The sequence below is a fragment of the Paraburkholderia sp. BR10923 genome (assembly GCF_040948765.1).
GTDB classification, from domain to species: Bacteria; Pseudomonadota; Gammaproteobacteria; order Burkholderiales; family Burkholderiaceae; genus Paraburkholderia; species Paraburkholderia youngii.
This window is the reverse complement of the sequence record NZ_JBFPKO010000027.1, coordinates 1-55388: the sequence shown is the minus strand read 5'-3', so window position 1 is coordinate 55388 and position 55388 is coordinate 1. Positions and strand designations below refer to the sequence as shown.

The window sequence follows — 55388 nt, the reverse complement described above, 5'->3', positions numbered from 1 at the left end:
TCGTAGGTCCGCATCATCATGTCCTTCGTCGCGTAAGTGTGTGATCGCGCCGGTGCGCGCCGATCATGCACGACGGCCACGGCGCTCGCTGCGTGCTTCGAGCGTGGCGAGCCGCGCGAGCAGCAGGCGCGCTTGCGGTTGCAGCGCCGGCGGCAGTTCGGCATTGGCCTCGATGCGCGCGCGCCAGTAAGCGGGCGTTGCAACTACCGTGCCCTGCCAGTCGACGCAGTCGCGGTGAACGAGTTGTTCGAGCCGCTGGACCATCGTGCTGATGTGCTTCAGTTCGTTGGCGGCGTCGTTATAGTTGCGCGCGGCATTCACAGGTTCTCTCCGGTTTGTTGTTAGTCGTTGTCGTGAGTCAGCGTTTCGACCCTACCGCGTCGCTCGCTCGGCGCGCCTGTACCGCCTCAACGTTTTCGCATCAGGGTCTGGAGCAACGATTCGCCGTGGTTCGTCACACGCGGACGATGCGCGCCTGACGGTGCGCTTTCGAGCGCGACCAGTTGGCGCTCGAGCAGCGCGTCGAATTCTTCGCGCTCTATATCGGTGTAATCCGGCGATGCCTTCACCAGCATAAAAACCGCAAATTCATGAGGGCTCAGCATGGTCTTTCCTTGAGCGGTCAATTTTTCACGGAACGTACGTTTCTCGCGTTGTCGACAGTAAGTCGTACCGGTCTGGCGACGTGTCGGAAAACGCCGGAATCAGCATACGCTGGCAACCGCAAGAAGGTGCATAGAGGCGTATGTCCGAAACTCTGACGTTGCGGACAGCCGTGCTGGGACGCGCGGCACCGCCTTCGCGCGAATTCGAAGAAACCCGTTCGCGACCGATTTGGCGTAGCGTAGTCAATGTGAATGGCGGTTGAAGGAGGGCGCAATGCCTGACGTCCGACGAGGCTGCTCTCGCGCCATCGATGCGCGGGAGCGCGAAAATTCCGCGAGGTGCGATCCGAACCGCGACGCGGCGCGCGCTGCGAAAAACCGTCGCACGGCGGCGCTGCGCACAGCGCTCGTCATGACATTCGCGATCGCCGCGACGGCCGCGTGCGCGACGCCGCCCGAACCCGGCACGGCGCAGCCTTCGGGTCACCCGACCTGCAACGTGGCCGGCAAGTTCTGCAACACGTTTTTCGGACCTTGACGATACCCGCGGCAGCGACTTGAGCGATCACCCGACCTCGTTGCTGCGCGGGACTTCGCTGCCTATTTCGGCGCCGGTCGTCGGATCGCTCGACGGGTCGGATCGCAGACGCGTGGCCATCGCGGTAACCGCGGCTTGCTGTTGCGCTTCGAGGCTCACCGACGCATTGCCGTCGCCGCCATCCACCGCCGGCTCACCAGTCCGTATCGTGAGACCGGTGCCGCTGTTCCACGGTGTGTTGATCACCGCTCCGTCGTGCGACATCTTGTAGTAGACGCTCGCGAATTCCTGTCTCGGCGGCAGCTTGCCCGGCGGGAAACTCGGTGTGATCGCATACAGCGCCTTCTCGAACGACTTTTGATGCGCGACTTCGCGGGTCATCAGAAAGCCGAGCGCCTCGCGCACGCCGGCATCGTCGGTGACGTTGATCAGCCGTTCATAGATGATCTTCGCGCGCGCTTCGGCGGCGATGTTCGAGCGCAGGTCCGCAGTCGGCTCACCGATCGTGTCGATGTACGCGGCACTCCACGGTACGCCGCCGGAGTTCGTCAGCGGCGGTCCGCCGCCGTATAGCACCTGCGTCAGGTGGCTGTCGTTGCCCGCGCCGTTGAGCTTGCGATACAGCTCGGCTTGCTGCTCGACCGCTTCGGCGAGTTCCCCTTTCGCGCCGCGATTCAACATCGCGACGATCGAGCCGATGATCTCGAGATGGCTCAGCTCTTCGGTGGCGATGTCGAACAGCATGTCCTTGCGCCCGGGGTCTTCTTCCGCAACGGCCTGCGTGAAGTAGCGCATCGCGGCGGCCAGTTCGCCTTGCGGACCGCCGAACTGCTCCAGCATCAGATTCGCAAGCCCGGGATTGGTCGTGCCGACGCGAACCGTGTATTGCAGCCTTTTGTTGTGCATGAACATCGTGACCTCCATTGGAGTTGGTACTTGGGTCTTCGATCCGCCGTGCCACGCGTGCGGAGCGCCGTTCGTCGCGAGCGGCGCGTGGATCGCCTCGCATGCCGTGTTCCTGGCCGGCTCTCGCATCGCGTCGTTGGCCGGCCCGCGATGGCGTGCGCAGTGGCCGATGGCGTCTACCCCATGCCGCGCGCTGATCGTCATCGGCATGTCCGTGGCCTTTGGCATATGGACAGCCGGCATCGGTTGGAGCAGCATGGTCGCCCGGATAGGCTTGAAGCAGCGGACGAATGCCCCAGGAACTTGCATGTGAGCGAGGCACTCGACTCAGATACCCGCGCTGCTGCGCGCACGAGCGAGGTAACCAGTCGTCCTACTGCAGGAGGAAAGAAATGCTGACGCAGAAAACCAAGGACATCGTAAAAGCGACGGCCCCGGTTCTGGCCGCGCACGGCTATACGATCATTCAACGTTTCTACAGACGGCTCTTCGAAGCGCATCCCGAACTGAAAAACGTTTTCAACATGGCGCACCAGGAGCAGGGGCAGCAGCAGGAAGCGCTCGCGCGCGCCGTGTACGCATACGCCGAGAACATCGAGGACCCCGGCAGTCTCGCCGCGGTGCTGCGCAATATCGCCAACAAGCACGCGAGCCTCGACGTGAAAGCGGAGCACTATCCGATCGTCGGCGAACATCTGCTGGGCGCGATCAAGGACGTGCTCGGCGACGCCGCGACCGACGACATCATCTCCGCGTGGGCGCAGGCATACGGCAATCTCGCGGACGTGCTGATGGGCATGGAGTCCGAATTGCGCGAAACTCGCGCGGCGCAGCCAGGCGGCTGGACCGGATGGCGCACGTTCGTCGTCAAGGAGAAGCGGCCCGAGAGCAGCGTGATCACGTCGTTCATTCTCGAACCGAAGGACGGACAGCCGGTCGCCAACTTCGAGCCGGGACAGTACATCGGCATTGCCGTCGATGTGCCCGCGCTCGGCCTGCAGCAGATCCGGCAATACAGTTTGTCCGACGTGCCGAATGGCCATAGCTATCGGATCTCGGTCAAGCGCGAGAGCGGCGAGGCCGGGCGGCCGGCGGGCTATGTGTCCTCGCTGCTGCACGATCACGTGAACGTCGGCGACGAGGTGAAGCTGGCAGCGCCGTACGGCACGTTCTACATCGATGTCCATGCGAAGACGCCGATCGTACTGATCAGCGGCGGCGTCGGTCTGACGCCGATGGTCAGCATGTTGAAGCGCGCAATTCAGGACCCGCAGCGGCGCGTGGTGTTCATTCATGGTGCACGCAACGGCGCGGTGCACGCGATGCGCGACCGTCTGCAGCAGACCGCCGCCACCCAGCCGAACTTCCGCGCGATCGTGTTCTATGACGCGCCGCTCGATACCGACGTGCAGGGCCGCGACTACGACAACGCCGGTTTCATCGACCTCGGCAAGCTGCGCGACGAGATCCTGTTGCCCGACGCCGACTACTACATCTGCGGTCCGGTTCCATTCATGCGGCTACAGCACGACGCATTGAAAAACCTGGACATTCACGAGTCGAAGATTCACTACGAGGTGTTCGGACCAGATCTGTTCGCTGAATGACGCATACGGCGAGTTCCGCGCAACAGTTGCCGCGGAAGCGTCAAGCAGGAATGCAGTTCCCAAGACGGGGAGTGCGGCATGAGAGTGCACCATCTGAACTGCATTTCGACCTGCCCGTTGTGCGGCATGGTGTTCAACGGGCAACCCGAATCGTTGATTCGCCGCGGGCATCTGGTCTGCCATTGTCTGCTCGTCGAAAGTTCGGCGGGGCTCGTGCTCGTCGATACCGGTTTCGGTCTGCGCGATGTCGCCGATCCCTATTCGCGCCTCGGCAAATTCTTTCTGAGGCTGCTGAAGCCCGAGTTCCGGAATGAAATGACGGCGATCAGGCAGATCGAGCGGCTTGGTTTCGACCCGGCCGAGGTGCGCCATATCGTCATGACGCACCTCGATTCCGATCACGCGGGCGGCCTCGATGACTTTCCGCACGCGACCGTGCACATGCTCGCGAGCGAGCGTCAGTACGCGGCACAGCAGAAGACCTGGCTCGACCGGCAGCGCTTCAGGCCGCAGCAGTGGTCGTATCAGAACTTCTGGCGCGTGCATTCGCCGCAATACACCGAGCGCTGGGAAGGCTTCGCGAAGGTGCATCCGATCGAGGAACTCGCGAGTGAGATCGCACTAGTGCCGCTCCGAGGCCATACCTATGGTCAAGCGGGCGTCGCGGTGAACGGCGACGGCGGCTGGTTGCTGCTCGCAGGCGACGCCTATTTCGACAACGGCGAGCTCGACCCGGTGCGTCCGCATTGCGCGCCCGGGTTGCGCTTCTATCAGTGGATGCTCGAAAAGGACCGCGCGGCACGACTGTACAACCAGCGCCGACTGCGCGATCTGGCGAAGCGGGCGAGTCCCGCGCTGAGGATTTTTTGCAGCCACGACGTCGACGAATTCGAGCGGCTCGCGGGCCGTTCAGTGGCGGTGTCGGCGGAGCAGATGGCAGGATGATGGTGCGCGACGCGTTTCGCGTGGAGAACTGTCCGCGACGCAGGGCTTACGGACAGACTGCGGTGCGGACCGGTTTCCTATACTCGATTTGTCCTCCGCTTGGACTCGTGGGGACAGCGTTCTCAAATGCGCTTGTGGCGACCATGCCGGTCAAAGGCTGGTCGCTTTTTTTGCGCGCGCAGTCTTCATCGATCCGGCCGCCGCAGCAGCGCGGCCGCGAGCAGGCCGGCGCCGAGCACCAGGTAGACGTTGCCGAGCGAGCGACGCGACAGGTGCGCCTCGAATCCCGGCGTGAGCCGGTTGGGCACCACCTTGTAGTCGACCACGTACGCGCTTGCCACCGTCGCGGCGGCGGCTAGCGCGGCGGCGCCGGGCCGTCGTGACGGGACAGGGCCGGCCATCCGGTCAACGAGTTGCTCGAACAGGAATGCCCAGAAGATGGCGGCCGCCTGATGGATCGCGAAGCCGGTCACCGTATGGCGGATGCTGAAGCCGCGTTCGCGCAACGCGCGTTGCGGCCACACGGAGTGGGTAACCGCATTGATCGGCGCGAGCGGGCTGCCCGATGCGTCCGCGGATGCCGCCGAGGCCGTCGCCGCCGACAGGCACCCGGACAAAAGCCCCGATGGGACGGCCCGGCGTAGCGTCGCACAGACGGCCTGATACCACGGCGAACCGATTTTGTACTCGCGCATTTTCATGGCAGCGCTCCAGTGCGGGGGCGCAAACGCACGCCCGATGATCGCGGACAGAGGTATGCGCAAGGAGCAGCATGTCGCGTTCCGCACGGACGGGACAGCGCATCGGCCGGGGCCGACTGCGCCGATTCCCTCGCCAGGTCAGAGTCAGTGCCTTAGCTGCAAGTGAAACTACTCGCCGAGTTCACGTCTCCACTCGTGTAGCGGGCCACCTTCGGGTAGGCGCACAGCGGACGCGTGCGCCCGGCACCCCAGCTAGTCGGCACTTCGCTATTCGGAATCGCGTTGCTGGTGTCGCGGGCCGTTGCGATGACCTGGTTCGGTGCTTGCCCCTGCTCGACCCATGCCACCATGGGCGTCAGCATGTCGAACTGATCGGCCGTCGGACCGCCGCTGCAGTGGTTCATCCCCGCTACCGTGAAGAGCCGCGCGAAATTGCTTGCGTCTCCGCCACTAGCCGTCGATAGGCGTTGATACCAGTCGGTCGTATCGTTCGACGAGAACACCGGATCGCTCGTTCCGTGATAGACGATCAACTTCGCGCCCCGGCTCCGCAGACCGCTCAGATCGGTCTCGTTCGGCGGGGTCATGAATGACCACGAAGACTCGGAATAGATCCCGCTCGTGGCGAAGATCTTCGGCGCATCATTGTCCATGCTGAAGTTCAGACCGTAGGCACCCATCGAACCGAGGATCGAAGCGCTTTGCGGCGGCGACGTAAACACGAAGGCTGCGGCGGCCGGATCGAGGCTGATGGAATTGCCTTGCTTCCACGCGGCCCAGCCTGATCCGTTGATACCGACATCATAAGGAAAGCTCGCATAGAGCGCCGTGCCGGCGCTGTTTTTCGCCCCGGAGAAAATATTTCCAACCGCCTGCTTTTGAGCCGCCGTAAGACAGCTGCCGTCGCGCCCATTGCTCGAACACGTCGGTACGTCGGTGGCCAGATTGAAGTTCGCCTGGCACGCTTTGATGTCCTGGACCATTCCGTCCGCCACACCATCGAGCGAATCACACTTCGCGATGATCTTCGATGCGATCAGCTGCCTTTCAGTAGTCGTCAAGCCGGTGGTGATATCGGCAATGCCGGACGAGGTCGTCGCGGTCGCGACGGTGGCGAGCTGTTGCGCGCTCCACAACTCCCCGATCGCTGCCTTTGGCAAATGAAAGCCGGGGTCACCGGCAATGATGCCGTCGTAATCCGCGAACGATCTGGCTGCCGCCACCATCGCATGACGGCCGCCGTTCGAGCAGCCTTCGAAGTAGCTGCGGTCGGGGCCCTTGCCATAGGCCAACCTGATCACCTGCTTGGCCATCGGCGTGAGCGTAGCGACGGCGTTATAGCCATAGTCGAGACGCGCCTGGGGATCGAGACCGAACAACGGGTTTTGCGACCCGGAATGACCTGCATCCGAACTGATCACGGCGAAGCCCATGTTCAGCGCGTTGTTCAGCGGGCCCCCGCCACTGAGCACCCCCGTCGCCGGCGTCACATTGCCGTCGAGACCACCGTTGGCCTGATAGAAAAAGCGGCCATTCCACGCAATTGGCAGCCGCATTTCAAAACCGATCGCATAAGTCCGGCCGTCAACGGCGCTCGTGCGTTGATTCATTTTTCCTTCGATCACGCAATGTTCGGGGACGGAGTTTCCCGCCACCGTGAGCGTTCCGGCCGGCACGTCGGTGCCTGAGGTGAAGGTCGTGTTGGCAAACGTCAACCTGGCGGCGAGCGCGGCGCAGTCTCCCGACAGCGTCGCGGGTTGTGCGGCGGAGAGCCGAGGCAATTGCGTCGCACTGGTTGAGAGGGAGTCGGAACCGCCGCCGCAGGCCGCCAGCATCGCGGACACGGCCGATACGCATACAGCAATTGAAGTTCGTTTCATTTTCGACCCGTATCAGAACATGTGTTTGATGCCGACCATCACGCCCGTTTGACCCATGCCCGCGCCTGGCGTGGTCCCGCCACCGCCGCCGCTGACCGAATAGCGCGCCTTCGCACTGTTCGCCAGATACGCTGCCTGCGCATAGACCGACGAACGCTTGCTCAGCAGATAGGTGGTGCGTAACGTTCCCATCGTGGCGCGGGTATCGTGGTCGCTATTGATGATGCGAAACACTTCGCCATCGAGGAGGAATGCAGGCGTGACCATGTACGAAGCGCCGAGGAAGAACAGGTCCGAACGGATATTGGGCACGCTCGGCGACTGGGTCACTACGCGGCGTCCAATCCAACCGGCGCCGATCTTCGCGCCTGCGTACTGCGCATAGGCGCTCAGTTGCGTACGGGCGTCCTTGTCCGCGGCGTTGATCAGAGGTGTCGGCGCAACACCGTCGAAGAAGTTGGCGGCTGCCGTCGCGCCGCCGCGTTGCTCCTCGTACGACGCGGCAGCGCCGAAATATTGCGAGTCGTACTTGAGCATTGCGGACCAGTCGCGGCATTCCGTGGCGTGGCCTGGAACGGAGCCGGTACAGGTTCCTTGTCCCGGCGAGTTGCCGGTACCCGCAGCGTCCCGTCCGAATGAATAACCCACGCCCAACGTAAAGCCTTTGTACGAGCCGAGATAGGTGATCGAGTTGTCGGTGCGCGCGTTGGGCACATAGGCATCCAGCGAGCCCATGCCGTAGATGTCCGGACCGATGATGTCGGCGCCTTGGACCGCGAGATAGGTCATCGTGTACTGACGGCCGAACGCGAGCGTTCCATACGGGCTCTTCACGCCGATGAACGCCTGGCGCCCAAACAACCTGCCGCCCTGTCCGGAACTGCCATCGCGCAGGTTGAAGCCGCTTTCGAGAGTGAACACAGCGCTGTAGCCGCCGCCTAGATCTTCGTTGCCACGCAGCCCCCAGCGCGATGGGAACTCTCCGGTAACGGATGGCATGCGAACGACGCTGTCGCCGTTCGCGTTCGCGTGTGAGACATACTCGATCCCTGTGTCAACGATGCCGTACAACGTGACGCTCGATTGCGCCGAGGCTCCTGCGCTCAGCGCGCAGAGCGCACCGAACATGAGGACGTGAGTCGACTTCAATTGCATGGTGATATCTCCGGACCTGTTGTTTGCTTTTTTTGTTGAGCTGCGGTTGTGGATCTTGGGTACGACCTGGTCTTTCGCTCGGAGCCGGCGCAGCGGCCTGAGTGCGGCAATTAAATATCAGGTAGGCTGATATTATGGTTAAAAATTAAGCGCGTCCTGAAAACGCGCCCGTCCGTCCGTCGTGATGTTCTGTATTTGATATCAGGTACCCTGACAACGCAAGCGCGAAGTATTCGGTAGATTCCCCTAGTTCCCCCGCACGACCCTGCGTCCGAGTAAGCTTTTAGTCCGTTGGTAGCGCGTATCTTCCATCTCGTAGAGTTGGAGCGGGAATGCAGGATGCGGCGGCCACGGAGCGCCAGGTCGGAAGTGAGGGCGCAAGCTTGCGGGGAATTTCGGCACTGACGCGGGTATTTTTGCAGGCCGTTTCGTGGACGCTGGAGTTATGCAAACAACACACGAATCGGCTTGGGCCCAGTAAGGAGCAAACAGGATGTTGCCATGAGTAATTTGACTACTAGCGTCGCACGACGCGTCGTATTTGCCATTGCGGGGTTCTGGGTATACAGCGGCGCCGCCAGCGCTGCTTGCCCGGCATACGTGGAACTGTCTTCCGGCACGGTCTTCGATCTGGCGAAGCTGATTGCAGACAATGGGTCACCGTCGGCGGCGCTGGAAAAAGCTCGCGCCGATCTGGCGCAAGTGAGCCGCGCCGGTGAGTGTTCAACGATCGAGCACACCCGTCGCCACGCAGAGTGCGTGGAAATCGTCGAAGCGACCCACAGAGCGGTAGCTGCTTTGGAACGTTGTTCCCGGTAGTTCGCCTCGACGCGTGATCCGGTCCGAGCACCGGCATTCGACTACCCTAGGATCCGGCGCACTACGCTTCTCTGGTGTCAAAGATCAGAAGACACCTTCGCGGGAGTTCAAGCTCCGCAATCGTCGTACCTCGACGCAAGCCGCGACAAGGCCGAGTTGACGACAGCAGCGAGAACGTACACGCGCAGTGATGTCTTTCTTTTATCAGCGGCGGCGCGGTGCTAGGGTTGAATGTGAAACCAGACCAGACAGGTACGGTTCGCGGAGGCTTAATCATGTTGCGCATGAGCACGCTTGCCGACTAGGTCACGGTGATCACGATCACAATGGCACGCGATCCGGACACCGTGGAGAGTATTGGCAGCCTCGCCGATGCACGGCTATCCGCTATTGGCTACGGCAGTCGCCAGGCGGATCACGCTGTTTGACGCAATTGGAGCCGTCAGGACAGCCCGCCAGCGGCTACGCACACGTGATTCCGTGATCGCCCCAAGCGCGCGATCGGGCCGCCGCAACGCTGAAAGCGGAGGTCTGCATGAGTTCAAGTGTATCGAGAATTGACGAGCTGATCCGGAGCGAATACCGGCACGGATTCGTGACCGATGTAAAGTCGGATACGTTGCCGCGCGGTGTGTCTGAAGATGTCATCCGCCTGATTTCAGCAAAGAAGAATGAACCCGACTTCATGCTCGCCTGGCGCCTCGCGGCCTACCGGCACTGGCTCACGATGAACGAACCGCATTGGGCATCGGTTGAGCACCCGCCTATCGACTATCAGGACATTGCGTATTATTCGGCGCCGATTGCTCCGAAGGATCGCCCGAAGAGTCTGCAGGATGTCGATCCGGAACTGCTACGCACGTACGAGAGACTCGGCGTTCCGCTGGAGGAGCGCGAGATGCTCGCGGGCGTCGCGGTGGATGCGGTGTTCGACAGCGTGTCGGTCGCGACGACGTTTCGTGAAAAGCTTGGCGCGCTGGGCATCGTGTTCTGTCCGTTTTCGGAAGCGGTGCAGACTCATCCTGAACTGGTGCGGCAATACCTCGGCTCAGTGGTGCCGCATACCGACAACTTTTTCGCTGCGCTGAACTCCGCGGTCTTTAGCGACGGGTCGTTCTGCTATATCCCACCGGGCGTGCGTTGCCCGATCGAACTTTCCACGTATTTCCGCATCAACGCGCAGAACACGGGACAGTTCGAGCGAACGCTGATCATTGCGGACAAGGGAGCCTACGTCAGTTATCTGGAGGGTTGTACTGCGCCGATGCGTGACGAGAACCAGTTGCATGCTGCAGTGGTGGAACTGGTCGCGCTGGAGGGTGCGCAAATCCGCTACTCGACGGTGCAGAACTGGTATCCGGGCGATGCGCACGGGCGCGGCGGCATCTATAACTTCGTGACCAAGCGTGGCGATTGCCGTGAAGCAGACTCGAAGATTTCGTGGACACAGGTCGAAACTGGCTCCGCCATCACGTGGAAATACCCGAGCGTGATCCTGCAAGGCGACAACGCAGTCGGCGAATTCTATTCGGTGGCGCTCACCAACAACTATCAGCAGGCCGACACCGGCACGAAGATGACGCATCTGGGTCGCAATACGCGCAGCACGATCCTGTCGAAGGGCATTTCCGCCGGCCACGGCAGGAACGCCTATCGTGGGCTCGTGAAAATTGCCCGCTCGGCGGAGGACGCGCGCAACTACACACAGTGCGATTCGCTGCTGCTCGGCGATCGCTGCAGTGCACTCACGGTTCCGTATATCGAGGTGAAAAACCCGACCGCGAAGGTCGAGCATGAGGCATCGACGTCGCGCATCGGCGAGGACCAGCTCTTCTATTGCCGACAGCGAGGCCTTTCGGAGGAAGAAGCGGTGTCGATGATCGTCAACGGATTTTGCAGGGAGGTCTTCAAGGAGCTGCCCATGGAGTTCGCCGTCGAAGCACAAAAGCTGCTCGGCGTAAGTCTTGAAGGCAGCACGGGCTGACAGGGACCACGGTCATGCTAGAAATCAGCAAACTGAGCGTTGAAGTAGAAGGCAAGCCGATTCTGCGCGGGGTCGATCTGTGTGTGAACGCGGGCGAGGTGCACGCCATCATGGGCCCGAACGGTTCGGGCAAGAGCACGCTTGCCAACGTGCTGGCGGGCCACCAGCATTACCGCGTAACAGGTGGCAGCGTGCAGTATGCGGGCCGTGACCTGCTCTCGCTCGCGCCGGAAGAGCGTGCACGCGAAGGGCTTTTTCTCGCGTTTCAATACCCTGTCGAAATACCGGGTGTCAGCAACGTGTATCTGCTGAAGGCCGCGTTGAATGCACAGCGCACGCACCGCGGCGAACCCGAACTGGATGCAATGGAATTCCTGCAACTGGTGAAGGAGAAAATGGCGCTCATGCAGATGGACGAAAGTCTGCTTCATCGCGCGGTCAACGAAGGGTTTTCAGGGGGTGAGAAAAAGCGCAACGAGGTGCTGCAGATGGCGGTGCTGGAGCCGCGCCTCGCGATTCTCGACGAAACCGATTCGGGGCTCGATATCGATGCGTTGCAAGTGGTTGCGCGAGGCGTCAATCAGATGCGCCATGCGGACCGCGCAATCGTTCTGGTGACGCATTACCAGCGCTTGCTCGAATACGTCGTGCCCGATTGCGTGCATGTGCTTTCAAAGGGGCGTATCGCGAAATCCGGAACGCGCGAGCTGGCACTTGAACTGGAGCGCAAGGGTTATGGATGGCTCGATGGCGATGCGCCGAACGGGCCGGATTCTGGGCCACTTAACCCGTACTGAAACGAGGCGGTCATACGTGATATCGCGAGGAGTAGACGTCAAATGAGTGAACCGACGCTCGAGTACCTCCATCAGTCTTTCCAGACCCTGTCGAGTACGCTGCCCGGCGCGGAACTTCCGTGGTTGCGCAGCGCGAGGCGCCAGGCGTTCGAAAAATTCGAAGGGCTTGGCTTTCCCACAACTCGGCTCGAAGACTGGAAGTACACGAATGTGGCGACCATCGCGAAGCGGTCATGGCATTTCACGTCGCGGCGCAGCGACGACCTGGATGTGGAGCGCATCGTCGACGATCTCGTGCCCTACGGGACAGCGGGTCGGCTCGTGTTCGTCAACGGCCGCCATATGCCGAAGCTGTCGCGCATGCCGCCTTTGCCGGACGGCGCATTTGTCGGCAGTCTCACGCGTGCCATTCGTGAGATACCGGAGCGGCTGAAAGCCGTCATTGCGCATCAGGCAGCGCCCGATGGCTTCGCGGCCCTGAACACGGCGTTCCTGAGCGACGGTTACGTGGTCCTGCTGCCGCCGGACTGTGCGATCGATGCGCCGCTCGTCATGCTGTTCCTGACCGACGAAGCCGGCCTCGCGATACATCCGTTCAACACGGTACTGGCGGACGGGCGCTCGCGGTGCTCGATCGTCGAGCAGTTTGCCGGTTTTTCCGACGACGCGTATCTGGTCAATTCCGTCACGAGGATCGTGGCGGGCGACGAGGCCGACGTGCAGCATTGCCGCGTCCACCATGAAGCACGCAGCGCGTTCCATATTGCGCATGTCGACGTCTCGCAACGGCGGGCGAGCCGCTTCACGTCGCACTCGTTCGCATTCGGTGGGGCACTCTCGCGTACGCAGATCGACACACGGCTGCAGGCCGCCGATGCCCGCGCCGAACTGAACGGGCTGTATATCGCGAGCGCGAGGCAGCATGTCGATCATCACACGCGCATCGATCACGAGAAACCGCACGGAACGAGCCGCGAGCACTACCGCGGGGTGCTCGACGGTGCGTCACATGGCGTATTCAACGGCAACGTGGTCGTGCATCGTCACGCGCAGCAGACCGACACGCATCAGTCAAACTTCAATCTTCTGTTGTCGCGCGATGCGCAGATCGACACGAAGCCGCAACTGGAGATCCACGCCGACGACGTCAAATGCACGCATGGCGCAACCGTTGGCCAGCTTGACGAGAACCAGCTGTTCTATCTGCGCTCACGCGGCATCGACGAACGCGTGGCGCGGGCTTTGCTCATCTGGGCGTTTGCGCGCAGCAGTCTGGAGCACGTGCGTATCGAGGCGGTGCGCGACCGACTGACGCAAATGCTGCTCGCGCGCACGCCGGAAGGTGAGCGCATTCGGGGACTGGTATGAAACCGATCGAACCTGTGATGATCCCGGACGACGAGACGGTGGCGCGTTGGCGAAGCGACTTCCCGATCTTTCGCGAGCTCATACACGGCAATCCACTGGTGTATCTCGACAACGGCGCGACTACCCAGAAACCTTCGGCCGTGATCGACGCGCAGCGCGACTACTACGAGCATGCAAATGCGAACGTGCATCGCGGCGTGCACGAGTTGTCGCAGCGCGCCACGGACGCGTACGAAGGTGCGCGCGAACGGATTGCGCGCTTCATCAATGCGGCGCGCGCGGAGGAAATCGTCTACGTGCGCGGCACGACGGAAGCGATCAACCTGGTTGCGCAGAGCTATGTGCGTCCTCTCGCGAAGCCCGGCGACGAGATCCTGATCAGCGCGATGGAACATCACTCGAACATCGTGCCGTGGCAACTCGTATGCGAGCAGACGGGCGCGGTGTTGAAGGTCGTGCCGATCGATGACAGCGGCGCGCTCGATGTCGATGCCTACCGGCAGATGATCGCCGAGCGTACGCGCATCGTGGCGATCACGCATGTATCGAACGCGCTCGGTACGATCAACCCGGTTGCGCGGATGATCGAGGCCGCGCACGCGCGCGACGTGCCTGTCCTGATCGACGGCGCGCAGGCGGTTGCACATCTGCCTGTCGACGTGCGCGCGCTCGATTGCGATTTCTATGCGTTCTCCGGGCACAAGGTGTATGGACCGACGGGAATCGGCGTGCTGTACGCCAAGGCGGACAGACTGGAAGCGATGCCGCCGTGGCAGGGCGGTGGCGACATGATCCGCTCGGTGAGGTTCGACAAGACCATTTATAACGCCATTCCATGGAAGTTCGAGGCGGGCACACCGGACATTGGCGGTGCGATCGCGCTCGCGGTGGCGCTCGACTATGTGAATGCAATCGGCAGCGAAACGATCGGCGCACATGAGGCCGGGCTGCTCGCCTATGCGACCGATGCAATGCGTGCGATGCCACATCTGCGGCTGATCGGTACCGCAACCGAAAAGGCGGCCATTCTATCGTTCGTGCTCGACCACGTGCATGCACACGACGTCGGTACGATTCTCGATCAGTACGGCGTCGCGGTGCGCGCCGGCCATCATTGCGCGATGCCCGTCATGCAGCGCTTCGGCGTGCCGGCAACCGTGCGCGCGTCATTCGCGCTGTACAACACGCGGGCCGACGTGGAGGCACTCGTCAAGGCAATGGCGCACGTGCAGGAGGTATTTGGGCAATGAGCAGTCTGCGCGACCTGTACCAGGAAGTGATTTTCGACCACTACCGGAGACCGAGAAACCGTCACCGGCTGCCGGATGCCAATCGCAGGGCGGACGGCTATAACCCGTTGTGCGGAGATCGCATCACGCTGTATCTGCGCATCGAGGATGGCGTCGTGGCGGACGTTGGGTTCGAGGGTGTAGGTTGTGCAATCGCCATTGCATCGGCATCGCTGATGACCGAAGCGCTCAAGGGGCGCACGGAATCGGAAATGGAGGCGCTCTTCGGGGCGTTTCACGACATGATGATGACGGCGCCGCCGGCGGACGCGTCTTCGCACCTCGGCAAGCTCGCGGTGTTCTCGGGTGTACGGGAATTTCCGGCGCGCGTGAAGTGCGCGACGCTCGCATGGCATACGCTCCATGCAGCATTGCATGACGAGTGCGGCACCATCTCGACGGAATGATTAGTGGAGGAAGTGAGGTGAACAGAAAGAGCGCATTCGACTGGCTGAAACGGGCAGATGGGCCGGAGCCCGGCGACGGCGACCTGCGCTCGCGTGTGATCGACGCGTTGCGTACGGTGTTCGACCCGGAGATTCCCGTGAACATCTACGATCTGGGGCTGGTGTACGGCCTGGACGTCGACGGCGATACGGGCAACGTGTTCATTCGCATGACGCTAACGGCGCCGGGCTGCCCGGTCTCGCAGACCTTTCCGGCGACGATCGAAGATGTCGTCTATTCGGTGGCAGGCGTCAATACGGTACGCGTCGAGCTGGTGTGGGAACCGCCGTGGACGAAAGAGCGGATGTCCGAAGCCGCCCGTCTGCAATTGGGAATGCTTTGACATGACAAACTGGGTCGAAGTCGCGGCGATGACGGATTTCCCGCCGGGTTCGGTACGCAGCGTCGATGTGGACGGCACACAGGTGGCGGTGTTCAATCTTGATGGCGTCTGCTACGCGATCGAAGATACCTGTCCGCACGACGGCGGCATCCTGACTGGCGGTGCCGTCGAGGATGATGAAGTGGTATGTCCTCGTCATGGCGCCCGTTTTTGTATCAGAACCGGCAGGGTGCTGGCTCCGCCGGCCTACGAAGACGTGGCGGTGTTTCCGGTGCGCATCGAGGCTGGTGTGCTGCAGGTGCGCGACGCGCGCGACGACGACAGCGCTTCATGGAAGAGACCTTCACCATAGGGAGACTCTATGAAAACCGATCAAGTTACCAAGTACCGCGGTTTGCTGATCCGATCAGTCGTTACTCCCGCGGACAGCGATCGCTATAGGGCGGCAGCCATTGTGACCGACCAGACAGGCGAAGCGCGGACGCTGGGCGTCGACGGCGATTTCGCGGAGCCGAACGACGCTCATGTCCAGGCGACGGAACTCGCGATCGCCTGGATCGATGGGCGCCACGTCGTATCCGATCACTACGTACGCCGGGGATAGATCACGCGACGCCGACACCCCCGTCGAATGGCTGGCTGTTGAGCTCACGGCGCGTATTGCTGCTTTAGCGCTCCGGTTCGCAAGGCGTGGAAATCGCCCCCAGCGTTGAAGAAATTTCGTCATCGGAGCGCGTGGCAAGGTCCCCGAGGGAAAGGATTCCGATCAGGTGGTCGCTTTGATCCACGACGGGAATCCGGCGGACTTGCGCGTCCGCCATCCTGTCCTTGACGGCCTGGACGTCGTCGTCTGCGTAGCAGCAGATCGGTTCACCACTGACGATTCCTTCTATCGTTTCCTCGGGCGACGCTCCTAGCGCTACCGCGCGCGTCACGATATCCCGGTCAGTCAGCATGCCCACGACCTCCCCGTCCTCGCAAACGGGTAGCACGCCGACGTTCAGTTCAGTCATCAATTGTGCAGCTTCTCGTACGGTCAGGCGGAGTCCGATGGACGCTGGATTGCGTGTCATCACTTCTGCAACAGTGGTCATGATCTTCTCCTGCCAGTTGGCCGACGCTGGCTAGCGACAGCTCGTCGAACCGGTCTTTCATCCGTAATCAGCGGCGCAGCAATCACCGTACCGCCCGACGCCGCAGCCGGGAACGTGACGTGCTGACCCATCATGACGTGACATTTTTGACCAGACGGGTGGAGTCATGAGCAATGAAGCCAAAAGCGCTGCATACCCCTACGCATCGGGTGGATGGGGTTCCGTCAAGGCGGTCGCGACGATCCTGCTTCGGGAAAAAGCACCGCTGAAGGATAGCCAGGTTCTGATGCATCAAAACAAGCCCGACGGTTTTATGTGTGTCAGCTGCTCGTGGGCGAAGCCGGCCGATCCGCATACGTTCGAGTTCTGCGAAAGCGGCGCGAAAGCCACTGCGTGGGATCTGACGGCCAAACGCGTAACGCCGGATTTCTTCGAGGTCCACACTGTCTGCGAGCTTGCGAAGTGGCACGATCACGATCTCGAGGAAGCGGGGCGGCTCACCGAGCCACTGCGCTACGACCCGGCTACCGACCGCTACGTGCCGGTGTCGTGGCAGCAGGCATTCGATGCGATCGGCGCCGAGCTGCGCACGCTCGACCCGGCCAGCGTGGTGTTCTACACGTCGGGCCGCGCATCGCTGGAAACCTCGTACATGCTGCAGCTTTTCGCGCGCATGTACGGCACCAACAATCTGCCCGACAGCTCGAACATGTGCCATGAGAGCACCAGCGTCGGGCTCAAGGAAGCGATTGGCGTTGGCGTCGGCACGGTCTCGCTCGACGACTTCGAGAAGACCGACCTGATGTTCTTCTTCGGCCAGAACGTCGGTACGAATAGCCCGCGCATGCTGCATCAGTTGCAGGACGCGCGCAAACGCGGCGTGCCGATCATCACGTTCAATCCTTTGCGCGAACCGGGGCTGCTGCATTTCGCAAATCCGCAGTCACCGGTCGACATGCTCACACCCACCGATACGCAGATCAGCACGCAATACCATCAGGTGAAGACGGGTGGCGATACCGCCGCGATCCTCGGCATCTGCAAACTCGTGATCGAAGCGGACGATCGCGCGGTCAGTACGGGCGGCGCGCGGGTCGTCGATGTCGATTTCATCCGCGAGCATACGAACGGCTACGAGCAGTTCGCGCAGTACGCGCGCGCGGCGAGCTGGGACGACATCGAACGCGTGAGCGGCTTGCCGCGCACCGCGCTCGAAGCGGCCGCCAACGAATACATGAAGGCGAACGCGGTGATGATCCACTATGGCATGGGTGTCACGCAGCATCGGATGGGCGTGCAAAACGTGCGCATGCTGTGCAATCTGCTGCTGCTGCGCGGCAATGTCGGCAAGCCGGGCGCGGGGCCGTCGCCGGTGCGCGGTCATTCGAACGTGCAGGGTCAGCGCACGGTCGGCATCACCGAAAAGCCGGAACTCGCGCCGCTCGATCAATTGGCCAGGCAGTTTTCGTTCGAGCCGCCGCGCGAGAAAGGCATGAACATCGTCGAAGCCTTCGAGGCGATGCTCGATGGCAAGGTCAACGCGATGATCAACCTCGGCGGCAACCTCGTGCGCTCGGTGCCCGACCGGGTGCGCACCGAACCGGCCTGGGCCGCGCTCGGGCTGACCGTCAATGTGGCGACCAAGCTCAATCGCAGCCACCTGGTGCACGGCCAGCGCTCGTATCTGCTGCCGTGCCTGAGCCGCATCGAGATCGACCGGCAGGCGAGCGGCGCGCAAGCGGTGTCGATGGAAGACAGCACGGCGCACTTTCATGGTTCGCATGGCATGGCCGAACCGGCCGCGCCGACGATCCGCTCGGAGCCGTTCATCGTCGCGGGCATCGCGAAGGCGACCCTCGGCGAGCGCTCGAGCGTCGACTGGGATGCGTGGCGCGACGACTATTCGCGGGTACGGCTGGAAATGGCGAAGACGTGGCCCGAGATGTTCGGTGATTTCGAGTCACGCATGTGGACACCCGGCGGTGTGATACGGCCGCTGCCCGCGCGCGAGCGCAAGTGGAAGACCAAAAGCGGCAAGGCCGAGTTCATGGTGCCGACTTCGATCGGCGAAGATCCGGACATGCCCGAGCGTGAGCCCGATTCGCTGCGCTTGATGACTCTGCGCAGCGACAGCCAGTTCAACACGACCATTTATGGCCTCGACGACCGCTTCAGAGGCATCAAGGGTTCGCGCATGGTGATCCTGATGAATCCCGCCGACATGGAGAAGCGCGGGCTCGCGCACGGTGACCGCATCGGCCTCGAGACGATCGCGGACGACGGTGTCGAGCGCCGCGTCGACGGGCTGAGCGTCGTGCCGTTCGATGTGCCGCAGGGATGCATCGGCGGCTATTACCCGGAATGCAATCCGCTGCTGCCGCTGTGGCACTACGCGAAAGAGAGCAAGGTGCCGGGGGCGAAATCGATTCCAGTGCGCGTGCTGGCGGCCACGCGGTGAGCGGCGCTGACACAAAAAGGCCGGCATCGTTACCTGTGCCGGCCGCTGAATTACACCCGGGCAGCGCGTGAAGGGCATGATAAGCGCGTGCCCACCTTCATGATAGTCGCGCCAGTCCCGGACTGCAGGTGTCCGTTACTCGACGCTTAGGGACACAGCACGACGCCACATAGTGTTCGTATACTGCGACGTCCCCTACGGATTCGGGGACAGCGTTTCTCCAGAAACGCTTAATGGCGATCACGTCGCAATGTCGGGTGATCGCCTTTTTTCAGGGAGCACCGCTCGAAGGAGGCTTACGCGTCGAATGTGAAGGTAAATAACGCGCGCTCGGGACAGCGCGGCAACCAATCGCCCGATGCCGATCCCATGACGCACATGCGCCGCATCGGCGTCCCTGGCCGATTGTGGTGCGTCGCGGGTCTGCCGCATGCTCACTGACAGGCATATCGAACGAAACCTGAAGGAGCAGACCATGAGCGCAACGCAGCATTCCGTGCAACAGACGCCCGCCAACGACGACGACACGGACCTGACGAACATGCCGGGCGAACCGGAGCCGCCAACCACCGAAGATCTCCCCGATCTGCCCGAGCCGCAGGAAGTGGGCGAGGACGGTTGACGCGCGCAGCCGCGGAGTTGCCGCACCATCATGTGCCAAGGAACCGCAATGACCCCCCAGGACTGTATCGACGCGCTCGACCGTTGCGCGAGCGCCTGTACCCGGTGTTACTCCGCGTGCATCGCTGAGCGGCATCTCGATGAAATGGAAAAATGCATCCGGCTCGACATGGATTGCGCAGCGCTGTGCCGCTTGACTTCGGAGGCCCTCGCGCGCGACACGCAGTTCATGCGCGATTTCTGCGACCTCTGCGCGCGCCTCTGCGATGTCTGCGCCGACGAATGCGCGCGTCATCCGGCGCAGCATTGCCAGGATTGCAGCGATGCGTGTCGCCGTTGCGCGGAAGCGTGCCGCGCGCTATGACGGAACGCGGGTCCGCGTGTGACCCGCGGCACGCAACCTTTAGCGCCGCGGCTTCGAGCCCTTCCAGTTCGACTTGCGTGCGAACTCGACGAACGAACCCAGATAGTCGAGCGACGCATCCGCATCGCGCGTGCCGAGAAAAATCTGCTTGGCGATGCCGGCCTTGCCGAGCTTCACGCTGACCACCGGCATACGGTCGGCGTATTCCTCGGCGAGCCAGCGCGGCAGCGCGGCCACGCCGCGCTTGCTTGCGACCATCTGCAGCATGATGTCGGTGGTCTCGATCGTCTTGTGACGGCGCGGGGCGACGTCGGCGGGGCGCAAGAACAGGTTGTAGATATCGAGGCGGTCGGTGTCGACCGGATAGGTGATCAGCGTTTCATCGACGAGCTGTTCGGGCTCCACGTAACGCGCGTTGGCCAGCCGATGCCCGTCGGCCACCACCAGCACCTGCTCGTAGTCGAACACGGGTTCGAAGCTGAGGCCGGGCCGCTTCAGCGGATCAGGCGTGACGAGCACGTCGATGTCGTAGCCGAACAGCGCGCCGATGCCGCCGAACTGGAAGCGCTGCTTGACGTCGACATCGACATCGGGCCAGCGCGCGAGGTACGGCGACACGACCTTCAGCAGCCACTGGTAACACGGATGACATTCCATGCCGATGCGCAGTGTGCCGCGCTCGCCGTTCGCGTATTGCTTCATGCGCGCTTCGGCGTGCTCGAACTGCGGCAGCAGCCGATCGGCGAGCGACAGCAGATACTGACCCGCCTGCGTGAGGCGCAGGTTGCGGCCGTCACGTTCCCAGACCGGCGTGCCGAGTTGCTGCTCGAGCTTCCTGACGGTATGGCTCAGCGCTGATTGCGTCAGATGCAGCGCACCGGCTGCCGCCGTGAGCGAGCCCTGCCGGTCCACTTCGCGGATCAGGGTGAGATGAAAGCGTTCGAGCATGACGGAGTATGAGATTCGACAAAGTGCGACGCGTATCGTAGCGCGATTATGCGGTCGGGCTGCAAAACCTGGAGACGAAGCGACAGCCCGACGCCGGGAGCATTGAGCGAATACCTACGGCTCGGAGCCCCGGTCGGGCTGAGTAGCGCATTCAGGCGCCCCCTTACGCGGACGCCGGACGAGAGCGAGTGGCCCGCCCCGTCGGCCTATCTCGGAGGAAGATCGAGCATTTCGCGCGCTTTGGCCGCACTTGCCACCGGCCGGCCGTATTCATCACACAAAGCGGCCACCCGTGCAACGAGTTGCGCGTTGCTCTTTGCCAGCGTGTCCTTGTCCCAGCGCACATTGTCTTCGAGACCGGTGCGGCAGTGCCCGCCCATTTCAAGAGTCCAGTGATTGACCTCCAACTGGTGTCGTCCGATACCAGCGGCGGTCCATGTTGCATCCGGCAATAGCGTCTTGAGTTGCTGGACCTCGAACTCGAGAATCTCGCGGCGCGCAGGCAGCGCGTTCTTTACACCCATCACGAATTGAACGTGCACCGGAGACTTCAGCAGCCCTTGCTGAACGAGATCTGCCGTGCTGTACAACATTGCCAGATCGAAGACTTCGATTTCCGGTTTGACATCGTAGTCGAGCATCATTTGCGCAAGCGCGCGCACGAAGTCCGGCGGATTTTCATAGACGGTAGTCGGGAAATTGACGGAGCCCGTTGCCAGCGACGCCATATCCGGGCGCAGGTCGAGCATGGCGCCGCGTTGCTCGAACGAACGGCCACGACCGCCTGTCGAAAACTGAATGATGATGTCAGGGCAGTGCTTCCGGATGCCGTCCTGAAGTGCGGCGAAACTCGATCGGTCGGAACTCGAGTTCTCCTGTTCGTCGCGCACGTGCAGATGAACGAGGGATGCCCCGGCTTCGTACGCTTCCTGGGTGCTTTCGATCTGCTCGGAGATCGTGATCGGCACAGCCGGGTTGTCCTTCTTGCGCGGAACTGAGCCAGTGATCGCAACTGAGATGATGCACGGTTCACTCATGGCTAACGCTCCCGTTCCCGATTTTCCATTTTCCAAGTCTAGTTCAAAAGGGTGCAACTTATATTGCCGGGGACGGGGACAGGTTCGCGTCTATGAATAAAAGATTCGGGGAGGCTACGCGTGCCGTCTTGCCGATAATCGCGCAGTCACGATGTAAGTTTGTTGAAATAATTCGGTAGGATGCTCTCGAAGTCAACGAGGGCGAAGCGGCGGCACATCGCCTTGTTCGCCGCGACCCGTGAATAGTGATCCCATGACACTCGGTGAAATACCTTTTGCGTGGCCAGTCACGCGAACCCTGTCTAAAGTGCGCGTATCGATGCGATGCACTGACCCCTCACCACCGCAGACGATACCTCCCGCCACCACCCGATATGGCATCGTCATGGAATCCTTCACAAAACTTCTTCTTGCCGTCACCGGCGTCGTCGTTGTCGTTTCGCTGATCGACGCAGTCGTGCTGAGCCGCAGGAAGAGTGCGTCCTCACCATTTGCCTGGCACGAGGTGTGGATCTCACTGTTCGACCTGGCCGCGCGCAGGCTGATGTCGCTGCTGCCGATCTCGGTCGCGACGCCAATTTTCAGCTTCGTGTACGACCATCGCATCTTTACGGTCGGCATCAATAGCGCGCTCATGGTGTTCGCGCTTTTCATCGGAATGGAGTTCTGCTACTACTGGTATCACCGTGCGTCGCATCGCGTGCGCTTCTTCTGGGCCACGCATGCCGTGCACCATTCGCCGAACCAGTTGACGCTTTCAACGGCCTATCGTCTCGGCCTGACCGGCAAACTGACCGGCTCGACGCTGTTCTTCGCGCCGCTCGTATGGCTGGGGATCAAGCCCGAGGTCGTGCTGCTCACGTTGTTCCTCAATCTCATGTACCAGGGCTGGTTGCATACCACGTACATTCCCAAGCTGGGCTGGTTCGAATATCTGTTCAATACGCCGTCACACCACCGTGTGCACCATGCATCGAACGTCGATTATCTGGACGCGAACTATGGTGGCGTGCTGATCATCTTTGACCGGCTGTTCGGCACCTACGTGGAAGAACGCGCTGACGAACCGTGTCGCTACGGTCTCGTGACGCCGACCACGTCGCGCAACCCGCTCGTCGTCGAGTTCGAGCACTGGGCCACGCTGATTCGCGATATGGTCAATGCGAAGAGCCCGTGGATCGCGATCAATCACGTGATCCAGCCGCCGGGTTGGCTGCCGCACGGCGGAGGCGAAACGACCGAAGAACTGCGCCGCAAGAGCAAACAATCCGGCGCGGCGGGAGCGGTCAACGGCTAAGCTTTTAGTCAGGAAGTACGAAATTGCACCGGTCCGTGGCCAAGCGATTCGCGAAATCCGTAGCTGGTCTGGGTTGTATCGAGCTGTCTCAGTCATCCACGTCATTCTCTATATTCTGGCGCGCCAGAACTGGGTGATTTTGCCTTCGTGGCGAGCCGTGTCACACCGGAGCGCCGCCAGAGGCATAGAATTATTTCATCAGCGTCTGTCCTGTTCGCCATCGCTGTTAGCCTTGGTCGCTTCAGACTTCGATACGCTGCGATGACGACCGCCTCGGAGGCGCCGTGTTCCGCCGGACCTTGAATCGCACCTTGCTCCATGCTGCGGTGGTAGCTGGACTTCTGGGCGGCTGTCCGTGCCTCTTGCCAGCTGCGCTCGCCGGCGACAACGCCTCGCCCAAGTCCGCCCAGGGGAAGTTGGTTGCACCGGCCAATGCCACGACGCCATCTGACTTCCCCACCATGGTCGAGCGATACGGGCCCGCTGTAGTCCATATCCGCGCAACGGCTGCAGAGAAGCAAACATCGGCGCCGCCCCCTGAGGACATCGGCCCCCACGATCCGATTGCCGCGTTTTTCAGCGGCGTCGCGCCGCAATCCCCGGAGCCGCAACGCAATATTGCTCGCGTGACAACGGGCACCGGCTCCGGTTTCATCATCAGCCCCGATGGCCTCATTCTGACCACCGCACATGTGGTGGATCAGGCGGACGAAGTCACGGTCAGTCTGACCGACCGGCGGGAGTTCAAAGGCAAGGTGCTCGTCGTCGACACAGATAGCGACGTTGCGGTGATTCAGATCGATGCTGCGACGCTGCCGACCGTCAAGCTTGGTGACTCGTCGCGCGTGCGCGTCGGTGAACAGGTGCTGACGATCGGATCGCCCGACCGTTACCAGAACACCGTTACGACTGGCATTGTTAGCGCCACGTCGCGCCTGTTGCCCGACGGCAGCAGTTTTCCCTTTTTCGAGACCGAGGTCGCCGCCAGTCCCGACAATTCGGGCGGTCCTTTGTTTGACCGGGCGGGCGACGTGATCGGCATCGACGTGCAGGTTTATCCGGACGCGGAGCGGTACCCGAGCCTGACCTTTGCGATTCCGATCAACTCGGCGAATAAGGTGCGAGCGCAGTTGCAAACCCAGAGCAATGGCCCGGCGGGCATTCTTGGTGTAGAGGTTCAGGACGTCGGACCTGGGTTGGCGGTGGCCATTGGCCTGCAACGGCCGGCCGGGGCGCTCGTCAACGTCGTCACGCCTGGTACGCCGGCCGCCGCGAGTGGCATTAGGCCTGGCGACGTGATCATGCAGATTGGCAACAGGACGATCGCTCGCTCGGCCGAACTGTCCCAGTATGCCGCCGGGCTGCAGCCCGGAACGAAGACGACGCTCACGCTGATCCGCAGCCGAAAGCCGATGACGATTGAAATCATCGTCGGCGCGCCCGGCGCAACCCCAAGCGCCGTGCAAACCCCTGACGCAGCGTCGAATCCCCCTCCGACCCAAAGTGCAAGCGCCGCACCGGATCGCCTTGGCTTGACGATGCATCCGCTGAACAACGACGAGAAGCGGGCGAATGATCTTCCGGAAGGGATGATGGTGGACCAGGTGACCGGACCTGCGGCGACGGCTGGCATTCGCACTGGCGATATCGTCCTGTCCTTCAATGGCGAGCTGATCGAATCCCGGGAGCAAGCGAGCGCAGTGGAAGAAAAGGCGAAGAAAGCGATATCGGTGCTGATCCAGCGTCAAAATGCTCGCCGGTTTGTCTCCGTCACGCTCAGGTGACCGTCGCTGCGTGATGCGCATGCAAAGTGCCTCATAACGCAAGCGGGACTAAGGCGACGCAAACCACAACCCCGCCCGGCACGGACCCTGTTGAGCCGTGTATGCCCATGCTATGTCCACGATCTCATAGCTTCATTGGGATGCGACCGATCAGGCACAGCGAATGCTCCGTCTGCATGAGTCGCCGCCGACATTGGAGGGATTGCGCAGAGGTGCGCCGGAGGGCGATTCCGGCCACTAGTCCAGATCAGCCACGAAGATGGCGGACGTTTTCATAGCTCAAAGGCTTAGGATAGAAAAGCTGATTCACGGCTGCCCATTGCCGTGACGGAACCGTGGGCGAACAGGCCGAACCGCGGCTCATTTCGATGAGTTCTCCGTAAGGGGACGGCAGATGAACGTAGTGAATGGAAGGACCAGGCGAAACGATCCGAAGCGTGTTGGAATGTTCAGGCAGACCGGGCATCCGGGTTCGGGTGCAGGTAGCCCGGATGCAGACATCGATACCGCACAGCCTTCGCGTGGCAGACATCTCGCGCTTTGGGCTGGGTCGGCAAGCGCGTTGGCTGTCGCGGTCATGGGTGTGGTCGCGCAAATCGATCGGTTCGACGATGATCAGGCGCTCGGGATTATCGAAACCACGTCGCCAGCGCCACACACGACGTGGTTCGGACATGTCGCGCTGCCGCCGTCGCCTCCCACTCACCCAACCGCGATTGGCAGTGCTGAACTCGCCCCGCCCGCGTTTTCCGTTCCGTCCGATCATGGCGCTAAAGCTACTCCGGATAGTGCTGCGCCGCAGTCGGTTACGCGAGGGCCCGACCAGGCAAGCTATACCGCTACACAAGCTCGCCGCCATTCGGCGCCGGACGTGAGAGCAATCGAGCGGCATGCGAGCGGGATCACTGGACCCAGATCGCCGACGCCACGAGCGTCTTCGTCCGATCATGTCGCAGGACCATCGCCAGTTCCTGCGCTGGGATCTGCAACTAGCAGTGCTGAGCACGCCCCACGCGGGTCTTCCGCTTCGCTCGATCACCGCAGTGCACCTTCTCCGAATACTCGCGGCGCACCTTCTCGGAATTCTGCTTCACTGCAACTGGTTCAAAGGCAGCCTGCAGGCGGTCGCGCAGGAGGCGGTTTGGGCGCGGGCGGTTCAGGGGTAGGCGCAGCCGGTCCGGGTGCGGGCGGTTCGAATGCCGGCAACTCGGGTGCAGGCGCGGTCGGTTCGGGCGGACGTGGTTCTGGTGCAGGTGCCGGTGGCTCGAGTGCAGGTGCAGGCAGCTCCGGCGCAGGCGCGGCCGGTTCCGGTGCCGGTGGTTTGGGTGCCGGCAGCTCGAATGCCGGCAGTTCGGGCGTAGGCGGTCGCGGTGCGGGCAGTTCGGGTGCGGGCAGTTCTAGTGCGGGCAGCTCGGGTGCGGGCAGCTCGGGTGCAGGCAGCTCGGGTGCAGGCAGTTCTGGCGCAGGCAGTTCGGGCGCAGGCAGTTCGGGCGCAGGCAGTTCGGGCGCAGGCAGTTCGGGTGCAGGCAGTTCGGGTGCAGGCGGTCACGGTGCAGGCAGTTCGGGTGCAGGCAGCTCGGGCGCAGGCGGTTCAGGCGCAGGCGGCTCCGGCGCCGGTAGTTCTGGCGCAGGCAGTTCGGGCGCAGGCGGTCACGGTGCAGGCAGTTCGGGTGCAGGCAGTTCGAGTTCAGGCAGTTCGGGTTCAGGCAGTTCGGGTTCAGGCAGTTCGGGTTCAGGCAGTTCGGGTTCAGGCAGTTCGGGCGCAGGCGGTTCGGGCGCAGGTGGTTCGGGCGCAGGCGGTTCGGGCGCAGGCGGTTCGGGTTCAGGCAGTTCGGGCACAGGCAGTTCGGGCGCCGGTGGTCACGGTGCAGGCAGTTCGGGGGCAGGCGGCTCGGGCGCAGGCGGTTCAGGTTCAGGCGGCTCGGGCGCAGGCGGTTCGGGCGCAGGCGGTCACGGTGCAGGCAGTTCGGGTGCAGGCAGTTCGGGTGCAGGCGGTTCGGGCGCGGGTGGTCACGGCTCAGGCGGTCCGGGTGGAGGCGGTCACGGCTCAGGCGGTTCGGGCGGAGGCGGTTACGGCGGAGGCGGTTCGGGCTCGGGCGGGTCAAGATAATCCGCCGCCTCGTTTTCGGCCGCGCAGCCGATGTTGATTGACGCAGGCAAGCGCTTATTGATTGACGCGCTTTTTTTGATTGTCGCCGATGCGGCTCTTGTTCGATGCGCGGCACGATTGGATGGAACTTGAAGGGTTAAATAAATCCCTTGCGTATGTCCCTCCGATGGCTGTATGCAGCCGCCCGCCCTGTTCTGGCAACACTGAGAGGCAAACGTCAGTTGCCGAAGCGCATCGACCATATGAGAGCAATGACGGGAACTAGCCTGCAGTACGCGTTCGTCCGCTCTTCACCGCTCCATCATCGTGGTGTCAATGCGCGTGCCGCGCTTGATGAAGAGCGTGACGGGCGTCTTTTCGCAGATCTCCGCGAGTCGAGCCCGTTGCGTGGCGTCGAGCGGCGCATCCACTTTGACGGTGCGACGAATGTACGGGTTGCGCTCCTGGTCCGCGTGCAGCGTCGCGGTCACATCGATGGCGCCGTCGGGCCAGCCCTTGCGCTGCATGTACATGCGCAGCGTCGCGGACGTGCACGCGGCGAGACCCGCAAGCACGAATTCGAAAGGGGCGGGCCCGCGATCCTCACCGCCTTCGTGCGGGCCTTCGTCGCCAGCGAGCGCATGGCGGCCGGCTTCGAGGGCCACGAGATAGTTGGGAGCATCGGCGGCGAGCCGTGCGGAGGCGGTGGCGAGCGGCATGGTAACTCCTCGGAACTGGGCGCCACCGCAGCGGTGGTCGATTGCGGGGGCGCGTTCAATATCGCCGGCTGCGTGCGGCAAGAGGCCAGTAAGCGCTGCCGTATTTGCGTACAGCAGCAACGTACCACGTTCACCGGCACCGAAGTCGCGTAGTTCCCCCTGCAACAGACTGTGTTGTCGGAGAATCAGACGCGCATGGTGCGCGAGCGCCTCTCCTGCCTCGGTGGTCACTACGTCCCGGCGGCTTCTTTCAAGCAGAACGACACCTGCATCCGACTCGATGTTACTGATCCGCTCGCTTGCCGACGCCAATGCGAGATTTGCCTGTCGGGCCCCGGCTGCAATGCTGCCAGCATCGACCACGCAAACGAACAGACGCAGATCCGCGAGATCGAATCTCATATGCTCGCCCGTGGCGCGTTCATGATTGACCGGCTCGGCGTGTCGCTGCTGGCTGTCGTGCCCGCTCTCGCTGGAATGTGGTTGGGCTCGATGGTGCGGCAGAAGATCAGTCCAAAAACCTTCCGCCGTTGCTTTCTCTATTCCTCATCGTCCTGGGTTCTCGAACTGGCGCTGCATCCGTTCGCTTGAGTCTCGCAAAACATCTGCTGGCGGCAACCCGCAAAGCTAGTGGAAAATCACGGATGAAAATTCGCCGCCTTCGATACGCGTAACTTTGGAGTTTTCGATGCCCAATCTAAGCCATTTCCTTTCATTCGGTCTCGTTGCATTCGGCATGGTGCTTACCCCCGGACCGAATATGGTTTATCTGATTTCACGCTCCATCTGCCAAGGTCGTCAAGCTGGACTTATCTCCTTGGCTGGCGTCGCCCTTGGTTTCGTCTTCTACATGCTGTGTGCCGCATTCGGCATCACCGCTCTGGTTCTCGCTATACCCTACGCCTACGATGCGCTCCGCTTTGGCGGCGCGATGTATCTGCTCTATCTTGCGTGGCAAGCAGTCAAGCCCGGCGGACGCTCACCATTTCAGGTCCGCGATCTTCCCGTGGACAGCCGTCGCAAACTGTTCCTGATGGGGTTCACCACCAATCTGCTGAACCCCAAAATCGCCGTGCTTTACCTGTCGCTATTGCCTCAGTTCATTGATCCGTCGCACGGCAGCATATTTCATCAATCGCTTGCGCTGGGTGCAACGCAGATCGTGATCAGCGTCTGCGTGAATGCAGCCATTGCGACTATGGCTGGCTCGATTGCCGGATTTCTCGCGAGCCGCCCGACGTGGATTACGCTTCAACGCTGGTTGATGGGCACGGTGCTAGCGGGCCTTGCAGTCCGTATGGCAACGGAAGCCCGCCGGTAACCTTTCCTGTTCCGCGCCCACGAATGGACGACCTTGTCTTTGGCTTAGAAAGCGCTTCGGCATCGGCCGCAAATTCTCGTTTTGAATTGCGTATTGCGAAGGCAATTCAATACGCATATCCCGATACCAAATCCGAATAGATCAATATCGAAATAGGGATTGGACGAATCAAAGCGATCGAAATTACTATATTTTCATAATATCAAAGCAGACAAATACAAACAGAGACGGCAGTTCCGGGACATAACCCAAGGAGGCACGGTGACGGGCATTCAGCTCAACGGCGTGACAAAGCGGTATGGCGAGACGGAAGTGATCACCGGTCTCGACCTGAACATCCATGAAGGCGAATTCCTCGTCTTTCTCGGCCCGTCCGGTTGCGGCAAGTCGACGCTGCTACGCATGATCGCCGGGCTGGAGGCCGTCAGCGAAGGGCAGATCAGCATCGGTGGCCGCGAGGTCACGCACCTGCCGCCGGCGAGGCGCGACGTCGCGATGGTGTTTCAGCACTACGCGCTCTATCCGCACATGACGGTCTACGACAACATGGCGTTCGGCTTGCGCAACTCGGGCGTCGTCGCGAGCGAGATCAACCGGCGCATTACCGAGGCCGCTCGCATGCTCGAACTCGATGCGCTGCTCACGCGCCGCCCCGCGCAACTGTCGGGTGGTCAGCGTCAGCGGGTCGCGATTGGCCGCGCGGTGGTCAAGGAACCGGAAGCGTTCCTGTTCGATGAGCCGTTGTCGAACCTCGATGCGGCGTTGCGCACGCGTACCCGGGTCGAACTGGCGCGGATCCATCGGCGCCTCAGCTCGACGATGGTCTTCGTCACACACGACCAGATCGAAGCGATGACGCTCGCCACACGCATCGTCGTGATGAACCGCGGCCGCATCGAGCAGATCGGCGCGCCGCTCGATATCTACCGGCGTCCGGCCACGCGCTTCGTGGCCGGCTTCATCGGCGCACCGGCAATGAACTTCATCGATGTCGAACCGGCCGGCGAAAACGGCGGCCGTGTGCGCGTGCGCCTGCCCGTCGACAACGTCGTGATTCCGACCACGATCGCGGCCGGCAGATTGCCTCCGGGCCAACTCACGCTCGGCATCCGCGCCGAGCATGTGGTGATCGACGCGGCCGGCGCGCTCAATGGGCGCGCCGAATTCATCGAGCGCCTCGGCGACCGTTCGCTCGCGCACGTGAGTCTGGCCAGCAATCAGCTGATCGTCATCGAGATTCCGCGCGAGTACGAATTGCAGCCCGGCGACCCGGTACGTATGAATCTCGATGCTGCCCATCTGCATCTGTTCGACGCCAACGGGAGCGCGCATCATGGCGGCTGATCGCCCGCTGACGGCCGGTCTGCCGAAAGCGCGGCAGCGCCGTTTCAACTATCCCCTCGCGTCCTGGTCGAACGGGCTGTTCGTATTGCCGTTCGTGATCGTCTACGTGCTGTTGCTGGTCGTGCCGCTTATGTACGGCTGGTGGCTGAGCTTGCAGAACGTCGATCTGCTCGGTGGCACGTCCGAGTTCATCGGCCTGAAGAACTATCTAGACCTCGCGTCCGATCCGATCTTTCGCGGCGCCGTGCGCAACACGTTCTACTTCGTGTTCATGACCGTGCCGATGTTCGTCGCGCTCGGTCTTGCGCTCGCGCTCGTGCTCAATCGGCCGGGCCGATTTTGCGCCGCGCTGCGTGCGATCTTCTTCGGTTCGTCGGTGCTGTCGGTGACGATCGTCACGCTCGTCTGGAAGCTGGTATTGATGCCGGGTCATGGGCTGCTGGCCGACGTCAGCCGCGCGCTCAACATCCCCGAGTACGTGCCGCTCGTCCATGAAGCCACGGCGCTGCCGATGATCGCGATCGTCACCGTGTGGTGGATCGTGGGCCTGCCGATGATGCTGTTTCTCGCCGCGCTTCAGCAGATCCCGCAGGAGTTATACGAAGCGGCTGCGCTCGATAACGCGACCCGTTGGCGCACCTTCGTAGCGATCACGCTGCCGTCGATCCGGCGCACCGTCGCGCTAGTTGCGGTGATCGAAGCGGTGTTCCAGTTCCAGCTGTTCGGTCAGGCGCAATTGCTGACCGGCGGCGGACCGAACAATGCATCGCGACCGCTCGTCCAGTTCATTTACGAATCCGGCTTTCGCCAATGGTTGTTCGGCTATTCGGCTGCCGCGGCCCAGGTGCTGTTCGCGCTGATGCTGCTAGGTATCGCCGTGCAGTCATGGATCGTACGCAGAAAGGACCCCGCATGAGTACCGCCGCAATGCAATCCGCTTCGAATCCCGCTGGTCCCGAACGTTCGCGCGGTTCGTTAGCCGGTCGTCTCGGCGAGCGCGTGATGCTGGGCGCCGTGGTGCTGCTCGCGCTCGTGTGGATCGCGCCGCTGGTCTGGGTGTTCGCGCTGTCGTTCAAGCCGAACGCCTTCCTGCAGCAGCATACAGATGTGCTGTTCTCGCCGCCGTTCACGCTGCAGAACTACGCCAGCATCATCGGCACCTCAGCTGTCGGCGGCTGGTTGGTCAACAGCGCGATCGTCGCGCTGGGCCAGACCCTGCTGACGCTCGTCATCGCGTCGCTCGCTGGCTACGGCTTCGCGCGCACGACGTTTCCGGGCAAGCGCTGGCTTTACGTGGTCTGCCTCGCCGGGCTCGCGGTTCCCGAGCAGGCGCTCGTGATTCCGCTGCATAGCCTGTTCGCGTCGCTCGACTGGCACAACACCTATGGCGCACTGATCATGCCGCGGCTCGCGTCACCGTTCGGCGTGTACCTGATGACCCAGTACTTCAAGGCCGTGCCGGTCGAAATCGAGGAAGCCGCGCTGCTCGACAACGCGTCGCGCTTCAAGGTGTTCTGGCGCATCGTGCTGCCGCTGTCGATTCCGGCACAGGCGACGCTTGCGATCTTCACCTTCCTCAGCGCGTGGAACGACTACCTGTGGCCGCTCGTGTCGGCGTCGAAGCCGGAGATGTATACGTTGACGATCGGCCTCGCGTCGACGCAAGGCAATTTCGCGCAGTCCGAGGGCATTGGCTACCTGATGGCGCAAGCCGTGTTCGCCGGCCTGCCAATCTTCGTGCTGTACCTGTTTTTCCAGAAGTACATCGTGGCCGCCGTTGCGGGCACCACGGTGCGCTGAACCGCTGGCCGATGTTTCCAGACATCGGCGCCTTGCTTGAAAAGAACCGGTCACTCCGGTAACCCATAGCGGCCGCGCGGTGTCGATCGGAAATACGCGGCTCATCGAGTATTCGACAGGAGACAACCATGAAGAGATCGCTCGTACGCGGTGCGCTTTTGCTTGCCTTGCTGAGTCTGACGGCCGGCCTCGCGGCTCCCGCTCAGGCCAAAACCGAAATTACGCTATCGCGCTTTTTCGGCGCCTGCGACGCTGAATACGGCAATGTGAACGACGTGAGCAAGGCCGCGGGTGAGTGCGGAATCATCACGACGCTGGTCAATGAGTTCAATGCGACGAACAAGGAAGACATCGTCGTCAAGCCGCAGATCATCGAATGGTCTCCTTACTATACGCAGATCGATGCGCGCATTCTGAGTCACGACGTACCGACGATCTCGGTCATGCACGAAGCAGTGCTCGGCGACTATGTGAAGCGCAAGCTCGTCGAACCGCTCGACACCGGGTTCAAATCGGTGGGGATCGATACGAAGGACTTCACGGATCACGCGCGCCGCGGCGTCACGTTCGACGACAAAACCTACGCGTTGCCGTTCGACACGCATTCGTGGCTGTGGCATATCAACATCAATCTGTTCAGGAAGGCGGGTCTCGTCGACGCGAGCGGCAAGCCGATCCTGCCGAGCACGCCCGACGAACTGCTGAAGCAGGCGAAACAATTCAAGGACAAGACCGGTCTGCCGTACCTCACGATGCCGATCGCCAACGAGAGCGCCGCGCAGACCCGCTCGTTGTACACGATGGTCTATCAGCAGAACGGTACGCTCTTCCCGTCGGGCCCGACAAAAATCGATCCGCGCGTCAAGCCCGTGACCAATGCGCTGCAATTGCTGGATGGGCTGATGAAGGCGGGCGATATCACCCCGAACCTCGACTACGGTGCGTCGAACCAGGCGTTCATGAACGGCAAGGCAGGGGTGCTGATCTGCGGCACATGGGTGATCGAGGACTTGACCAATCTGTCGAAGAAAGCCGATTCGCCGCTCGCCAACAACGGCTACGAGGTCGTGCCGTTCCCGAACCTGTTCCAGAAGAAAGCGGTGTGGGCCGATGGCCACTCATGGGTCATGCTCAAGGGCGGCGCGAAAGACGACAAGAGCCGCCACGCCGCGTTCGTGTTCCTCAAGTTCCTCTACGACCACGACGCCGACTGGGCCCGCACCGGGCATCTGCCGGCGCGGCAGTCGGTCGTCGATAGCGCGGCGTTCAACGCGTTGCCGCATCGCGCGGAGATCAAGGAGATCTCGTCCACCGGCTATGCGCTGCCGAACACGGTGCCGCGCCAGTTCGCGATTCAGGAGATCGTCGGCAGCGAGGTCAGCAACATGTTGACCTCGGGCAAGCCGATCGCCGCCGTCGAACAGGATGCGCAAGATCGCGTCAACAAGCTGCTGTCCAGGTAGTGGCCGCGCGCCTGACCCGAACTCAACGGAACCTCACCGAACCCAACCGAGCTCAAAAGCCGGCGTGCCGCATCGCGCGGCACGCGCAGGCGATCTCACCACAGGACCTATCACAATGATTACCTCCCGCCTTGTCGTCGACCGGGATTTCGTCGTCGCGGACCTTGACCGGCGCTTGTTCGGTACGTTCGTCGAACATATGGGCCGCTGCGTCTATACCGGCATCTATGAGCCGGATCACCCCGACGCGGATGAGCGTGGCTATCGAAAAGACGTGATGGCGCTCACGCGCGAACTCGGGCCGACGATCGTCCGTTACCCCGGCGGCAATTTTCTGTCGGGCTATAACTGGGAAGACGGTGTCGGCCCGAAGGCGCAAAGGCCGAAGCGGCTCGATCTCGCGTGGTATTCGGTCGAGACCAATCAGTTCGGCACCAACGAATTCATCGACTGGTGCCGCGAGCTCGATATCGAGCCTATGTACGGAGTCAATCTCGGCACGCGTGGACCGGACGAAGCGCGCCATTTCGTCGAGTACTGCAATCACCCCGGCGGCACCGCGCTATCGGACTTGCGTCACGAACATGGTTATGCGAAGCCGCACGACATCAAGTTCTGGTGTCTCGGCAACGAGATGGACGGCCCCTGGCAAATCGGCCGCAAGACCGCCGACGAGTACGGCCGGGTCGCGCTCGAAACGGCCAAACTGATGCGCGCGGTCGATCCCACCATTCAACTCGCGGCGTGCGGCTCGTCGACCCATGACATGCCGACCTATGGAGCATGGGAAGATCGCGTGCTCGAACACTGCTTCGATCAGGTCGACTTCATCTCCTTGCACACGTACTTCGAGAACCGTCATGACTCGACCGCGGAATTCTTCGGCAACATCGACGTGATGGATCTGTTCATCAAGGAGATCGTCGCCGTTGCGGACAGCGTGGCGGCGCGCAAGCATTCGAGCAAACGCATCATGCTGTCGTTCGATGAATGGAATGTCTGGTACAAGGCGCGCTCGATCAACGATCTGCGCAAACCGGGCTGGCCAAGCGCGCCGCGCCTGATCGAGGAGGTCTACAACGCCGAGGACGCGCTGGTGGTCGGCAGCGCACTGATCACGATGATGAACAACGCGGATCGCGTCAAAACGGCGTGCCTCGCGCAACTCGTCAACGTGATCGGACCGATCATGACCGAGCCGGGCGGAGCCGCCTGGCGGCAGACGATCTTTTATCCGTTCTCGCAGGCGTCGAAGTTCGGTCACGGCCGCGTGCTCAAGCCGGTGATCGAATCGCCGGCCTACGAGGCCGAGACCTTTTCCGAAATCGCCTACCTGTGCGCCGCCGTAGTCGACGACCGCGCGAGCGGCACCACGACGATCTTCGCGTTGAACCGGCACCTGACCGACGAGATGGACCTCAGCATCGAATTGCGCGGCCTCGGCGTGGAGCGCACGCTCGATCACGCGCTCGAACTTCACCACCCGAACATGAAGGCGGTGAATACGCGCGAAGCGCCGCTGACGGTCGTGCCCGCAACCAACGAGAAGATCTCGGTCGATGGCGAAAAACTGACGGCGCGCCTGAAGCCGGGCTCGTGGAACGTGATCGTCACGACTGCGGCAAAGCGCGGCTAGGTGGTTCGCACGGGAAGTCTACGAAGGAGGGGTGATGTTCGAGCGTGAGCCCGTCGTAGGGACGATGACCGCGCAGGTCGCGCGGATCGTCGGCATGAGGATCGTCTCGGGCGAATTCGGCCCTGGTGATCTGCTCCCTGTCGAAAGCGAGTTGTGCACCGAGTACCGTGTGAGTCGCACGACCGTGCGCGAGGCGATCAAACAGCTCACCGGCAAGCGCCTGATCGAAGTGACGCCGAAGATCGGCACGCGCGTGTTGCCGTTCTCGGACTGGAATCTGCTCGACCGTGACGTGCTCGCGTGGCGGCTCAATGCGCAATTCGATTCGAAGATCGTCGAGGACATCTTCGAGATGCGCATCTGTTTCGAGCCGCGCGCGAGCTTTCTGGCGGCGCGGCACGGCAGCGACGACGACCTTCAGCTGATCGAGCGCCGCTATCGCGAGCTGGCGAGCGCTTATGCTTCGCCGTCGGCGCATTCGGATGTGCGCGCGGTGAGCGAAGCGGTGCTGGAATTTCATATGGCGATCATCGCGATGTCGCAGAACGGCATGTTCATTACGATCGGCAGTGCGATCAAGGCGGCGTTGCGGGTGTCGTCGGAGATGCTGCTGCGGCAGGCGGCGCGGCCGAGCGAAGATATCGAGCTGCATGACGCGGTGCGTCGCCGGATCGTTGCGCGCGAGCCGGAGGCCGCGTCCGCCGCGATGACGCGTCTGCTCGAAGCATCGCGCGAAAGGATGCTGCGCTACACGATCAGCCCGAAAGACGTGGCGTGGCGCGAGCGTTAGAAGACGTGGGCGGATCGGGCGCATACCGCTCGCGCAACTCGACGTGTCGCTGCGCCTGGAGATTCGGAAAAATCCGGGCTACGGCATTGTTTCCAATGCTTTCTTCAGTCGCGCGACTGCCTCGTCGGATTCCTGCTGGATTCTCGTTCGAACGAACAAGACATTTAACACCGCAAACCACAGTGTCGGTGCGCGGTACACGAACTCGCGCTCGAATCGTGTCCCGGACGCTACGGGCGTCAGAGCGTAGCGCACTGTGCCTGCTGGCTTCCCGTCTATCGTGCCGACAATTGCCCATTTGCGCGGACGGTCCCGTACGGCGACGGTCCACAGGACGCTTCCCCGCCGACCCGCCACGCGAAATTCTTCCGCAACCTGTTCACCAACGTTTAACGAGTGGTCGATCGCCCCTCTTACCGATAGCGAAGACGGGTGCCAGCGGGGCCAGTGAGCGGGTGTCGTTACGTAGTCGAAAACCACCGTATCCGGTCGCTCGATCGAGATCACGGTGGCAATCCTCGTCGTAAGATTGACCAGCCGAGGCAACGGGACGGCAAGCAGTGCAGCGACCGCGACGACTGCCAGGACCGCGCTCATCCATTTCGATGGCCATTTCATCCGGGACTCGAGAAGTACGGCTTCGTCGTCGCCGTGGTCACCGGCTTTCAATGCTTCAGGCAAGTGTCGGCGTTCTTCCACGTGCAGACGTCGAGTCCCGTGTGAATGACCGGAGGCACGGACTTCCCTTCCGCGAGGTCACGCATGACCATCGCGGCGCGGTAGCCCATTTCCTCGGGCCGCTGGCCGACGAGCACATTCACCTTGCGGTCCTTGAGCGCCTGCAGTTCGGGCCCGAGCGTGTCAGCCGAGACGATCACGAATTTGCCGTTTTTGATCTTGTCCATGATCGGGGCGACGACCTGCGAAAAGGCCTGCGGAGCGAAGAGCGGCCAGCCGCCCGCCAGCAGAAAGGCGTCGAGGCCCGTGGGGTTGGCGGTCAGCGTGTCCTGCATCATCTGGTTCGCCTTCGCGGCGTCGTCGTTCACGTAGAGCGGACAGCCACTGATCTCATGCCAGCCGTTCTCGCCAGCGAGCTTGGTGACGCCTTTCTTGCCGGATAGCACGTCGCGTGCGCCCTGGGCCCGCTGATTGATGTTCTCCGCTGCCGGATTGCCCATCACGAGGCAGACGTTGCCGCCTTTCGGCATCAGCATCTTCAACTGCTCGCCAAGCTTGGCGCCCAGCTCGTAGTTGTCGGTGCCGACATAGCTCTTGCGCAGTGACGCATCCTTCGGCAGCAGATCGGCATCCGCGGTGATGACCGGGACCGATCCGCCGCGGCGGCGCAGCACCTCCGCCACGGCCGGCGCGTTCGCGGGCGAGATCGCCATGCTCGCGACGCCCTTGGTCAGCAGGTCGTCGATGATCTGCACCTGCGCGCTCTCGTCGGCCGCGGTCGCGGGACCGGTGTAATAACAGTTGTAGCCTTGCTTGTTGAGTTCCTTGTTCGCCCGTTCGCATCCCTGATGCATAAGGTCGAAGTACGGGTTGTCGAGACCCTTGACGACCAGCGCAAGGGTCTTATCGGCCGCAAAGCCCGGGGACGCCAGCATCGCGAGTCCTCCAGCCGCAGCAAGACACATCCACAGTTTTTTCATAGCTTCCTCCTGTTGGGCGCCGGCTCTACGGTGCCCATGTCGGCTTACACAGTCTTCGTAACGCGTCCCGCGTCCTGCGCACGGGCTCGAAAGCGGCCGATGCGTCCAGAGACATTTCAATCCCCTTGCCGCTCGCCACCGAGCCGGTTGAAGAGCACTGCGACGACAATGAAGCTGCCGACGACCGTGCCCTGCCAGAACGCGTCGACGCCGAGCAGGATCAGACTGTTGCGGATGACCTCGATGAGCGCCGCGCCGACGATCGTGCCGAAGGCGCTGCCAACCCCGCCGATCAGATTGGTCCCGCCGACCACGGTGGCCGCGATCACGCGCAGCTCGTCGCCCGTGCCGAGGCCTGTCGTGACTGCGCCCAGCCAGCCGACTTCGAGAATCGCCGCGACGCCCGCCATCAGGCCGCAGAGCACGTAGACGCTGCAAACGATGCGGCGTACCGGTACGCCGGTGAGAGTCGCCGCATGACGGTTGCCGCCGATCGCGAACACGTAGCGGCCCCAGCGCGTCCAGCCGAACGCGAACCAGAACAACAGCCCAAGCAGGATCAGGAACCACACCGGATTGGCGACGCCGAGCGTGGCGCCGCCGCCGAGCGCGAGGAGTTTGCTGCCGTCGGGGCCGAAATCGAAAATGGTCCGGCTGCGGGAAATCACGAGTGCGAGGCTGCGGCCGACGCTCAGCATGGCGAGCGTCACGACGAAAGGCTGCATGCCGAGATACGCGATCAGCAAGCCGTTGACGAGGCCGACCAGCCCGGCGGTCAATAGTCCCATGCCGATGCCGGCCCAGATCGGGTAGCCCGCGTTCATGACGACCGAGAGCACGATACCGCTGATGCCGATGGTCGAGCCAACCGAAATGTCGATGCCGCCCGTGACGATCACCGCCATCATTCCCAGCGCCACGATGGCGACGAAGGCGAAGTTTCGCGTAACGTTGAAAAGATTCTCGGAGGTCGCGAAGGTCGAGGTCGCAATCGATAGGGCGATACAGGCAACGATCGTTGCCAGAACGACCCAGAACACCTGGCTTGCGAGTAGTCCCGACCAGCGAGTATGCGTCCTCGCGGACTGTGGATCATCGAGCAATGGCGGCATTGTGGGGGGCCTTCGCGACGCGTCGTTCAATGTGGGGCTCCGATGCAAGGCAGTTTCAGGCAGCGGCGATGGCGCCGGTGATGAGACCAGTCACCTCTTCCGGGGAGGACGTTTCGGTCTTCTTGTCCGCGACCTTGCGCCCGCGCCGCATGACAACCACCCGGTGGGCGACGGCGAATACGTCAGGCATGCGGTGGCTGATGAGGATGACGGCGATACCGTGTTCGGACAGGCGTTTGATGAGATCAAGCACCTCGGCGACCTGGCGGACGCTGATCGCGGCGGTCGGCTCGTCCATGAGGACGAGCCTCGCTTCGGAGAGGCGCGTGCGGGCGATGGCCACCGCTTGCCGCTGCCCTCCCGACATTTGCCTGACGAGGTCGCGCGGGCGCGTCTCGGACTTCAGTTGCTTGAACAGATCACCCGCACGCCGATACATGGTCGCGTGATCGAGCACGCGGATAGGTCCGAACCCGATCCGCAGTTCGCGGCCAAGGAAGACGTTGGCGGCTGCCGTTAGATTGTCGCAAAGCGCGAGGTCCTGATAGACGACCTCGATGCCGCGCGTGCGGGCGTCGATCGGTTTGTTGAAATGCACGGGATTTCCATCGATGAGAATGTCACCGTGCGAAGGCGGAAAGTTGCCGGCGACCACCTTCACCAATGTCGATTTCCCGGCCCCGTTATCGCCCATGAGCCCGACCACCTCGCCTGGCTCCAGGCTGAGCGTCACGTCGATCAGGGCCTGAATGGCGCCGAAATGTCTGGAAACGCCTCTGAGCTCGAGAAGACTCATAGACTGTCGCGTTCGCTGGGTGGAGGCGCCCACTGCATTGGCTGGGCGGCCAGTAGACGTACGAGGTAGGTAGATGTTTTTTAGTGCACGATGCGGCTTTTAGCAAGGCACTTTAGCCACCTGCCGAACTCGCTCATCTGCCGTGCCCCCTTCACTTCATCACTATGCAGATAGATCGACGTCGTCGACTCTGAAGCAACCGGTCGTGGCAAGTCGTGGCTTCGGAATTCTTCTTGTAGAGCGGGAATATTCGAAGTCCTGCGGTCGTTTAGCTTGCGGCGATGTCTCGCCAGTGCCGAGGAGGGTAGCTATGTCTCTGATCTCGCGTGGTCTCAAGGCGGCTGTGATTGTGCTCGCCGCCGGTTTCACAATCGGGCATGCCGCTGCTGATGATGCCTATGTCGTCAAACCGCTCGTGTCCAACGTGGCAGGCGCTGCCCCGAAGGTCGACGGTGTTTTGCAGAACGCCTGGGGTATTGCCTTTAGTCCGGCAGGAAGTCCATTCTGGATCAACGACAATGCCACCGGCTGCTCCACGCTGTATGACGGCGAGGGGACCAAGGTGACGACGCTGCAGGTCGCCATTCCGCTGCCAGGCAACGTGATACCGGCTGGCGCTTGTCATCCCGTCCTTCCGAAGTCTCCACCGAATCCCACGCCCGCGGCGCCAACCGGGATTGTATGGAATCCTTCGTCTGCGTTTCTCGTGCCAGGTACCAAGATCCCGGCCATATTCATCTTCGCAACTGAAGATGGCACGATTTCCGCTTGGGCCGGTGGGTTGAATCCGGCGAACAACGCCGTGATCGCGGTCGATAACTCGTCCAATCCCTCCGCCGCCAGCGGGGCTGTCTACAAGGCGCTCGTCTTCGGAGTGAATGCGCAAGGCGGATTCCTGTTTGCGACGAACTTCCGTTCGGGTCGGATCGATGTATTTGGGCCGAACGGTTCAGACGGCCTGTTCACGCCTGCGACGACCGACGGCGGCTTCGTCGACCCGAACATCCCAGCCGGCTATGCGCCGTTTGGCATTGCGAACATCGATGGGGATCTTTTCGTCACCTACGCAAAGCAGAACAAAGAGAAGCACGACGACGATGCAGGACGCGGTCGTGGATTCGTCGATGTATTCGATACCGACGGCCACCTGCTGCGTCGCTTTGCAAGCCGAGGGACGCTCGACTCGCCGTGGGGTATCACGCGCGCATCGTTTGCGTTCGGCCGCTTCAGCGGCAAGATTCTCATTGGCAACTTCGGCGATGGTCGAATCAATGTCTTCGACAATGACGGCGGGTTCGTCGATCAGTTGGAGAATGAGTTCGGCAATCCACTGGCAATCGACGGGCTGTGGACTCTGACACTCGGTGGCGGCCGCAATTCGAGCCCGGACACGCTGTACTTCTCGGCCGGTCCTAACAAGGAGACAAATGGACTTTTCGGGATCATCGCTCCGGCAAGCGGCTCCAGGGAGCGAGTCGCGGACCATTGACGAAGTTCGGGACGAAGGACCTTGCCTCAGCCGGTCGCGGAACTCGCCAGACGTGACCGGCTGCCTCCGGACTGAGCTTTACTCACGGGTCTGGTTATCCACTGGATCGAATGGACTAAACTTCAGTCGTTGCGTCGATGCAGAGGCAGCGGATAGCCGATCAAAGACCAGGACAGCGGCACCGGATACGCAAAACGCGCCACCTGTTAGGCAAAACATGCCATCGGCTGACGGCGCCATCATGCCGACGGCTGTGAATAGTGGCGGTGAGTACTGAAAGAACGGGGTATGGCAGGTTTGCATCATGAAGGGGAAGGTTCTGTTTGCCGTGCTGCTGCTTGGCGCGATTGATTGCGCTGCGGAGCCAGGTTATTACAACACGTGCGCTGCGTATCCGGCTTATCCGTGTGAGTTCTATGCCGGGTGCCCGTCTCGCGGCCAGCCATGTGTATTCCTTGGCGGCGATTTCCGCCGCTTCCACGACTTTGACCATGGCGACGGCTTTCACCATGGGTTCCACGGTCGCAGTACTCAGTTCGAGCAGGGCGGGGGCCACAGCGGCGGTCACGGCGCACGCAACTAGGCACCGGCACAGCAGTCTATCGACGAAAATTCACACGAGCAGAGTGATGCACGCGCTGTCGCAACTGGGCATAGCCCTTGCCATCGTGTGCATGTCGGTGTTGTTTGTCCCGTATCAGGTCGCCGTGCCTCGCAAATCTCTAATGTGCTGATAGACGGTGGCACGTCCCATCCCCAACACATTCGCGACGTAGTTGGCAGCGCTTTTCCCCTTGAACGCCCCTTCGGCCCACAGCGCTTCGACGATCTCGCGACGATGGTCGCGAGTCAGCGAATTCAGGGCCAACTGACGTTCCTGGAGCCATGTGTGAAGGAACGTGTTGATGCGTTCCTGCCAGTCGTCCTTGAACAGCTCTTCGGGCTGCTTCACGACGCCGGCGCCGGAGATCACACGATCGATCACATGTTTGATGTCTTCGAAGACGGCGATGTTGTAGTTCACACACATCACGCCGACAGCGCTACCGGCATCGTCGAACAACACCGTGCTGACGCACCGCATCCGCCTCCCATCCCAATTGATTTTTTCATACGGCCCGACCGTACCGGACTCCGCGGAATGGTCGATCTCTTCCAACGCGGAGTCGTCGCCGAGTTCGCGTTTCGACAGATTATTGGCGATGTAGGCGATCGTTTGACTCTGCAGGTCATGAATGACGATTTCGACGTACGGGAAAAACAACAGCGCAATGCCATCGGCGACACGGCTGTAGCGATCCAGAAGTAGCCGACGTGCGGCCGTTGTCTTGGGCTTTCGCATAGGGATAGATGCTTGCAGCTTTCTGAAAGTCCACTTGGGTGGGCGACGGTATGGAAGGTCCGAAAATGTTCGGCATTTTGCCACGAGCGATGCGGTACTTCTGCTCGATGGCACGACGACCAGCATGTCGGCGAACGGCCTTTGCCATTGTTCCGGCGGCATGGTGCGATCTGGCGCGTCGGCAAGATCGTGGCGATTACTTACATGCCCGCTCGAGCAGTCAGATATTTGAACAGTTCATAGGCAATCGCGACGTCTTCAAGACCCAGCCCGATCGAGCGGAAAAACGCATGCTTTCGATAGGACGGTTTGGTCGCTTCGCCGCACATGAGTTCGGCGAGATCGCCCAGCACGGCTTCGGGACGCCAGCCATGGTGTTGCGAAGCCAGCTTCATCTCGCCCGCGCTGGCCGGGGTGGTGCGACGGTAGTCGCAATAGACGTCCATGTCGGCGAGCCATGCGGGCGGAATCTCATGAGCGTTCGCCACGTTGGTGCTGATAGACGTGATGAGCGCTGGCTTGCCAAGCATATTTTCGTGCAGCACCGGGGTGCCGGACGAGGTACACAGCGCAACGACGTCGGCGTCGGCGACGCAGTCTTCGATCCTTGCACAGATGGACACTCTTTCATCGAGCGCCGCGAGCTGCGCACGTTTTTCGGTGTCGTTCGCAAGCCCGGGCGAAAACACCCGGATCGATTGCCACGGCCGTGTCGACGCCAGATGGCGCACATGAGCCCGTCCGACCGCCCCTGCGCCGACAATCGCGAGCTGGCGCGCATGATCGGCGGCGAGTTGCTGTACCGCGAGTGCGGTCGCTCCGGCGGTGCGCTCGATCGTCAGCAAGCCTGAATCGCACCACATCAGCGGTTGCCCCGTTTCCATCGACATCAATGCCGTCCACGCGGTAATGATCGGTTTCGCCTGCGTGACGATGTACGGCGACAGCTTCGCGCCGAACACCTTCGCGTCCGCCATCACGCCCAGATATGTGATGAAGTCGCCAGCGTTCTGCGGGAAAAGAGTCAGCGTCTGCGGAGGTTGCACTGCCATGTGGCTTCCCAGCGCGCGAAACATCTGTGCCAGCACGCTGCGCACGTCGAGGCGAGGTAGCGCCTCGCGAACGGTTTGCTGGTCGACGATCAGGGGCATTGTGTTTTCTGACTGGATCATTGAACTGCGCTCCACAACGGTGCCGGTGCTCGGCGGTGAGGTGATTCTAAGTCAAACTGTCCAGTCTGGACATTTATTTTGAAAATTGCTTGCTTTTATATTTGTCCAGAATAGACTGTCAATCCAGAGCGGGTGTGAGGCCGGCGCGTCAGCTGCCTCATGCGATGTCTCGGAGCGGGTCGGTCAACCGTCGCGCATGCCCTCAATCGTCGTCGCCCAAACACCAGGGGACCTCTTATGTTTCGGAAGCTTCAACTTTCACTTATCGTCGCCGCTGCGTTGGTGGGCTCGTTTGGGACCGTCGGCGTGCAGGCTCAGGACACCTTGCGCTTCGGCATCGAGGCAGCCTACCCGCCGTTCGAAAGCAAGTCGCCGAGCGGGCAATTGCAGGGCTTCGACGTCGACGTCGGCAATGCGGTCTGTACGAAGCTGGGCGTGAAGTGCGTATGGGTCGAGAATGCGTTCGATGGACTGATTCCCGCGTTGGAAGCCCGCAAATTCGACGTGATCAATTCCGCGATGAACATCACGGACAAGCGCAAGCAATCGATTGAATTCACGAAGCCGATCTATATCGTGCCGATCGTGATGGTGGCCCGACGAGGCTCCGGCCTGTTGCCCGACGTGAAAAGTCTGCAGGGCAAACGGGTGGGCGTGTTGCAGGGGTCCTCGCAGGAGGATTTCCTCAAAGCTCACTGGGCGAATGCCGGCGTAACGGTGGTCTCGTACCAGGACCAGGATCAGGTCTACGCCGACCTGCTCGGCGGGCGCCTCGACGCTGCCGTTCAGGAAGCGCAAACTGCGCAGGACGGTTTCCTGGGCAAGCCCGCGGGCCACGAGTATGCGATCGTCGGCAAGCCGCTCAGCGATCCGGCAACGCTCGGCGAGGGCACCGGCTGGGGCTTGCGCAAGGCCGACAAGGCGCTGGTCGCGAAAGTCAATGCCGCGCTCGACGCGCTGAAGAAAGACGGCACGTTGAGCAGTCTTTCGCAGAAGTACTTCAACAACGACATCATCGCGAAGTAACGGGTCCACGAGCCGGCGCCAGAGGCTTCGCGCCGGCCTGCTGCGCAAAATGCGGCAGCCCGGCGTCCAGTCCTGACAAAAAAAGCGAAGCGAGTGTATGGATTTCGATGTGATAGTGCTGGGCGCCGGGATTGTCGGCGTATCGTCCGCGCTGCAGTTGCAGGATCGCGGCCGCCGGGTGGCACTGGTGGACCGGCGCGCTCCAGGCGAAGAGACCAGCTTCGGCAACGCGGGTCTGATTGAAAGCTCGTCGGTCGTTCCGTACGGCTTTCCGCGCGATTTCGGCACGTTGCTGCGCTATGCGAAGAATCGTTCGACCGACCTGTACTGGGACTATCGGGCGTTGCCGCACTTTGCGAGTTGGCTGGCGCGCTTCTGGTGGGAATCGTCGCCCGAGCGATTGATGGCGGCCGCGCGCGACATGTTGCCGTTGATCCAGCAAAGCGTTGCGGAACATGATCGGCTCATCGAGCGCGCGCAACTCGGCCATCTCATTCGCGACAGCGGCTGGATCGACGCCTATCGCACCCCGGCGGAATTTTCGCGGCAGGCGGCGGCCGCCGCAATGACTGCCAGGACCTATGGCTTGCGGGTCGCGGTGCTGGATTCGGCGGCGCTGGCCGCGCGAGAGCCGGGCCTCGCCGACGGCTTTTGTGGCGCGTTGCATTGGCAGGATCCGAAGAGCATCGTCAATCCTGGGGCACTGACTAAAGGTTATGCGGGTCTTTTCGAAGCAGGCGGCGGAACGGTGTTGACCGGCGACGCCACCACGCTGACGGCGCAAGCGGGCGCGTGGACGGTTCAGACATCGTCGGGCCGGATCAGCGCAAAAGAAGTCGTGGTGGCGCTCGGTTCATGGTCTGACCGCGTTTTCGCGCCGCTTGGTTACCGCATTCCTTTGCGCGCGAAGCGCGGTTATCACATGCACTACCGTCCTACCCGCCAGATGCTGTCGATGCCGTTCGTCGACGCGGAGCAGGGTTATGTGGTGGCGCCGATGGAAGGGCGCTTGCGGCTGACCACGGGGGTCGAGATCGCGCGGCGTGACGCCAGGCCGACAGGCATCCAGCTCGAACGCGCGGAGCGAATCGCCAGGGCGAGCTTCGGTCTGGGTGAGCGACTCGACGCGAGTCCGTGGCTCGGCCTGCGTCCTTGCACACCCGACATGCGGCCAGTCATTGGGCGCGCGCCGCGTCATCGCGGGTTGTGGTTTGCATTCGGTCACAACCACCATGGCTTGACGCTGGGGCCCGTCACCGGTCGACTGTTGGCGGAGATGATGACCGGGACACCGACTTTTGCTGATGCGCGTCCGTTTCGCGCTGAACGGTTTCGTAGTTAGCGGCGGGAATGGGCCGGCCCTGAAGATTTGGTTAGGTGGCTGCACCAGGTCCGCCCTTCGGTCGACACAGGACAGTTCGATCTTGAGTTCCGGATATTCCGTCATGAAGCCAGGCAGCGCCGGCACAACGATACTGCGCGCCAGCTCGGTCGGAAGATCCACCCGCAGCGAGCTACGGAGCGCTCTTTGCTTGCTGGCGTCGAACATTGCCCGCAGCTCGTCGAGTTCGGCGAGCAGCGCCATAGCGCGCTCGTGAAACGCCCGACCGTCCTCGGTCAGTCGTACACTGCGCGTGCTCCGATGCAGGAGTCGCGCCCCGACTTCGCATTGCAATTGGGTCACGACAGCGGATGCACGGCTTTTGGAGACCCCGAGGCTCTCGGCCGCATGGGTAAAGCTCGCCATGTCGGCGAACTCGGTCCGCGCAATGCGCAGAGCCTCTTTTCTGTAAGGAGGACTATCGCATCGAGGCCGAGCCGGCCCGCCCGTAGTGCTTGGGGCACGGCCGGCTGCGTGCCTCCGGGCGGCGACGCTTCGCGCCGGGCCACGCGCGCTCAACCGCGTTGCAGGCCTCAGGTTCCCACCCGGTTGGAGCGGCCCGCGACACCATAGGCAAAGGCTGCTCCCGCGAATGCAACGCCCACGCCACAGACACCGCGCCACCCCGCGACAGCCCATCCGGCTCCCGAGAGCGCCGCCCCCAGCGCCCCGCCGACCATGAACGCACCGACGAACAGCCCGTTCAGCCGCCCGCGCGCGGCGGGATTCATGAGATTGACGGCGCGGCGGCCGAGCGTCTGATCGATGACGACGCCTGTGTCGATCGCCGCACCGCCGATGACTAGCGCCGCGATCGCGAGCCGGGGGTGGGCCTGCGGGGCGAACCCCAGTCCGCCCGATCCCGCCACGGCGATGAGCACAAGGGCCGCGATGATCAACAGGTGCGCGAACAGAAGCGCGCTGCGACCGTGCCCGCGGTCGCCCGCCTGGCCGGCGAGCGGCGTGACGACCGCGCCGCTCGCACCCGCGAGCGCGAAAAGCGCGATCCCGTGCATGCTGAATCCGAACGGTGCCTGCGCGAGCCGTAGTCCGACCGACGCCCAGAACGCGCTAAATGCCCCCATTGCCAAAGCGGCCGAGATTGCGCGCCGCTGGAGGATGCGTTCACGCGCGAGAAGCGTCCAGAGCGATCGCAGCAAGGCAGCGTAGCGTGTGATTACCGGTGGCGCGCGGTAGGGCAGGCGCCGCATGAGCACACCCGCGAGCAACGCATTGATCAGCGCGGTCGTGCCGTAGAACGCGCGCCAGCCGGCCCAAGCCGTGATGACACTGGCGAGCGGCCGCGACAGCAGGATACCGATCATCAAGCCGCTCATCACGTTGCCCACGGCGCGGCCGCGCTGGGCCTCGGGCGCCATCGACGCGGCCATCGGCACGAGCATCTGGATCACGGTCGATGTCGCGCCCGCGAGGAATAGCGCGGCAAGGCACACCCACGCCGAACGCGCGAACATCGGCACAGCGAGGAGCAATGCGCAGCAGAACAGCGTCCGCACGATCAGGCGGCGGTTCTCGATCAGATCGACCAACGGAACGAGCAGCACGAGCCCAGTGGCGTAGCCGATCTGCGGCAGCATCGAGACGAGGCCGCCGAGCGCATGGGGCAGACTCAGCGCGGTGGCAATCGGGCCGGTGAGCGGCTGCGCGGCGAACAGGTTGATGATGATGAGACCGACTGCGGTGGCGAAAAAAACCGTCATCGGCGTGGTGAGCTGGCCGGCCTGGCGCTCGTCGGCGCGTTCGGCGTGCGGCTGGCCGACGGTACAGGATGAAAGATCTGCGGGGCGGTCCATGACGACGCTCCGGTTGAAGGACTTATGGTCTATGCTAGAAGTCGCATCGTTATGCGACAATTGAAATGTATTGATAATGATTATGCGAGATTGTTTTGAACACGCGTGATCTTCAGGCGTTCGTGGCCGTCGTCGAGTGTGGCTCGATCGTCGGTGCCGCCGAACGGCTCCATCTAACCCAGCCCGGCCTGACGCGCCGCATCCAGAGCCTCGAAAGCACACTGGCTCTCGCGCTGCTCGACCGTCAGGAGAAGCCGCTCAAGCCGACCGCCGCCGGGCGGGAGGTCTACCTGCTGGCGCGTAACGTGCTCGGCGCCGTCGATGAACTGCTGGCCGTCGCGTCCCCAGACAGCGAGCCGGAAGGCGAACTGCGCATCGGCGTGCCGCCGTTCCTCTCCGACCTCGCGCTCGAACAGCCGCTTGACCGCTTGCGCGGCACCTACGCCAAGCTGACGCTGCGTGTTACGGCGGGCTGGTCACCGCGTCTGCTGCAATCGGTCGAACTGGCGCAGGTAGACGCCGCTGTCGTGTTGATGCCCGGTGATATCGCGCTGCCCGAGGCGTTGGTCAGTACGCGGCTCGCTTTCATGCCGACTGCCGTCGTCGCGGCGCGTTCGCTTGGGCTGCCGAAAACGCCCGTCACCCTGGAATACCTCGCGCAGCATCCATGGGTGCTCAACCAGGACGGCTGCGGCATGCGCTCGGCGCTGTCGCGCGCGCTCGCGCGGGCGGGGTTGCCGTTCAACATCGCCGTCGAGGCGTTCGGCTCCGACTTGCAGCTATCGCTTGTCGCGCGCCAACTCGGAATCGGGATCGTCTCGCCGGAAGTGCTTGCGCGCAGCCCGTTTCGCGACGTGTTGCAGGTGATTGATGTCACGGATTTCGAATCAGGCGTCGAGGTCTGGCTCGTTCACCACCCGCTACCGGGACGGCTCGTGCGGCCGATTGCACTCTTGCGCGATTCGCTGGCCGAGGTGCTGCGTGCCCATGGGATGGCGGCGGCGGATTCCTTTGAGCGCGTCGATGGCGTGGCTATCAGCAGGCAACCCGGGAAGAACGGACGCGGTAGCTGGAGCCATTCTCGATAGGGGACCTCGACGCGATTGGTTTTTTCGTGAGTGACCGAGCACCATGAACCGCTTCCTCGTTCTTTTGGGCGTGCTGTGCCTGCTTGCCGGCCTCGGATGGCGCTGGTTCGTGCGTATCCCGTTCGGCCGGCTGCCTGGCGACATCCATATCGTTCGCGGCGGTATCAATTTCCATTTCCCGATCGTCACGTGCATCGTGATTTCGGTCGTGGTGTCAGTGCTCTGGTGGTTGTCGCGACGGTAGGTGTGTGCTGCTCACTTCCCGGTGGGCTGCGGCGCGGGCACTCGCTGAAAGTCGGCATGATTCGGCGGTTGTGCGGCCACATCGACCTGTCCATGAATGCGTGCCTGATGACCATCCGCGAACATGTAGTACGGGAACGGGTGGGGCGGCTCCGAAGCCGCGTCGAGCCTGGCAATCAACTCGGGCGCCAGCACGAAGTCGAGTGCACCGAGCGATTGTTCGAGCTGCGCGGCCTTCGTCGCGCCGACGACGATGCTCGCAACCCCCCGTTTCTGATACAGCCAGTTCAGGGCGACCTGGGCCATCGGCCGATTCGCAGCGTGCGCGACTGCCTCCAGCTCGGCGACGATCGAAAAGTTGCGCGCAGATAGCTTGTCGAATCCGGGCGGCGGCGCGGTACCTAGCGTCTGCAGGCGACCACTGCCCGTTACAGCGGCCTGGTTTTGGGCGTCTTGCGACGGACGGTATTTGCCCGACAGCACGCCCATGCCAAGCGGGCTCCACGCCACGAGCCCCATGCCGAGGTGTGTAGCAAGGTCCGCGAACTCGTGTTCCGCGTTGCGTTCTATCATCGAGTATTCCAACTGCATTGCAGCGACCGGTTCGAAACCGCGCCAGTCCGCGAGCGTCTGCGCCCGACCCGCATACCACGCTGGCACGTCAGAGAGGCCGACGTAACGGATCTTGCCAGCGCTGACGGCGTCGTCCATCGCGCGCATCACTTCGTCGGCGGGCGTCATGCGGTCCCACGTGTGCAGGTAATAGAGATCGATGTAGTCTGTGCCGAGCCGCCTGAGCGAGCCTTCGAGCGCCCGAAGCAGGTTCTTCCGGTGGTTGCCGCCTGCGTTCGGGTTGCCGGGCTGCGCGTTGTACGAGTACTTCGTCGCGATCACGAGCCGCTCGCGCATCGCGCGCGCCGCTGTGAAGCGGCCGACCCATTGCTCGCTCGTGCCTTCCGTGTAAAGGTCAGCCGTGTCAATGAAGTTGCCGCCTGCGTCGACGTATAGATCGAAGAGCCGCTGCGCCGTTGCTTCGTCGGCGCCCCAGCCCCATTCGGTGCCAAACGTCATCGTGCCGAGCGACATCGGGCTCACGCGCAGGCCGGAACGACCGAGCAGGGTATAGCGATCGAGAGACATGATTGTTTCCTCCGGGGCCAGGTAAGCGACGCATTATTGTGCGCGCGTTTCTTGTGTCGCTGTCGACAGCGGCCGCGCGTTACGCTGGCCTCGGTCTTCCCACCGTTTGCGAAGGATCACGATTGCCGAGAAGTTCGACCAGCCGTGCCTCGCATTCGGAAAACGAGTAGCCGCGCCGCTGCGAGATCATGAACGTGAGGGGGCGCATGTGCCATGCGCGCCGTTGGAGTTCGACAAGTGTCCCCTTCAAGAGGTCTTCCTCGACCAGATGGCGCGGCATGTGCCCCCAGCACAAGCTTCCTCTGAGCAGATCGTGCTTCGCGCCGAGGTCATTCACCCGCCACTGGCGTTCACTGGCGACCCCCTGTTGTGTCTTTTCCGCATCGGGCTGATTGTCGGTTACGACGAGCTGGATGTGCCGGCCAAATTCCTCCCGCGGGATTGGCCCCGCGATTGAGGCCAGCGGATGGGATGGCCCGCAGACGGTCACCATTTGCGCGTCACATAGATGCTGCCTTTCTATGGTGCCGGGGCTCAGCTCCGGCACGTCCGTGATCGTCACCGCCAACGCGCACATGCCTTCGCGAACCAAACGCTCGCCGTCCTGCATGGTCGTCATGCGCAGATTGATCGCAACCGTTGGAAAGTCCGCCTGCAAGGTGCGCAGGCATTCGATCAGGTGCGCACGTGGAAAGTAGCTATCCACGGCAACCGAGACCTGTGGGACCCCAGCTTCAGCAATGGCAACCGCACGCATCTTCATTTCCTCGGTGCGCGAGATCACACCGCGAGCATCAGGCAGGAGGCTGCGGCCAGCAGCCGTCAGCGTCGCTTTGCGAGTGTTGCGCTCGAACAGCACCACATCGAAGGCGCTTTCGAGAGCGCTGATCGCGTGACTGATCGCCGACTGTGCACGCCTCAGCTCCCGTGCAGCCCCGGAAAAGCTTCCGTGATCACACACGGCGACGAAGGCCCGAAGTTGATTGATCGTGACGTTGTCAAGCATACGTATCTAAAGAATAGATGAGAAACATCCATATTTAGTCAATTGGCTTCATGAATCAAGAGCAGCAGAATCGTGTTTGTCGCTTTCGTTTCGAAGGATGCATGACATGAACAGACTGAATGGAAAGACCGCCGTGATCACCGGCGGCGCTACCGGTATCGGCCGCGCCGCGGCTCAGCGCTTCATCGAGGAGGGCGCGTTCGTTTTCGTCTTCGGCCGCCGGCAGGAAGCGCTCGACGCCGCTGTGGCCGCCCTCGGGCCCAATGCACGCGCGGTGAAGGGCTCGGTCACCGATCTGGCCGACCTCGACCGGCTCTACGCGGCGGTGAAGGCCGAGCGCGGAACCCCGGACATCGTCTTCGCCAATGCGGGGACGGGAAGCCCGCTTCCGCTCGGACAGATCACCGGCCAGCACATTGACGACACCTTCGACACCAATGTGAAGGGGACAATCTTCGCGGTCCAGAAGGCGCTGCCGCTGATGGGCTCAGGCGGTTCGATCATCCTGACCGGATCGAGCGCTGGCACCACAGGAGCCCCGGGGTTCACGGCCTACAGCGCGAGCAAGGCAGCGGTGCGCAACCTTGCCCGGACTTGGGCGGAAGACCTGAAGGGCACTGGCATCCGGATAAACGTGCTGTCGCCCGGGGCGACGGCGACCGAACTAGCGAAGGAGGCGCTAGGCGAAGAGGGCCAGAAGGCCTACGGAGCGATGACGCCGCTCCAGCGTATGGCCGATCCGGTGGAGATCGGGGCGGTCGCCGCCTTTCTTGCGTCGTCGGACAGCAGCTTCATGACCGCCAGCGAGGTCGCCGTTGACGGCGGCTTGGCACAACTCTGAGGAGAAAAATCAGATGACACAACCTCTAAAGGGCAAAACAGCTCTCGTTACCGGGGCATCACGAGGCATTGGCCGCGCGATCGCCGAACGTCTTGCAAAGGATGGTGCGACAGTCGCGCTAACCTACAACGCCAGCAAATCCAGCGCGGACGAGGCGATCGCGGCCATCGAGAAAGCGGAAGGCACCGCGTTCGCGATCCATGCGGATCTCGTTGATCCGGCGAGCGTCCCGGCCTTGTTCGAGAGACTCGACGACGAGTTCATCAAGCGCAACGGAAGCAAGGCCCTCGACATTCTCGTCAACAACGCTGGCAATTCCGGCTGGGTTGGCTTCAAGGACGCGACGCCGGAGAGTTGGGACACCCTGATGGCGGTCTACGCCCGCGCGCCGTTCTTCATCATTCAGGCCGCTCTCGATCGACTCGCCGATGGTGGACGCATCATCAACATTTCTTCCGCAGCCGCCACGAAGCCCGTGACGGCTGCGCCCGTGTACTCGATGGCGAAAGCGGCCATCAACACCCTGACCCATACGCTCGCAATCGAGCTCGGGCCGCGTGGCATCACAGCGAACGCCGTAGCGCCGGGCTTCACGCGAACGGATGCGAACGCCGAATTTCGGGCGAATCCCGAACTCGTCAAGGCGGTCGAGGCCCAAATCGCGCTGGGCCGCTTTGGCGAGCCTTCAGAAATCGCGGCCGTCGTGGCGTTCCTGGCCTCCGATGAAGGCCATTGGGTGACCGGCCAAACGATTGAAGCGAGCGGCGGCTACAAGCTCTGAGCCCGCCGGGAAACGATGGAGAAACATATGAGTTACGCAATCATTGGCTTCGGCAAGATCGGCCACGCACTTGCCAGGGCGTTCGCTCGCAATGGCATCGAAGTATCCGTTGCAACCACGCGCGACCCGGCAAGCTTTGCTTCCGATGCAGCAGCGATCGGACCTACGATCATTCCCAAAACCCTGGCGGAAGCCGTCAAGGCGGACATCATCTTTTTGGCTGTTCGTTTCGAGTCATACCCGCAGGTCGCGAAGGCGCTGCCCAACTGGAAGGGAAAGATCATCGTCGACGTGATGAACACGTTCTCCCCGCCCGAGGAACTCGACGGTCTCCCGTCGTCAGCTTTCGTCGCGAACGCGTTCACCGGAGCCAGGCTGGTGAAAGGCTTCAATCATCTGGCTGCGGCCGTCCTCGGCCAGGATCCGGCCGTGCAGGGCGGCAGGAGAGTCGTGTTCCTCGCGAGCGATGATGACGGCGCCGCAGCGGAAATTGGTGCGCTTGCGGAAAAACTCGGTTTCGCGCCAATCCAACTTGGCGGGCTTTCGGAGGGTGGACTGCTTGTGCACGCGCGCGGAAATAGCTGGGGACGACTGATCTTCAAGGACTTGATCACGTTCGACTGATGACACTGGTCTGGCAGCGCTCCTGCATGCGAGCGCTGTCGCGTTCTCAGCGATCAAATATGCGGGCGTCGCCTACCTGCTTCTCATTGCATGGAAAACACTCGAGGAAAAAGGACCGTTGAAGATCACGTTCGACAGCCCCGCCCGTACCGACCGGGATGTGATCTTGCACGCGATCCTCGTGAATATTCTCAACCCTAAACTCTCGATCTTCTTCTTCGCGTTCCTGCCGCAATTCATCGATCGCGGCGAAAACCAGCCTGCGCTTCGCATGCTGGAACTATCGCTCGTCTTCATGGCGATGACGTTCGTCGTTTTCATGGCATACGGCGTCTTCGCGGCGAGGGTCCGTGATCGCATTCTTTCGCGCCCCGATGTTCTCAAGTGGATGCGCCGGAGCTTTGCAGCCGCGTTCGTCGGAGTCGGGGTCAAGCTAGCCTTGGTGCAGCGGTAGGCCTCCTATCCCGGCACGGCGTGGACGTTCGGATGCCCGGTATTGGCATGTATTCCGTTCGACGATGAGGAAGACGCGATTCCTTAGGGGCGGATTAGTAAATCCGCCCATATAATCCCCGCAGGATCGCGGCTACAAGGCCATAGCTGTGGTCAAGGTGTTGGCCTTTGGCAGGGTCTCCAGTTGTTGAATGTCGGCCATCAACGCTTGGGCTTGCACACTACTCATTCCCGCCTTTTTCGTGCAATCGAGAAATTTTTGACGGAACTCGATGGGCGACATTGGATTCTTGGGTTCGCCTTTGGCAAATGCCACCGTTTTGGTAAACGTCCGGCCATCTTTCAGAGAAACGTCAAGGCGTGTAGCACCAGGTCCGCCGCCCGGACGTGCCAGGCTTTTGTCTTCCATCGTGTTGATGCGTTTGACGATTGCCAGCAGATCAGGGCGCCGGATCGCTGCCGTAGTGAAATGTTCGAAGCCGACCTTATGGTCCACCAACGCGCACGCCACAACCCAAGGATTGCTGAATTGCGCGTCCACGACAGATGTTAGGTTCTGCTTTTTGCCAAGCGGAAAATCGAGAAGCAGATATTCGCCCGGGCCATTGTAGATGGTGATGCTTTCCACATCGGGAGCTTCAATATTGTTCTCTGCAAACATAGTCAGCGCTGCATCGACCGCCGTATGACTACCACGGCACGACGGCCATGGCTTGAACGAGACCTCGGTCGCGGCAAAAGTACTTCCTAGTCCCTCAAAGAGGAAATCGCGCGAATACTTGTTACCGTGAAACTGATAATAAAAGCCACGGCGACCTTCCAGAATATTTTTGGCTCCTTGGACGCCCCGCTGAGATAGACGCGCAGCCATTACGCCGGCATAGGAAGCGAAGCCAGCGCCCATACGCTTCGTCAATGCACCGTCCAGATGTGCTTGGGAATTACCTGAGGCTTGATGAAATGCAATACCCAGTGCGGATACCAACTGATCGCGCGTCAACCCCATCAGCTTACCTGCGACAAAAGTTGAAGCGAAATATCCATAAAGACTAGTGTTGTGCCAGCCCACAATGAACGCATCGACGCCAGGCTGTGCCGAATTGGCCAATCGACAGGCAAGGTCCACGCCCAAAGCCGTAGCCGTAATTAGGGCTACGCTGAACAAGCAGCTGAATTTGCGACGTGTCGGCGATGTAGAGGTGTTCAGGTCGTGAAGCCGACGGTCATCCTTTGGTTTTTGGCCCTTGCGGGCATTGCACGCGGGCGTTTGCCC

58 protein-coding genes and 2 pseudogenes (1 of these 60 running past the window's edge) are annotated in these 55388 nt (G+C 62.1%); 35 read left to right on the top strand and 25 right to left on the bottom strand.

Annotation, left to right across the window (positions count from 1 at the left end; genetic code table 11):
* The 3 genes from AB3X94_RS34260 to AB3X94_RS34250 all read right to left on the bottom strand — a co-directional run.
* Positions 1-20, bottom strand: partial view of a hypothetical protein gene (locus AB3X94_RS34260; protein WP_368613809.1) — the beginning only. It extends 304 nt beyond the left edge of the window; only the first 20 of its 324 coding nucleotides appear in the window; it begins with the start codon at positions 18-20; its stop codon lies beyond the left edge, outside the window.
* A gap of 43 nt (positions 21-63) precedes the next feature.
* On the bottom strand, positions 64-321 hold the full coding sequence (locus AB3X94_RS34255) for a hypothetical protein (protein WP_176111672.1): 258 nt from the start codon (positions 319-321) through the stop codon (positions 64-66).
* Positions 322-407: 86 nt separating this feature from the next.
* Complete coding sequence (locus tag AB3X94_RS34250) at positions 408-605, bottom strand: hypothetical protein (protein WP_176111673.1); 198 nt, start codon at positions 603-605, stop codon at positions 408-410.
* Between the two features lie 412 nt (positions 606-1017).
* Here AB3X94_RS34250 and AB3X94_RS34245 point away from each other — a divergent pair, with 412 nt between their 5' ends.
* Positions 1018-1143 (top strand): hypothetical protein, encoded by a 126-nt coding sequence (locus AB3X94_RS34245; RefSeq protein ID WP_368613808.1) that lies wholly within the window; start codon positions 1018-1020, stop codon positions 1141-1143.
* Positions 1144-1170: 27 nt separating this feature from the next.
* Here the strand turns inward: AB3X94_RS34245 and AB3X94_RS34240 are convergent, their stop codons facing one another.
* Positions 1171-2055 (bottom strand): manganese catalase family protein, encoded by an 885-nt coding sequence (locus tag AB3X94_RS34240; protein WP_368613839.1) that lies wholly within the window; start codon positions 2053-2055, stop codon positions 1171-1173.
* A 386-nt stretch (positions 2056-2441) separates the two neighbouring features.
* Here AB3X94_RS34240 and hmpA point away from each other — a divergent pair, with 386 nt between their 5' ends.
* Together hmpA and AB3X94_RS34230 are read left to right on the top strand one after the other, a co-directional pair.
* Positions 2442-3656: an NO-inducible flavohemoprotein gene (gene hmpA, locus AB3X94_RS34235; RefSeq protein ID WP_368613807.1), complete on the top strand. Its 1215-nt coding sequence runs from the start codon at positions 2442-2444 to the stop codon at positions 3654-3656.
* A gap of 78 nt (positions 3657-3734) precedes the next feature.
* Positions 3735-4601: an MBL fold metallo-hydrolase gene (locus AB3X94_RS34230; RefSeq protein WP_368613806.1), complete on the top strand. Its 867-nt coding sequence runs from the start codon at positions 3735-3737 to the stop codon at positions 4599-4601.
* A gap of 185 nt (positions 4602-4786) precedes the next feature.
* Here the strand turns inward: AB3X94_RS34230 and AB3X94_RS34225 are convergent, their stop codons facing one another.
* The 3 genes from AB3X94_RS34225 to AB3X94_RS34215 all read right to left on the bottom strand — a co-directional run bounded on the left by AB3X94_RS34225 (position 4787) and on the right by AB3X94_RS34215 (position 8337).
* Positions 4787-5302 (bottom strand): hypothetical protein, encoded by a 516-nt coding sequence (locus AB3X94_RS34225; protein WP_368613805.1) that lies wholly within the window; start codon positions 5300-5302, stop codon positions 4787-4789.
* 152 nt (positions 5303-5454) lie between these two features.
* On the bottom strand, positions 5455-7182 hold the full coding sequence (locus tag AB3X94_RS34220; RefSeq protein ID WP_368613804.1) for a tannase/feruloyl esterase family alpha/beta hydrolase: 1728 nt from the start codon (positions 7180-7182) through the stop codon (positions 5455-5457).
* 12 nt (positions 7183-7194) lie between these two features.
* Positions 7195-8337, bottom strand: coding sequence for a porin (locus AB3X94_RS34215; protein ID WP_176111679.1), 1143 nt, complete (start codon positions 8335-8337; stop codon positions 7195-7197).
* A 501-nt stretch (positions 8338-8838) separates the two neighbouring features.
* Between AB3X94_RS34215 and AB3X94_RS34210 the strand changes: the two genes are divergently transcribed.
* The 9 genes from AB3X94_RS34210 (at position 8839) to AB3X94_RS34170 (ending at position 15988) form a co-directional block, all read left to right on the top strand.
* Complete coding sequence (locus AB3X94_RS34210) at positions 8839-9156, top strand: hypothetical protein (protein ID WP_176111680.1); 318 nt, start codon at positions 8839-8841, stop codon at positions 9154-9156.
* Positions 9157-9691: 535 nt separating this feature from the next.
* Positions 9692-11140, top strand: a complete 1449-nt coding sequence (sufB, locus tag AB3X94_RS34205; RefSeq protein ID WP_368613803.1) for a Fe-S cluster assembly protein SufB — start codon at positions 9692-9694, stop codon at positions 11138-11140.
* Between the two features lie 14 nt (positions 11141-11154).
* Positions 11155-11937, top strand: a complete 783-nt coding sequence (gene sufC / locus AB3X94_RS34200; protein ID WP_368613802.1) for a Fe-S cluster assembly ATPase SufC — start codon at positions 11155-11157, stop codon at positions 11935-11937.
* 42 nt (positions 11938-11979) lie between these two features.
* Positions 11980-13305, top strand: coding sequence for a Fe-S cluster assembly protein SufD (gene sufD, locus AB3X94_RS34195; RefSeq protein ID WP_176111683.1), 1326 nt, complete (start codon positions 11980-11982; stop codon positions 13303-13305).
* Positions 13302-14555, top strand: coding sequence for a SufS family cysteine desulfurase (locus AB3X94_RS34190; RefSeq protein WP_368613801.1), 1254 nt, complete (start codon positions 13302-13304; stop codon positions 14553-14555). Before sufD ends, AB3X94_RS34190 begins: the two co-directional genes overlap by 4 nt.
* Positions 14552-15001 carry a Fe-S cluster assembly sulfur transfer protein SufU gene (gene sufU / locus AB3X94_RS34185; RefSeq protein WP_368613800.1) on the top strand — a complete coding sequence of 150 codons (450 nt, stop codon included), beginning with the start codon at positions 14552-14554 and terminating at the stop codon, positions 14999-15001. Before AB3X94_RS34190 ends, sufU begins: the two co-directional genes overlap by 4 nt.
* 44 nt (positions 15002-15045) lie before the next feature.
* The gene (locus tag AB3X94_RS34180; protein ID WP_368613838.1) at positions 15046-15384 is read left to right on the top strand and encodes an SUF system Fe-S cluster assembly protein; all 339 of its coding nucleotides are present in this window, start codon (positions 15046-15048) and stop codon (positions 15382-15384) included.
* A 1-nt stretch (position 15385) separates the two neighbouring features.
* On the top strand, positions 15386-15736 hold the full coding sequence (locus AB3X94_RS34175; RefSeq protein ID WP_368613799.1) for a Rieske (2Fe-2S) protein: 351 nt from the start codon (positions 15386-15388) through the stop codon (positions 15734-15736).
* A 9-nt stretch (positions 15737-15745) separates the two neighbouring features.
* Complete coding sequence (locus tag AB3X94_RS34170; RefSeq protein WP_176111688.1) at positions 15746-15988, top strand: hypothetical protein; 243 nt, start codon at positions 15746-15748, stop codon at positions 15986-15988.
* A gap of 64 nt (positions 15989-16052) precedes the next feature.
* On the opposite strand, the gene AB3X94_RS34165 is transcribed toward AB3X94_RS34170, so the two are convergent.
* Complete coding sequence (locus AB3X94_RS34165; protein WP_368613798.1) at positions 16053-16478, bottom strand: CBS domain-containing protein; 426 nt, start codon at positions 16476-16478, stop codon at positions 16053-16055.
* A 166-nt stretch (positions 16479-16644) separates the two neighbouring features.
* Between AB3X94_RS34165 and AB3X94_RS34160 the strand changes: the two genes are divergently transcribed.
* From AB3X94_RS34160 to AB3X94_RS34150, 3 genes are all read left to right on the top strand, one after another.
* Entirely contained in the window at positions 16645-18936 is a 2292-nt protein-coding gene (locus AB3X94_RS34160; protein ID WP_368613797.1) for an FdhF/YdeP family oxidoreductase, read from the top strand.
* 475 nt (positions 18937-19411) lie between these two features.
* The gene (locus AB3X94_RS34155) at positions 19412-19558 is read left to right on the top strand and encodes a hypothetical protein (RefSeq protein WP_368613796.1); all 147 of its coding nucleotides are present in this window, start codon (positions 19412-19414) and stop codon (positions 19556-19558) included.
* Between the two features lie 48 nt (positions 19559-19606).
* Positions 19607-19921: a four-helix bundle copper-binding protein gene (locus AB3X94_RS34150; protein WP_176111692.1), complete on the top strand. Its 315-nt coding sequence runs from the start codon at positions 19607-19609 to the stop codon at positions 19919-19921.
* A gap of 39 nt (positions 19922-19960) precedes the next feature.
* On the opposite strand, the gene AB3X94_RS34145 is transcribed toward AB3X94_RS34150, so the two are convergent.
* Complete coding sequence (locus AB3X94_RS34145) at positions 19961-20869, bottom strand: LysR family transcriptional regulator (protein ID WP_176111693.1); 909 nt, start codon at positions 20867-20869, stop codon at positions 19961-19963.
* A gap of 206 nt (positions 20870-21075) precedes the next feature.
* Positions 21076-21906, bottom strand: a complete 831-nt coding sequence (locus AB3X94_RS34140; protein WP_176112008.1) for a 3-keto-5-aminohexanoate cleavage protein — start codon at positions 21904-21906, stop codon at positions 21076-21078.
* Positions 21907-22291: 385 nt separating this feature from the next.
* On the opposite strand from AB3X94_RS34140, the gene AB3X94_RS34135 reads away from it, so the two are divergent.
* Together AB3X94_RS34135 and AB3X94_RS34130 are read left to right on the top strand one after the other, a co-directional pair.
* Complete coding sequence (locus AB3X94_RS34135) at positions 22292-23203, top strand: sterol desaturase family protein (RefSeq protein WP_368613795.1); 912 nt, start codon at positions 22292-22294, stop codon at positions 23201-23203.
* A 284-nt stretch (positions 23204-23487) separates the two neighbouring features.
* The gene (locus AB3X94_RS34130) at positions 23488-24987 is read left to right on the top strand and encodes a trypsin-like peptidase domain-containing protein (RefSeq protein WP_176111695.1); all 1500 of its coding nucleotides are present in this window, start codon (positions 23488-23490) and stop codon (positions 24985-24987) included.
* 247 nt (positions 24988-25234) lie between these two features.
* Here the strand turns inward: AB3X94_RS34130 and AB3X94_RS34125 are convergent, their stop codons facing one another.
* The 4 genes and pseudogenes from AB3X94_RS34125 to AB3X94_RS34110 form a co-directional block, all read right to left on the bottom strand.
* Entirely contained in the window at positions 25235-25663 is a 429-nt protein-coding gene (locus AB3X94_RS34125) for a hypothetical protein (protein ID WP_368613794.1), read from the bottom strand.
* A gap of 721 nt (positions 25664-26384) precedes the next feature.
* Positions 26385-27092, bottom strand: coding sequence for a hypothetical protein (locus AB3X94_RS34120; RefSeq protein ID WP_368613793.1), 708 nt, complete (start codon positions 27090-27092; stop codon positions 26385-26387).
* A 295-nt stretch (positions 27093-27387) separates the two neighbouring features.
* A complete protein-coding gene (locus AB3X94_RS34115) occupies positions 27388-27795 on the bottom strand; it encodes an OsmC family protein (protein ID WP_176112009.1) in 408 nt (135 codons plus the stop codon).
* Positions 27796-28065: 270 nt separating this feature from the next.
* Positions 28066-28197, bottom strand: a pseudogene (locus tag AB3X94_RS34110) (LysR family transcriptional regulator); the annotation flags it as partial.
* On the opposite strand from AB3X94_RS34110, the gene AB3X94_RS34105 reads away from it, so the two are divergent.
* The 8 genes from AB3X94_RS34105 to AB3X94_RS34070 all read left to right on the top strand — a co-directional run bounded on the left by AB3X94_RS34105 (position 28198) and on the right by AB3X94_RS34070 (position 36149).
* A complete protein-coding gene (locus AB3X94_RS34105) occupies positions 28198-28386 on the top strand; it encodes a hypothetical protein (RefSeq protein ID WP_176111698.1) in 189 nt (62 codons plus the stop codon). It abuts the pseudogene before it with no gap.
* A gap of 97 nt (positions 28387-28483) precedes the next feature.
* Positions 28484-29116, top strand: coding sequence for a LysE family translocator (locus AB3X94_RS34100; RefSeq protein WP_176111699.1), 633 nt, complete (start codon positions 28484-28486; stop codon positions 29114-29116).
* Between the two features lie 261 nt (positions 29117-29377).
* Complete coding sequence (locus AB3X94_RS34095; RefSeq protein ID WP_368613792.1) at positions 29378-30460, top strand: ABC transporter ATP-binding protein; 1083 nt, start codon at positions 29378-29380, stop codon at positions 30458-30460.
* Positions 30450-31376 carry a carbohydrate ABC transporter permease gene (locus AB3X94_RS34090; protein ID WP_176111701.1) on the top strand — a complete coding sequence of 309 codons (927 nt, stop codon included), beginning with the start codon at positions 30450-30452 and terminating at the stop codon, positions 31374-31376. Before AB3X94_RS34095 ends, AB3X94_RS34090 begins: the two co-directional genes overlap by 11 nt.
* Complete coding sequence (locus tag AB3X94_RS34085) at positions 31373-32260, top strand: carbohydrate ABC transporter permease (protein ID WP_217710251.1); 888 nt, start codon at positions 31373-31375, stop codon at positions 32258-32260. The genes AB3X94_RS34090 and AB3X94_RS34085 overlap by 4 nt, the downstream gene beginning before the upstream one ends.
* Before the next feature lie 128 nt (positions 32261-32388).
* Complete coding sequence (locus tag AB3X94_RS34080; RefSeq protein ID WP_176111702.1) at positions 32389-33723, top strand: extracellular solute-binding protein; 1335 nt, start codon at positions 32389-32391, stop codon at positions 33721-33723.
* Between the two features lie 115 nt (positions 33724-33838).
* Positions 33839-35359, top strand: a complete 1521-nt coding sequence (locus AB3X94_RS34075; protein WP_368613791.1) for an alpha-N-arabinofuranosidase — start codon at positions 33839-33841, stop codon at positions 35357-35359.
* 34 nt (positions 35360-35393) lie between these two features.
* Positions 35394-36149 (top strand): FadR/GntR family transcriptional regulator, encoded by a 756-nt coding sequence (locus tag AB3X94_RS34070; protein ID WP_368613790.1) that lies wholly within the window; start codon positions 35394-35396, stop codon positions 36147-36149.
* Between the two features lie 78 nt (positions 36150-36227).
* Here AB3X94_RS34070 and AB3X94_RS34065 read toward each other — a convergent pair whose 3' ends face one another.
* The 4 genes from AB3X94_RS34065 to AB3X94_RS34050 all read right to left on the bottom strand — a co-directional run bounded on the left by AB3X94_RS34065 (position 36228) and on the right by AB3X94_RS34050 (position 39715).
* Entirely contained in the window at positions 36228-36767 is a 540-nt protein-coding gene (locus tag AB3X94_RS34065) for an SRPBCC family protein (protein ID WP_368613837.1), read from the bottom strand.
* 47 nt (positions 36768-36814) lie between these two features.
* Positions 36815-37807 carry a sugar-binding protein gene (locus tag AB3X94_RS34060; RefSeq protein WP_176111705.1) on the bottom strand — a complete coding sequence of 331 codons (993 nt, stop codon included), beginning with the start codon at positions 37805-37807 and terminating at the stop codon, positions 36815-36817.
* A 116-nt stretch (positions 37808-37923) separates the two neighbouring features.
* Entirely contained in the window at positions 37924-38919 is a 996-nt protein-coding gene (locus tag AB3X94_RS34055) for an ABC transporter permease (protein WP_368592231.1), read from the bottom strand.
* Between the two features lie 55 nt (positions 38920-38974).
* Positions 38975-39715: an ATP-binding cassette domain-containing protein gene (locus AB3X94_RS34050; protein WP_176111707.1), complete on the bottom strand. Its 741-nt coding sequence runs from the start codon at positions 39713-39715 to the stop codon at positions 38975-38977.
* Between the two features lie 310 nt (positions 39716-40025).
* Between AB3X94_RS34050 and AB3X94_RS34045 the strand changes: the two genes are divergently transcribed.
* Positions 40026-41204 (top strand): TIGR03118 family protein, encoded by a 1179-nt coding sequence (locus AB3X94_RS34045; RefSeq protein ID WP_176111708.1) that lies wholly within the window; start codon positions 40026-40028, stop codon positions 41202-41204.
* 304 nt (positions 41205-41508) lie between these two features.
* Positions 41509-41787, top strand: a complete 279-nt coding sequence (locus tag AB3X94_RS34040; protein ID WP_176111709.1) for a hypothetical protein — start codon at positions 41509-41511, stop codon at positions 41785-41787.
* Between the two features lie 114 nt (positions 41788-41901).
* Here the strand turns inward: AB3X94_RS34040 and AB3X94_RS34035 are convergent, their stop codons facing one another.
* Both AB3X94_RS34035 and AB3X94_RS34030 read right to left on the bottom strand, forming a co-directional pair.
* Positions 41902-42546, bottom strand: a complete 645-nt coding sequence (locus tag AB3X94_RS34035) for a transcriptional regulator (protein ID WP_008923557.1) — start codon at positions 42544-42546, stop codon at positions 41902-41904.
* 200 nt (positions 42547-42746) lie between these two features.
* Positions 42747-43718, bottom strand: a complete 972-nt coding sequence (locus tag AB3X94_RS34030) for an ornithine cyclodeaminase family protein (RefSeq protein ID WP_368613789.1) — start codon at positions 43716-43718, stop codon at positions 42747-42749.
* A 237-nt stretch (positions 43719-43955) separates the two neighbouring features.
* Between AB3X94_RS34030 and AB3X94_RS34025 the strand changes: the two genes are divergently transcribed.
* Both AB3X94_RS34025 and AB3X94_RS34020 read left to right on the top strand, forming a co-directional pair.
* Positions 43956-44744, top strand: a complete 789-nt coding sequence (locus AB3X94_RS34025) for an ABC transporter substrate-binding protein (protein ID WP_368613788.1) — start codon at positions 43956-43958, stop codon at positions 44742-44744.
* Between the two features lie 97 nt (positions 44745-44841).
* On the top strand, positions 44842-46086 hold the full coding sequence (locus tag AB3X94_RS34020) for an NAD(P)/FAD-dependent oxidoreductase (RefSeq protein ID WP_368613787.1): 1245 nt from the start codon (positions 44842-44844) through the stop codon (positions 46084-46086).
* 273 nt (positions 46087-46359) lie between these two features.
* Here the strand turns inward: AB3X94_RS34020 and AB3X94_RS34015 are convergent.
* Positions 46360-46491: pseudogene (locus AB3X94_RS34015) on the bottom strand (LysR family transcriptional regulator); the annotation flags it as partial.
* Positions 46492-46658: 167 nt separating this feature from the next.
* The gene (locus tag AB3X94_RS34010) at positions 46659-47939 is read right to left on the bottom strand and encodes an MFS transporter (protein ID WP_368613786.1); all 1281 of its coding nucleotides are present in this window, start codon (positions 47937-47939) and stop codon (positions 46659-46661) included.
* 95 nt (positions 47940-48034) lie between these two features.
* On the opposite strand from AB3X94_RS34010, the gene AB3X94_RS34005 reads away from it, so the two are divergent.
* Both AB3X94_RS34005 and AB3X94_RS34000 read left to right on the top strand, forming a co-directional pair.
* Positions 48035-49027, top strand: coding sequence for a LysR family transcriptional regulator (locus AB3X94_RS34005; protein ID WP_176111714.1), 993 nt, complete (start codon positions 48035-48037; stop codon positions 49025-49027).
* A gap of 43 nt (positions 49028-49070) precedes the next feature.
* Positions 49071-49271 carry a DUF2905 domain-containing protein gene (locus AB3X94_RS34000; protein WP_368613785.1) on the top strand — a complete coding sequence of 67 codons (201 nt, stop codon included), beginning with the start codon at positions 49071-49073 and terminating at the stop codon, positions 49269-49271.
* Between the two features lie 11 nt (positions 49272-49282).
* Here the strand turns inward: AB3X94_RS34000 and AB3X94_RS33995 are convergent, their stop codons facing one another.
* Positions 49283-50410, bottom strand: a complete 1128-nt coding sequence (locus AB3X94_RS33995; RefSeq protein WP_176111716.1) for an aldo/keto reductase — start codon at positions 50408-50410, stop codon at positions 49283-49285.
* 79 nt (positions 50411-50489) lie between these two features.
* Positions 50490-51416, bottom strand: a complete 927-nt coding sequence (locus AB3X94_RS33990) for a LysR family transcriptional regulator (protein ID WP_176111717.1) — start codon at positions 51414-51416, stop codon at positions 50490-50492.
* Positions 51417-51522: 106 nt separating this feature from the next.
* Between AB3X94_RS33990 and AB3X94_RS33985 the strand changes: the two genes are divergently transcribed.
* Genes AB3X94_RS33985 through AB3X94_RS33970 form a run of 4 tightly spaced genes read left to right on the top strand, consistent with a single transcriptional unit; the run spans position 51523 to position 54116 of the window.
* On the top strand, positions 51523-52257 hold the full coding sequence (locus AB3X94_RS33985; RefSeq protein ID WP_368613784.1) for an SDR family NAD(P)-dependent oxidoreductase: 735 nt from the start codon (positions 51523-51525) through the stop codon (positions 52255-52257).
* Between the two features lie 13 nt (positions 52258-52270).
* Positions 52271-53038: an SDR family NAD(P)-dependent oxidoreductase gene (locus AB3X94_RS33980; protein WP_368613836.1), complete on the top strand. Its 768-nt coding sequence runs from the start codon at positions 52271-52273 to the stop codon at positions 53036-53038.
* A 27-nt stretch (positions 53039-53065) separates the two neighbouring features.
* Positions 53066-53662, top strand: a complete 597-nt coding sequence (locus AB3X94_RS33975; protein WP_368613783.1) for an NADPH-dependent F420 reductase — start codon at positions 53066-53068, stop codon at positions 53660-53662.
* Between the two features lie 10 nt (positions 53663-53672).
* Entirely contained in the window at positions 53673-54116 is a 444-nt protein-coding gene (locus AB3X94_RS33970; RefSeq protein ID WP_368613835.1) for a LysE family translocator, read from the top strand.
* Positions 54117-54248: 132 nt separating this feature from the next.
* Here AB3X94_RS33970 and AB3X94_RS33965 read toward each other — a convergent pair.
* Positions 54249-55388, bottom strand: a 1140-nt coding sequence (locus tag AB3X94_RS33965) for an MmgE/PrpD family protein (protein WP_368613782.1), incomplete at its 5' end; no start/stop codon positions are given.

What these genes read in the sequence shown, in the direction of transcription:
- AB3X94_RS34045 (WP_176111708.1), top strand. Translation starts at nt 40,026, where the DNA reads ATGTCTCTGATCTCGCGTGGTCTCAAGGCGGCTGTGATTGTGCTCGCC.
- AB3X94_RS34160 (WP_368613797.1), top strand. Translation starts at nt 16,645, where the DNA reads ATGAGCAATGAAGCCAAAAGCGCTGCATACCCCTACGCATCGGGTGGA.
- AB3X94_RS34080 (WP_176111702.1), top strand. Translation starts at nt 32,389, where the DNA reads ATGAAGAGATCGCTCGTACGCGGTGCGCTTTTGCTTGCCTTGCTGAGT.
- AB3X94_RS34210 (WP_176111680.1), top strand. Translation starts at nt 8,839, where the DNA reads ATGAGTAATTTGACTACTAGCGTCGCACGACGCGTCGTATTTGCCATT.
- AB3X94_RS34215 (WP_176111679.1), bottom strand. Translation starts at nt 8,337, where the DNA reads ATGCAATTGAAGTCGACTCACGTCCTCATGTTCGGTGCGCTCTGCGCG.
- AB3X94_RS34245 (WP_368613808.1), top strand. Translation starts at nt 1,018, where the DNA reads ATGACATTCGCGATCGCCGCGACGGCCGCGTGCGCGACGCCGCCCGAA.
- AB3X94_RS34115 (WP_176112009.1), bottom strand. Translation starts at nt 27,795, where the DNA reads ATGCCGCTCGCCACCGCCTCCGCACGGCTCGCCGCCGATGCTCCCAAC.
- AB3X94_RS34225 (WP_368613805.1), bottom strand. Translation starts at nt 5,302, where the DNA reads ATGAAAATGCGCGAGTACAAAATCGGTTCGCCGTGGTATCAGGCCGTC.
- AB3X94_RS34250 (WP_176111673.1), bottom strand. Translation starts at nt 605, where the DNA reads ATGCTGAGCCCTCATGAATTTGCGGTTTTTATGCTGGTGAAGGCATCG.
- AB3X94_RS33980 (WP_368613836.1), top strand. Translation starts at nt 52,271, where the DNA reads ATGACACAACCTCTAAAGGGCAAAACAGCTCTCGTTACCGGGGCATCA.
- AB3X94_RS34170 (WP_176111688.1), top strand. Translation starts at nt 15,746, where the DNA reads ATGAAAACCGATCAAGTTACCAAGTACCGCGGTTTGCTGATCCGATCA.
- AB3X94_RS33975 (WP_368613783.1), top strand. Translation starts at nt 53,066, where the DNA reads ATGAGTTACGCAATCATTGGCTTCGGCAAGATCGGCCACGCACTTGCC.
- AB3X94_RS33990 (WP_176111717.1), bottom strand. Translation starts at nt 51,416, where the DNA reads ATGCTTGACAACGTCACGATCAATCAACTTCGGGCCTTCGTCGCCGTG.
- AB3X94_RS34125 (WP_368613794.1), bottom strand. Translation starts at nt 25,663, where the DNA reads ATGTCCGAACCACGTCGTGTGTGGCGCTGGCGACGTGGTTTCGATAAT.
- sufU (WP_368613800.1), top strand. Translation starts at nt 14,552, where the DNA reads ATGAGCAGTCTGCGCGACCTGTACCAGGAAGTGATTTTCGACCACTAC.
- AB3X94_RS34240 (WP_368613839.1), bottom strand. Translation starts at nt 2,055, where the DNA reads ATGTTCATGCACAACAAAAGGCTGCAATACACGGTTCGCGTCGGCACG.
- AB3X94_RS34190 (WP_368613801.1), top strand. Translation starts at nt 13,302, where the DNA reads ATGAAACCGATCGAACCTGTGATGATCCCGGACGACGAGACGGTGGCG.
- AB3X94_RS34020 (WP_368613787.1), top strand. Translation starts at nt 44,842, where the DNA reads ATGGATTTCGATGTGATAGTGCTGGGCGCCGGGATTGTCGGCGTATCG.
- AB3X94_RS34155 (WP_368613796.1), top strand. Translation starts at nt 19,412, where the DNA reads ATGAGCGCAACGCAGCATTCCGTGCAACAGACGCCCGCCAACGACGAC.
- AB3X94_RS34040 (WP_176111709.1), top strand. Translation starts at nt 41,509, where the DNA reads ATGAAGGGGAAGGTTCTGTTTGCCGTGCTGCTGCTTGGCGCGATTGAT.
- AB3X94_RS34030 (WP_368613789.1), bottom strand. Translation starts at nt 43,718, where the DNA reads ATGATCCAGTCAGAAAACACAATGCCCCTGATCGTCGACCAGCAAACC.
- AB3X94_RS34145 (WP_176111693.1), bottom strand. Translation starts at nt 20,869, where the DNA reads ATGCTCGAACGCTTTCATCTCACCCTGATCCGCGAAGTGGACCGGCAG.
- AB3X94_RS34090 (WP_176111701.1), top strand. Translation starts at nt 30,450, where the DNA reads ATGGCGGCTGATCGCCCGCTGACGGCCGGTCTGCCGAAAGCGCGGCAG.
- AB3X94_RS34000 (WP_368613785.1), top strand. Translation starts at nt 49,071, where the DNA reads ATGAACCGCTTCCTCGTTCTTTTGGGCGTGCTGTGCCTGCTTGCCGGC.
- AB3X94_RS34175 (WP_368613799.1), top strand. Translation starts at nt 15,386, where the DNA reads ATGACAAACTGGGTCGAAGTCGCGGCGATGACGGATTTCCCGCCGGGT.
- AB3X94_RS34150 (WP_176111692.1), top strand. Translation starts at nt 19,607, where the DNA reads ATGACCCCCCAGGACTGTATCGACGCGCTCGACCGTTGCGCGAGCGCC.
- AB3X94_RS34100 (WP_176111699.1), top strand. Translation starts at nt 28,484, where the DNA reads ATGCCCAATCTAAGCCATTTCCTTTCATTCGGTCTCGTTGCATTCGGC.
- sufC (WP_368613802.1), top strand. Translation starts at nt 11,155, where the DNA reads ATGCTAGAAATCAGCAAACTGAGCGTTGAAGTAGAAGGCAAGCCGATT.
- AB3X94_RS34085 (WP_217710251.1), top strand. Translation starts at nt 31,373, where the DNA reads ATGAGTACCGCCGCAATGCAATCCGCTTCGAATCCCGCTGGTCCCGAA.
- AB3X94_RS34055 (WP_368592231.1), bottom strand. Translation starts at nt 38,919, where the DNA reads ATGCCGCCATTGCTCGATGATCCACAGTCCGCGAGGACGCATACTCGC.
- AB3X94_RS34065 (WP_368613837.1), bottom strand. Translation starts at nt 36,767, where the DNA reads ATGAAATGGCCATCGAAATGGATGAGCGCGGTCCTGGCAGTCGTCGCG.
- AB3X94_RS34140 (WP_176112008.1), bottom strand. Translation starts at nt 21,906, where the DNA reads ATGAGTGAACCGTGCATCATCTCAGTTGCGATCACTGGCTCAGTTCCG.
- AB3X94_RS34070 (WP_368613790.1), top strand. Translation starts at nt 35,394, where the DNA reads ATGTTCGAGCGTGAGCCCGTCGTAGGGACGATGACCGCGCAGGTCGCG.
- AB3X94_RS34135 (WP_368613795.1), top strand. Translation starts at nt 22,292, where the DNA reads ATGGAATCCTTCACAAAACTTCTTCTTGCCGTCACCGGCGTCGTCGTT.
- AB3X94_RS33985 (WP_368613784.1), top strand. Translation starts at nt 51,523, where the DNA reads ATGAACAGACTGAATGGAAAGACCGCCGTGATCACCGGCGGCGCTACC.
- AB3X94_RS34105 (WP_176111698.1), top strand. Translation starts at nt 28,198, where the DNA reads ATGCTCGCCCGTGGCGCGTTCATGATTGACCGGCTCGGCGTGTCGCTG.
- AB3X94_RS34220 (WP_368613804.1), bottom strand. Translation starts at nt 7,182, where the DNA reads ATGAAACGAACTTCAATTGCTGTATGCGTATCGGCCGTGTCCGCGATG.
- AB3X94_RS34010 (WP_368613786.1), bottom strand. Translation starts at nt 47,939, where the DNA reads ATGGACCGCCCCGCAGATCTTTCATCCTGTACCGTCGGCCAGCCGCAC.
- AB3X94_RS34165 (WP_368613798.1), bottom strand. Translation starts at nt 16,478, where the DNA reads ATGACCACTGTTGCAGAAGTGATGACACGCAATCCAGCGTCCATCGGA.
- AB3X94_RS34230 (WP_368613806.1), top strand. Translation starts at nt 3,735, where the DNA reads ATGAGAGTGCACCATCTGAACTGCATTTCGACCTGCCCGTTGTGCGGC.
- AB3X94_RS33995 (WP_176111716.1), bottom strand. Translation starts at nt 50,410, where the DNA reads ATGTCTCTCGATCGCTATACCCTGCTCGGTCGTTCCGGCCTGCGCGTG.
- AB3X94_RS34060 (WP_176111705.1), bottom strand. Translation starts at nt 37,807, where the DNA reads ATGAAAAAACTGTGGATGTGTCTTGCTGCGGCTGGAGGACTCGCGATG.
- hmpA (WP_368613807.1), top strand. Translation starts at nt 2,442, where the DNA reads ATGCTGACGCAGAAAACCAAGGACATCGTAAAAGCGACGGCCCCGGTT.
- AB3X94_RS34025 (WP_368613788.1), top strand. Translation starts at nt 43,956, where the DNA reads ATGTTTCGGAAGCTTCAACTTTCACTTATCGTCGCCGCTGCGTTGGTG.
- AB3X94_RS34050 (WP_176111707.1), bottom strand. Translation starts at nt 39,715, where the DNA reads ATGAGTCTTCTCGAGCTCAGAGGCGTTTCCAGACATTTCGGCGCCATT.
- sufD (WP_176111683.1), top strand. Translation starts at nt 11,980, where the DNA reads ATGAGTGAACCGACGCTCGAGTACCTCCATCAGTCTTTCCAGACCCTG.
- AB3X94_RS34075 (WP_368613791.1), top strand. Translation starts at nt 33,839, where the DNA reads ATGATTACCTCCCGCCTTGTCGTCGACCGGGATTTCGTCGTCGCGGAC.
- sufB (WP_368613803.1), top strand. Translation starts at nt 9,692, where the DNA reads ATGAGTTCAAGTGTATCGAGAATTGACGAGCTGATCCGGAGCGAATAC.
- AB3X94_RS34035 (WP_008923557.1), bottom strand. Translation starts at nt 42,546, where the DNA reads ATGCGAAAGCCCAAGACAACGGCCGCACGTCGGCTACTTCTGGATCGC.